General features: G+C 70.8%; 51 protein-coding genes (1 of these 51 running past the window's edge). 27 read left to right on the plus strand and 24 right to left on the minus strand.

Annotated features, from left to right (window positions below; genetic code table 11):
• Positions 1 to 1,220 (minus strand): ABC transporter ATP-binding protein (locus AB0J87_RS18525; protein ID WP_363966643.1); only part of this gene is annotated, 1,220 nt, incomplete at its 3' end.
• Positions 1,221 to 1,382: 162 nt separating this feature from the next.
• Between AB0J87_RS18525 and AB0J87_RS18530 the strand changes: the two genes are divergently transcribed.
• Positions 1,383 to 1,904, plus strand: a complete 522-nt coding sequence (locus tag AB0J87_RS18530) for a snapalysin family zinc-dependent metalloprotease (RefSeq protein WP_350733745.1) — start codon at positions 1,383 to 1,385, stop codon at positions 1,902 to 1,904.
• A 147-nt stretch (positions 1,905 to 2,051) separates the two neighbouring features.
• Here AB0J87_RS18530 and AB0J87_RS18535 read toward each other — a convergent pair whose 3' ends face one another.
• Together AB0J87_RS18535 and AB0J87_RS18540 are read right to left on the minus strand one after the other, a co-directional pair.
• Entirely contained in the window at positions 2,052 to 4,490 is a 2,439-nt protein-coding gene (locus AB0J87_RS18535) for a glycoside hydrolase family 3 N-terminal domain-containing protein (protein WP_363966645.1), read from the minus strand.
• Between the two features lie 123 nt (positions 4,491 to 4,613).
• Positions 4,614 to 5,021, minus strand: a complete 408-nt coding sequence (locus tag AB0J87_RS18540) for a nuclear transport factor 2 family protein (RefSeq protein WP_355201006.1) — start codon at positions 5,019 to 5,021, stop codon at positions 4,614 to 4,616.
• Positions 5,022 to 5,130: 109 nt separating this feature from the next.
• On the opposite strand from AB0J87_RS18540, the gene AB0J87_RS18545 reads away from it, so the two are divergent.
• From AB0J87_RS18545 to AB0J87_RS18560, 4 genes are all read left to right on the plus strand, one after another.
• A complete protein-coding gene (locus AB0J87_RS18545; protein ID WP_363967850.1) occupies positions 5,131 to 5,709 on the plus strand; it encodes a helix-turn-helix domain-containing protein in 579 nt (192 codons plus the stop codon).
• 265 nt (positions 5,710 to 5,974) lie between these two features.
• Positions 5,975 to 6,199, plus strand: a complete 225-nt coding sequence (locus AB0J87_RS18550; protein ID WP_363966647.1) for a hypothetical protein — start codon at positions 5,975 to 5,977, stop codon at positions 6,197 to 6,199.
• Positions 6,148 to 6,600 (plus strand): hypothetical protein, encoded by a 453-nt coding sequence (locus tag AB0J87_RS18555; protein ID WP_363966649.1) that lies wholly within the window; start codon positions 6,148 to 6,150, stop codon positions 6,598 to 6,600. Before AB0J87_RS18550 ends, AB0J87_RS18555 begins: the two co-directional genes overlap by 52 nt.
• Positions 6,601 to 6,707: 107 nt before the next feature.
• The gene (locus AB0J87_RS18560; RefSeq protein ID WP_363966651.1) at positions 6,708 to 7,133 is read left to right on the plus strand and encodes a peptidase inhibitor family I36 protein; all 426 of its coding nucleotides are present in this window, start codon (positions 6,708 to 6,710) and stop codon (positions 7,131 to 7,133) included.
• On the opposite strand, the gene AB0J87_RS18565 is transcribed toward AB0J87_RS18560, so the two are convergent.
• Positions 7,134 to 7,784: a TetR/AcrR family transcriptional regulator gene (locus tag AB0J87_RS18565; RefSeq protein WP_363966653.1), complete on the minus strand. Its 651-nt coding sequence runs from the start codon at positions 7,782 to 7,784 to the stop codon at positions 7,134 to 7,136.
• An 85-nt stretch (positions 7,785 to 7,869) separates the two neighbouring features.
• On the opposite strand from AB0J87_RS18565, the gene AB0J87_RS18570 reads away from it, so the two are divergent.
• Positions 7,870 to 8,919 (plus strand): saccharopine dehydrogenase NADP-binding domain-containing protein, encoded by a 1,050-nt coding sequence (locus AB0J87_RS18570; protein WP_363966654.1) that lies wholly within the window; start codon positions 7,870 to 7,872, stop codon positions 8,917 to 8,919.
• On the plus strand, positions 8,916 to 9,803 hold the full coding sequence (locus tag AB0J87_RS18575) for an NAD(P)H-binding protein (RefSeq protein WP_363966656.1): 888 nt from the start codon (positions 8,916 to 8,918) through the stop codon (positions 9,801 to 9,803). Before AB0J87_RS18570 ends, AB0J87_RS18575 begins: the two co-directional genes overlap by 4 nt.
• On the opposite strand, the gene AB0J87_RS18580 is transcribed toward AB0J87_RS18575, so the two are convergent.
• The 4 genes from AB0J87_RS18580 to AB0J87_RS18595 are packed head-to-tail and all read right to left on the minus strand — an operon-like array spanning position 9,791 to position 15,384.
• Positions 9,791 to 11,503 carry an ABC transporter family substrate-binding protein gene (locus tag AB0J87_RS18580; RefSeq protein WP_363966658.1) on the minus strand — a complete coding sequence of 571 codons (1,713 nt, stop codon included), beginning with the start codon at positions 11,501 to 11,503 and terminating at the stop codon, positions 9,791 to 9,793. The two genes, AB0J87_RS18575 and AB0J87_RS18580, sit on opposite strands and share 13 nt — an antisense overlap.
• Entirely contained in the window at positions 11,500 to 13,569 is a 2,070-nt protein-coding gene (locus AB0J87_RS18585) for an ABC transporter ATP-binding protein (protein ID WP_363966660.1), read from the minus strand. The genes AB0J87_RS18580 and AB0J87_RS18585 overlap by 4 nt, the downstream gene beginning before the upstream one ends.
• Positions 13,566 to 14,405 (minus strand): ABC transporter permease, encoded by an 840-nt coding sequence (locus AB0J87_RS18590; protein ID WP_363966662.1) that lies wholly within the window; start codon positions 14,403 to 14,405, stop codon positions 13,566 to 13,568. Before AB0J87_RS18590 ends, AB0J87_RS18585 begins: the two co-directional genes overlap by 4 nt.
• 1 nt (position 14,406) lies before the next feature.
• Complete coding sequence (locus AB0J87_RS18595) at positions 14,407 to 15,384, minus strand: ABC transporter permease (protein WP_350733761.1); 978 nt, start codon at positions 15,382 to 15,384, stop codon at positions 14,407 to 14,409.
• Positions 15,385 to 16,211: 827 nt separating this feature from the next.
• Between AB0J87_RS18595 and AB0J87_RS18600 the strand changes: the two genes are divergently transcribed.
• The 4 genes from AB0J87_RS18600 to AB0J87_RS18615 all read left to right on the plus strand — a co-directional run bounded on the left by AB0J87_RS18600 (position 16,212) and on the right by AB0J87_RS18615 (position 20,427).
• A complete protein-coding gene (locus tag AB0J87_RS18600) occupies positions 16,212 to 17,219 on the plus strand; it encodes a cytochrome P450 (protein WP_363966664.1) in 1,008 nt (335 codons plus the stop codon).
• Positions 17,220 to 17,230: 11 nt separating this feature from the next.
• Complete coding sequence (locus AB0J87_RS18605) at positions 17,231 to 17,857, plus strand: sulfotransferase family protein (RefSeq protein ID WP_363966665.1); 627 nt, start codon at positions 17,231 to 17,233, stop codon at positions 17,855 to 17,857.
• 13 nt (positions 17,858 to 17,870) lie between these two features.
• Positions 17,871 to 18,626, plus strand: coding sequence for a methyltransferase domain-containing protein (locus AB0J87_RS18610; protein ID WP_363966667.1), 756 nt, complete (start codon positions 17,871 to 17,873; stop codon positions 18,624 to 18,626).
• Positions 18,627 to 18,840: 214 nt separating this feature from the next.
• Positions 18,841 to 20,427 (plus strand): FAD-dependent oxidoreductase, encoded by a 1,587-nt coding sequence (locus tag AB0J87_RS18615; protein ID WP_363966669.1) that lies wholly within the window; start codon positions 18,841 to 18,843, stop codon positions 20,425 to 20,427.
• Positions 20,428 to 20,433: 6 nt separating this feature from the next.
• Here AB0J87_RS18615 and AB0J87_RS18620 read toward each other — a convergent pair whose 3' ends face one another.
• The 6 genes from AB0J87_RS18620 to AB0J87_RS18645 form a co-directional block, all read right to left on the minus strand.
• The gene (locus AB0J87_RS18620) at positions 20,434 to 21,186 is read right to left on the minus strand and encodes an SDR family NAD(P)-dependent oxidoreductase (RefSeq protein ID WP_355201026.1); all 753 of its coding nucleotides are present in this window, start codon (positions 21,184 to 21,186) and stop codon (positions 20,434 to 20,436) included.
• 187 nt (positions 21,187 to 21,373) lie between these two features.
• The gene (locus AB0J87_RS18625; RefSeq protein WP_355201028.1) at positions 21,374 to 21,766 is read right to left on the minus strand and encodes a type II toxin-antitoxin system VapC family toxin; all 393 of its coding nucleotides are present in this window, start codon (positions 21,764 to 21,766) and stop codon (positions 21,374 to 21,376) included.
• A complete protein-coding gene (locus tag AB0J87_RS18630) occupies positions 21,763 to 22,023 on the minus strand; it encodes a type II toxin-antitoxin system VapB family antitoxin (protein WP_350733771.1) in 261 nt (86 codons plus the stop codon). The genes AB0J87_RS18625 and AB0J87_RS18630 overlap by 4 nt, the downstream gene beginning before the upstream one ends.
• A 33-nt stretch (positions 22,024 to 22,056) precedes the next feature.
• Entirely contained in the window at positions 22,057 to 23,319 is a 1,263-nt protein-coding gene (locus AB0J87_RS18635; RefSeq protein WP_363966671.1) for a four-carbon acid sugar kinase family protein, read from the minus strand.
• 22 nt (positions 23,320 to 23,341) lie between these two features.
• A complete protein-coding gene (locus AB0J87_RS18640; protein ID WP_363966672.1) occupies positions 23,342 to 24,589 on the minus strand; it encodes a RuBisCO large subunit C-terminal-like domain-containing protein in 1,248 nt (415 codons plus the stop codon).
• A complete protein-coding gene (locus AB0J87_RS18645) occupies positions 24,586 to 25,233 on the minus strand; it encodes an aspartate/glutamate racemase family protein (RefSeq protein ID WP_363966673.1) in 648 nt (215 codons plus the stop codon). The genes AB0J87_RS18640 and AB0J87_RS18645 overlap by 4 nt, the downstream gene beginning before the upstream one ends.
• Before the next feature lie 83 nt (positions 25,234 to 25,316).
• Between AB0J87_RS18645 and AB0J87_RS18650 the strand changes: the two genes are divergently transcribed.
• From AB0J87_RS18650 to AB0J87_RS18675, 6 genes are read left to right on the plus strand one after another with little or no spacing between them, the layout of a single operon-like run.
• Entirely contained in the window at positions 25,317 to 26,027 is a 711-nt protein-coding gene (locus AB0J87_RS18650) for a FadR/GntR family transcriptional regulator (protein ID WP_350733778.1), read from the plus strand.
• A 26-nt stretch (positions 26,028 to 26,053) separates the two neighbouring features.
• Positions 26,054 to 26,818: an enoyl-CoA hydratase/isomerase family protein gene (locus AB0J87_RS18655; protein WP_363966674.1), complete on the plus strand. Its 765-nt coding sequence runs from the start codon at positions 26,054 to 26,056 to the stop codon at positions 26,816 to 26,818.
• A complete protein-coding gene (locus AB0J87_RS18660) occupies positions 26,818 to 28,008 on the plus strand; it encodes a CoA transferase (RefSeq protein ID WP_363966675.1) in 1,191 nt (396 codons plus the stop codon). The genes AB0J87_RS18655 and AB0J87_RS18660 overlap by 1 nt, the downstream gene beginning before the upstream one ends.
• Positions 27,996 to 29,012: a hypothetical protein gene (locus AB0J87_RS18665; protein ID WP_363966676.1), complete on the plus strand. Its 1,017-nt coding sequence runs from the start codon at positions 27,996 to 27,998 to the stop codon at positions 29,010 to 29,012. The genes AB0J87_RS18660 and AB0J87_RS18665 overlap by 13 nt, the downstream gene beginning before the upstream one ends.
• On the plus strand, positions 29,009 to 29,707 hold the full coding sequence (locus tag AB0J87_RS18670) for an SDR family oxidoreductase (RefSeq protein WP_363966678.1): 699 nt from the start codon (positions 29,009 to 29,011) through the stop codon (positions 29,705 to 29,707). Before AB0J87_RS18665 ends, AB0J87_RS18670 begins: the two co-directional genes overlap by 4 nt.
• Positions 29,704 to 30,744, plus strand: a complete 1,041-nt coding sequence (locus AB0J87_RS18675) for an aldose 1-epimerase family protein (protein WP_363966680.1) — start codon at positions 29,704 to 29,706, stop codon at positions 30,742 to 30,744. Before AB0J87_RS18670 ends, AB0J87_RS18675 begins: the two co-directional genes overlap by 4 nt.
• Here AB0J87_RS18675 and AB0J87_RS18680 read toward each other — a convergent pair.
• Together AB0J87_RS18680 and AB0J87_RS18685 are read right to left on the minus strand one after the other, a co-directional pair.
• Complete coding sequence (locus AB0J87_RS18680; RefSeq protein ID WP_363966682.1) at positions 30,741 to 31,571, minus strand: amidohydrolase family protein; 831 nt, start codon at positions 31,569 to 31,571, stop codon at positions 30,741 to 30,743. The genes AB0J87_RS18675 and AB0J87_RS18680 overlap by 4 nt on opposite strands.
• 3 nt (positions 31,572 to 31,574) lie before the next feature.
• A complete protein-coding gene (locus tag AB0J87_RS18685) occupies positions 31,575 to 32,453 on the minus strand; it encodes an aldo/keto reductase (RefSeq protein ID WP_350733790.1) in 879 nt (292 codons plus the stop codon).
• A gap of 193 nt (positions 32,454 to 32,646) precedes the next feature.
• On the opposite strand from AB0J87_RS18685, the gene AB0J87_RS18690 reads away from it, so the two are divergent.
• Complete coding sequence (locus AB0J87_RS18690) at positions 32,647 to 35,049, plus strand: glycoside hydrolase N-terminal domain-containing protein (RefSeq protein ID WP_363966684.1); 2,403 nt, start codon at positions 32,647 to 32,649, stop codon at positions 35,047 to 35,049.
• Positions 35,050 to 35,132: 83 nt separating this feature from the next.
• Here the strand turns inward: AB0J87_RS18690 and AB0J87_RS18695 are convergent, their stop codons facing one another.
• Positions 35,133 to 36,221: an FCD domain-containing protein gene (locus tag AB0J87_RS18695; protein WP_363966685.1), complete on the minus strand. Its 1,089-nt coding sequence runs from the start codon at positions 36,219 to 36,221 to the stop codon at positions 35,133 to 35,135.
• Positions 36,222 to 36,382: 161 nt separating this feature from the next.
• Here AB0J87_RS18695 and AB0J87_RS18700 point away from each other — a divergent pair, with 161 nt between their 5' ends.
• The 6 genes from AB0J87_RS18700 to AB0J87_RS18725 are packed head-to-tail and all read left to right on the plus strand — an operon-like array spanning position 36,383 to position 43,928.
• Positions 36,383 to 37,654, plus strand: coding sequence for an extracellular solute-binding protein (locus tag AB0J87_RS18700; protein WP_363966687.1), 1,272 nt, complete (start codon positions 36,383 to 36,385; stop codon positions 37,652 to 37,654).
• On the plus strand, positions 37,651 to 38,583 hold the full coding sequence (locus tag AB0J87_RS18705) for a sugar ABC transporter permease (protein ID WP_363966689.1): 933 nt from the start codon (positions 37,651 to 37,653) through the stop codon (positions 38,581 to 38,583). Before AB0J87_RS18700 ends, AB0J87_RS18705 begins: the two co-directional genes overlap by 4 nt.
• Positions 38,584 to 38,615: 32 nt before the next feature.
• Positions 38,616 to 39,386, plus strand: coding sequence for a carbohydrate ABC transporter permease (locus AB0J87_RS18710; protein ID WP_363966690.1), 771 nt, complete (start codon positions 38,616 to 38,618; stop codon positions 39,384 to 39,386).
• A 2-nt stretch (positions 39,387 to 39,388) separates the two neighbouring features.
• Complete coding sequence (locus tag AB0J87_RS18715) at positions 39,389 to 41,341, plus strand: hypothetical protein (RefSeq protein ID WP_363966691.1); 1,953 nt, start codon at positions 39,389 to 39,391, stop codon at positions 41,339 to 41,341.
• An 8-nt stretch (positions 41,342 to 41,349) separates the two neighbouring features.
• Positions 41,350 to 42,117: a hypothetical protein gene (locus AB0J87_RS18720; protein WP_363966693.1), complete on the plus strand. Its 768-nt coding sequence runs from the start codon at positions 41,350 to 41,352 to the stop codon at positions 42,115 to 42,117.
• The gene (locus tag AB0J87_RS18725; RefSeq protein ID WP_363966695.1) at positions 42,114 to 43,928 is read left to right on the plus strand and encodes a right-handed parallel beta-helix repeat-containing protein; all 1,815 of its coding nucleotides are present in this window, start codon (positions 42,114 to 42,116) and stop codon (positions 43,926 to 43,928) included. Before AB0J87_RS18720 ends, AB0J87_RS18725 begins: the two co-directional genes overlap by 4 nt.
• Positions 43,929 to 44,164: 236 nt before the next feature.
• On the opposite strand, the gene AB0J87_RS18730 is transcribed toward AB0J87_RS18725, so the two are convergent.
• Entirely contained in the window at positions 44,165 to 45,361 is a 1,197-nt protein-coding gene (locus tag AB0J87_RS18730) for a transposase (RefSeq protein ID WP_363966697.1), read from the minus strand.
• 190 nt (positions 45,362 to 45,551) lie between these two features.
• On the opposite strand from AB0J87_RS18730, the gene AB0J87_RS18735 reads away from it, so the two are divergent.
• A complete protein-coding gene (locus AB0J87_RS18735; protein ID WP_363966699.1) occupies positions 45,552 to 48,488 on the plus strand; it encodes a glycosyl hydrolase in 2,937 nt (978 codons plus the stop codon).
• 306 nt (positions 48,489 to 48,794) lie between these two features.
• Positions 48,795 to 49,004 carry a hypothetical protein gene (locus tag AB0J87_RS18740; protein WP_363966701.1) on the plus strand — a complete coding sequence of 70 codons (210 nt, stop codon included), beginning with the start codon at positions 48,795 to 48,797 and terminating at the stop codon, positions 49,002 to 49,004.
• 316 nt (positions 49,005 to 49,320) lie between these two features.
• On the opposite strand, the gene AB0J87_RS18745 is transcribed toward AB0J87_RS18740, so the two are convergent.
• The 4 genes from AB0J87_RS18745 to AB0J87_RS18760 form a co-directional block, all read right to left on the minus strand.
• A complete protein-coding gene (locus AB0J87_RS18745; protein WP_363966703.1) occupies positions 49,321 to 49,761 on the minus strand; it encodes a hypothetical protein in 441 nt (146 codons plus the stop codon).
• An 81-nt stretch (positions 49,762 to 49,842) separates the two neighbouring features.
• The gene (locus AB0J87_RS18750) at positions 49,843 to 51,828 is read right to left on the minus strand and encodes an alpha/beta hydrolase (protein WP_363966705.1); all 1,986 of its coding nucleotides are present in this window, start codon (positions 51,826 to 51,828) and stop codon (positions 49,843 to 49,845) included.
• Between the two features lie 508 nt (positions 51,829 to 52,336).
• Positions 52,337 to 52,501, minus strand: a complete 165-nt coding sequence (locus AB0J87_RS18755) for a hypothetical protein (protein WP_363966707.1) — start codon at positions 52,499 to 52,501, stop codon at positions 52,337 to 52,339.
• Positions 52,502 to 52,645: 144 nt separating this feature from the next.
• A complete protein-coding gene (locus tag AB0J87_RS18760; protein ID WP_363966709.1) occupies positions 52,646 to 53,875 on the minus strand; it encodes a plasmid pRiA4b ORF-3 family protein in 1,230 nt (409 codons plus the stop codon).
• A gap of 232 nt (positions 53,876 to 54,107) precedes the next feature.
• On the opposite strand from AB0J87_RS18760, the gene AB0J87_RS18765 reads away from it, so the two are divergent.
• Positions 54,108 to 55,205, plus strand: a complete 1,098-nt coding sequence (locus AB0J87_RS18765; protein WP_363966711.1) for a LacI family DNA-binding transcriptional regulator — start codon at positions 54,108 to 54,110, stop codon at positions 55,203 to 55,205.
• Between the two features lie 41 nt (positions 55,206 to 55,246).
• Here the strand turns inward: AB0J87_RS18765 and AB0J87_RS18770 are convergent, their stop codons facing one another.
• Together AB0J87_RS18770 and AB0J87_RS18775 are read right to left on the minus strand one after the other, a co-directional pair.
• Positions 55,247 to 57,355: an AAA family ATPase gene (locus tag AB0J87_RS18770; RefSeq protein ID WP_363966713.1), complete on the minus strand. Its 2,109-nt coding sequence runs from the start codon at positions 57,353 to 57,355 to the stop codon at positions 55,247 to 55,249.
• Between the two features lie 8 nt (positions 57,356 to 57,363).
• On the minus strand, positions 57,364 to 57,671 hold the 3' end of the coding sequence (locus AB0J87_RS18775) for a LuxR C-terminal-related transcriptional regulator (protein ID WP_363966714.1). It continues 2,047 nt past the right edge of the window; the window shows 308 of its 2,355 coding nt (coding positions 2,048–2,355); its start codon lies beyond the right edge, outside the window; the stop codon is at positions 57,364 to 57,366.

Below are 57,671 nucleotides of genomic sequence, written 5' to 3' on the forward strand. Positions count from 1 at the left end.
ATGACCTCGCCGCGTTTGATCTCGATCGAGACCTCGCGCAGGGCGGGCGCCTCGGCGCCGGGGTAGGTGAAGGTGATGTCCGTGGCCGTGATGCGGTCGAAACCGATCGGGGCCGCGGCCGGGCGGGGGCCGGTCAGGCGGCGCTCGGCGTCCTCGCAGAACTCCAGGAAGTCGGTGAAGTAGAGGCCCTGCTCGTAGAGGCTGTTGGTGGCGTACAGGAAACTGCTCAGCGAGCTCTGGCCCGATCTGATCGCCAGGACCGCGGTGCCCGCCACCGCCAGCGGGATCGCGGCCAGGGCCAGGAGCACGCCGAGGGCGACGTAGACGAGAGCGGTGCCGAGGCCGCCGAGGGCCTCGCCGACGAGCCGGGCGAAGGTCTGGCGTCTGGCCAGTTGGAGCAGGACGTCCTGCTCGGCCCTGGCCACCGCGTCGTACATGCGCAGCAGGAAGCCGCGCATGGTGAACGAGCGGACCTCGGCCGCGGCCTCGCGCTCGGCCAGCAACTCCGCGATGATCCACTTGCGGCGGCGGGCCGGGATCAGGCCGTACATGGTCGCGTAGCGCATGCGCGCGCTGCGGACCGCCGCCCAGGCGTCGGGCAGGACGGCGAGCAGCAGCAGCGGCAGGAGCACCGGGTGGAGCAGGCCGAGCACGCCGGCCGCGGCCGCGATGCCGACCGCGGCCGTGACCACGTCGATGGCCGACGACACCACCCAGTCGGCCACGCCCGCGCCGCGTGCCCTGGCGCGTTCGAGGGCGTCGTGGAACTCCGGGTCGTCGTAGGCCACGAGCTCCACCCGGCTGGTCAGCCCGAACAGGCGCTCCTCCGTCAGCCGGGTGATCTGGGGGGTCAGGCGGGACTCCGCCCAGCCCGCGCCCGCCTGAACGGTCGTGCGCAGCACGGCCGCGCCGCCCACCAGGGCGAGGCTGGGCAGCGCGGCCAGCACGCGATCGGGGGTCGGGCCCTCGCTGAAGAGGGCGCTGAGGACGCCGGTGGTCGCCAGCAGGCCGAAGGCCGTGAAGACGCCGCCGAGGAGGTTGAGCGTGATCGTGGCCAGGGTGTCGCGCGGGCTCGCGCCCCAGGCCATGCGCATCGCCTGTGCCACGAGCGACGGCAGCCGCCTGGCGATGGTCAGGAAACCGACCTCCGCCATCTTGTCGTTGTGAACATTCCAGGTGGGGGTGGCGATCTCGCCGAGTTCGAGAGGCTCATCCTGCATGCTCTGAGTATGCGTTCGACCACTGACAGTTTTCATTCGGCTGCGCGTCGCGATGGGCAGGGCGCACACGCCATATCACCGCGATAGGGGCAATCTGGTACCTCTCCCGGGACGGAGGGCGCGCATACCGTGGCGGCACCCCCAACTCCCGGAGGAGGCTCCGTGCCCAGACCCCTTCGTCTCGCGCTCTCCCTCTTACTCGGCCTCACGTTCCTGCTCGTCACCGCGCCCGCGCAGGCCGCGGCCCTGGTCAGGGTCGTCAGGTACGACGCGAGCAGGGCGGCCGAGTTCGTGTCCGTGGTGAACCAGGCGGCCCAGCTCTGGAACTCCAGCGTCGTCAACGTCCGGCTCGTCCAGGGAACGCCCGCCGACTTCGTCGTGTACGCCGACAACGGCTGGCCGCGCGCGCTGCCCACCAGCCTGGGCCGCGGCACGGTCTGGATCGGCCGGCAGGCCACCACGCAGGGCTACAACCCGCTGCGCATCTCCACCCACGAGATCGGCCACATCCTGGGCCTGCCCGACCGGCGCACCGGGCTGTGCTCCGACCTGATGTCGGGGTCAAGCGCGCCCGTGAGCTGCACCAACGCGAACCCTAGCGCCGCCGAGCGGGCCGAGGTCGACCGCAACTTCGCCGGAAGCGCGCCGCAGGTCGAGTTCGGTCAACTGCACGTCGACCGCTGACCTCTCCCGGGTGACGGCGGACGCACCGGGTCCGCCGTCATCCGCCGGACGTTGCCGTACATACCGATCCGCCGTCACTCGCCGGACGTAGCCGTACATACCGATCCGCCGTCACTCGCAGGCGTAACCGGACATACCGCGTCCGCTTCATCCGCAGGCGTAGCCGGACGGCAGGCGGGTGTCGCCGTTCGGGCGACTGGCCTGGAAGCCGAACGACGTGCTCGCCCCCGGCGCGAGCGAGCCGTTGTGGGCAGCGTTGCGGGCGGTGACGGCCTGGCCGGACGTGGTCATCGTGACGTTCCACGACCCGGTGACCGCGTGCCCGGGCGGCAGCGTGAACGTGACGCCCCAGCCGGTCAGGGACGTGGTGCCGGTGTTGGTCACCGCGACCTGGATGACGTACCCGGTGCTCCACTGGCTCTGCACGGTCGCGGTGGCCGTGCAGCCGCCCGTCTGGCCACCGCCGGACGTCGTCACGCTCACAGTTCCCGAGCGTGGCGAGCGGTTGCCCGCCGCGTCCCTGGCGTACACGGCGAAGGTGTACGACGTGCCCGCCGCCAGCCCCGTGACGGTGACCGAGGCGGTCGCGCTCGTGGCCGCGGCCGTCTCCGTCGAGCCCTGTACGCGCACCACGTCGTACCCGGTCACCCCCACGTCGTCACTGGAGGCGGCCCAGGTCAGGGTCGCGGACGAGGAGGTGACCGCGGAGGCCGTGGGCGTGCCTGGCGCGGTGGGCGGGGTGGAGTCCCCCTGCCCGTACGCCAGACCGAACCCGTACGGGAACAGCGGCGTCTTCCCGTCCCCGGAGTTGATCGGCTGCTGGGACGCGCTGCTCATCCAGGTCACCGGCAGCTTGCCGGTCGGCTGGACGGTCCCGAACAGCACGTCCGCCACGCCCTGCCCCTCGGTGCCCGGCAACCAGGCGGCGACCAGCGCGTTCCAGCCGGACAGCTGGGAGGCGACGTCGAGAGGGCGGCCCGAGACCAGCACCACGACGACCGGGACCCCGGACGCGCGCAGGTTCGCGATGGTGTTGAGGTCCACGGCGTCCAGGCCCAGGCTGCCGGGCCGGTCGCCCTGGCCCTCGGCGTACGGCGGCTCGCCGACCACCGCGACGGCGACGCGGTAGGAGGAGTCGATGCCGGTGCCGTCCTGGCTGTAGGTGACGGTCGTGCCGGAGCCCGCGCTGTTCCTGATGCCCTGCAGGATGGTGGTGCCGGGGGTGATGTTGCCGGACGAGCCCTGCCAGGAGATCGTCCAGCCGCCGCTCTGGTAGCCGATGTTGTCCGCGCTCCGGCCCGCCACGAAGATCTTGCCGCTGCGGGCGAGCGGCAGCACGTTGCCGGCGTTCTTCAGGACGACCTGCGACTTGGCGACCGCCTCGCGGGCCAGCGCGCGGTGCGCGGCGCTGCCCACGGTCGAGGTGTACGAGCGGTCCGTCAGCGGCTTCTCGAAGAGCCCGAGCTCGAACTTCTTGGTGAGGATGCGCCGTACCGCGTCGTCGACCCTGGCCGTGGTCACCCGGCCGGCCTGGACCTCGGCCCGCAGCAGGTCGATGAACTGGCGCCAGGCCGTGGGGACCATCACCATGTCGATGCCCGCGTTCACGGCGGTGCGCACGTCGAGCGCGGACGTGCCGGGGGCGCCGTCGATCTGGTCGATGCCGTTCCAGTCGGAGACCACGAACCCGGAGAAGCCCAGCTCACCCTTGAGCACCGTGGTGATCAGGTACTGCTGTCCGTGCAGCCTGGCGCCGTTCCAGCTGCTGAACGAGATCATCACCGAGCCGACCCCGCGCTCCACCGCGGCCCTGAACGGCGGCAGGTGGATCGCCCGCAGGTCGGCCTCGGACAGCTGGGTGTCGCCCTGGTCCACGCCGCCCGTGGTGCCGCCGTCGCCGACGTAGTGCTTGGCGGTGGCGAGCACGGACGCGGGGCCGTTCAGCGTGGCTCCCTGCAGGCCCGTCACGATCGTGGCCATGGACGAGGGCAGCTCCGGCGTCTCGCCGAACGACTCGTACGTGCGGCCCCACCGGTCGTTGCGGGCCACGCACAGGCAGGGGGCGAAGTCCCAGTCGACGCCGGTGCCCGACACCTCCTCGGCCACCGCCCGGCCGATGCGCTCGACGAGGGCGGGGTCCCGGGTGGCGCCGAGGCCGATGTTGTGCGGGAAGATCGTGGCGCCGACGACGTTGTTGTGGCCGTGCACGGCGTCCGCCCCGTAGAGGATGGGGATGCGGAGCGGCGTGGCCAGGGCCGCGTTCTGGAATCCGTCGTACATGTCCGCCCAGGACGCGGCCGTGTTGGGCGACGGCGTGGAGCCGCCGCCCGACAGCACCGAGCCGAGCCGGTACGTGGTGACGTCGGAGTTGCTGACCGAGCCGCGTTCGGCCTGGGTCATCTGGCCGAGCTTCTCGTCCAGCGTCATCCTGGACATGAGGTCGGCCACCCGCGTGGGCACGGGGAGGCTGGGGTCCTGGTAGGGGGCGGCCCCGTACCAGGGCGCGGCGGACGCCCGGGGAACGACCAGTCCGGCGGCGACGAGCAGCGGCACGGCCGCCCTGATCGCCCACTGTCTGCTGCTCATGGCACGTCCAGAGGTTGTGGGCCACAAGTGGGAGCGCTCCCATGACTCTAGAACACGCCGGTGCCGCCGCCCAGGGCCCAGCCCGCACCCACAACCCCCAGCAGCGCAAACGAGGTGAAAGTTTCACCCCTGCTTACGGGCGAACGGCGGCGGCGCGGACGGGTCCTGGAGCGGGCCGCTGAGCTGGATGTTGGCGATCACCCAGCGCTCGCCCTGCTTGACGGCGACCAGGGTCAGCCGGAACGAGTCGTTGACCTCGTGCCCTCTGACCGAAGTCCGCTGCTCCTGCACGCCGCCCACGATCGCGGTGTCGCCATGGAGGCGCACCTGCGGGTCGAGGATCTCGAAGTGGTGGTTCTTCAGGTCGCCCCGGTGCCGGCCCGCCCACTGCCGTTTGTCCAGCTTGAACCCCACAGGACCGATTCCCGCGAAGTCGTCGCCGAGGAGGTCGTCGAAGGCGTCCGCGTCACCGTCGAACTCGGCCCGCGCCCAGCGGCGAACGAGGTCGAGCACCTGCTCCTGACTGCTCATGATCTGCCCCTCTCTTAACCGGGGAAATTCTCCCCACTTAAATCTGGCAGATACCGGCAATCGGCACAACCCCAACCGGGGAGTTTTCCCCCATATGCTGGTGAGTGTGATGACCAAGCCCATGCGGGCCGACGCGCGGCGCAACCTGGAGCAGATCCTGCTCGCCGCCCGCGACATGGTCGCCGAACGCGGCCCCGACGTCCCGCTCGACGACATCGCCCGGCGCGCCGGGGTCGGCAGCGCCACGCTCTACCGCCGCTTCCCCGACCGCGACGCCCTGCTCCGCGCGGTCGCGCTCGACGCCCTGACCAGGACGGCCGCCGCCGCCAGGGCGGCGGCCGAGGAGGAGCGCGACCCGTTCGAGGCGCTGGCACGCTACCTGCGCGCGGCGCTCGAACTGCGCGTCTCAGCCGTGCTCCCGGCCCTGCTCGACGCGGTGGACCCGGCGAACGACCCGCTGCTGGCACCCGTGCGCGAGGAGTCCGCCCGCACCATACGCCGGATGATCTCCGACGCCCACGCGGCGGGCACGCTACCGGAGGGTGTCACGTTCATGGACATCACGACCATGCTCGTACGGATCTCCCGCCCCCTCCCCGGGCCGCTCCCGGACGAGGCCAAGCACTCGCTCGCCCGGCGCCACCTGGAGCTGTTCATCCACGGCCTCCGGGCGATGGGGGCGGCGTGAAACCTGGATGCGATCCCCGTCAAGGGATGACCCGGTGGAGCTGAGACAGACCGTAACGCGTAGGGCGGACCCGGGACATCCAGGCCGGTAGTGCCGGCATTCCGCTTCCTGGCTCAAGAACTAGGCGATACTATGTTCGAACTACTGTGGCGCGGGAGGCTTGCGGGGGAGGTGTTTCGCGCGTGCTGTCGGGCCGGAAGTATCGGCTGGACTTCGATCTCGGTCAGCGCCTGTTCCCGAGCGGCTGGGCGGGATCTACCGCAGCGTGTGGAACACCGGGTTGGAGCAGCGCCGCGCCTATCGGCGCCGGGGCGCGTTCATCGGCTACGCCGAGCAGTGCCGCCAGCTGGCCGAGGCGAAGACCGACCCGGACTGCGCCTGGCTCGCCGAGGCTCCCGCGCAGGTCATCCAGCAGACGCTGAAGGATCTGGACGAGGCGTGCCGCAGGCACGGCACCTGGAAGGTCCGCTGGAAGAGCAAGGCGAGGTGAAGTCGGCGACCGTGACCCGCGAAGGCAAGCACTGGTTCATCAGCTTCCTGGTGGACGACGGCCTTGCCGAGGTGAGCCGACATGCTCGTCCCGGTCGGCACGCCGGGGTGGACCGGGGAGTGGTCACCGCCGCGGTCACCAGTGACGGGGAGTTCTTCGATCGCCGTCACGCCGGTGAGAGCGGCGTGTCGTCGATGGTGCCGCCGCCGGATGCAGCCGGCGGTGATTTTGGCGATACGGGGTTCCTCGCGGCGGGTGAGGCGAGGCGGTATGTGCGGCTGCAACGGCGACTCGCCCGGTCAAAGAAGGGGTCGAACCGGCGTAAGCAGGTGATCCGGGCACTGGGGGATCTGATGCGGCGAGCGCGATGGCGGCGCGCGGACGTAGGCGCCCGCCTCTGACCACCGTTCCCTCCGATGCGGGGCGGCGGCGTTGTTCGACCCTCTTTCCTGACAAGATCCCGCCCTGTATGTTCGATCCGAAAGAAAGTTTCACCCATGGAGGAACGTTGGGCAAGAAGCTTCACATTCTGGCATTACCGATCGCCGCCGCGGCCCTGGCGCTGACGGCCGTTCCCGCGCAGGCGGCCGACGGCTATGACCGTTGCCCCACCAACTACTACTGCCTGTTCTCCGGCCTGGACGGCACCGGCGACATCGTCCAGATCCAGAGCAACACCCCCGACCTGGCCGCCCTCAACATGGCCGACCGTGCCAAGTCCGACTGGAACCGCACGGGATCGACCATCCACCTCTACTCGGAGGCGAACTACGGCGGTTGCTCGGCCGTGACCAGTGCCGGCGGGAAGGGCAACTTCTACACCCCGTTCCGCGACTTCTTCGACTCCGTCCGTTTCGACGGCCCGAACGGCCCGTCGTGCTTCCCCCCTGAGGGGGCGACCGTCAAGGCGGCACAGACCGACTCGCACGGCTGATCACGGCCTGAGCGCCGCCAGGAAGCGGTCGGCCTCCGCGGCGAGCCGCGGCAGGTCGGCCGCCGGGTCGGCGGAGCGGGCCAGCAGCATGCCGCCTTCGCACAACGCACCGAAGACGAGCTGCGCACGCATGGAGAGGCCGCCGTCGGCCGCACCCCCAACCGCCGTGTCGCCGTCGGCCTCACGCCCGTTCGCCGAGCCGCCGTTGGGGGGCTGTTCGGCTGCGGTGGCCAGGTGGAGGCCGATGAGCAGGACCCGTAGCGTGTGGGCGTACTCGATCTCGCGGACCGTCTCCCACCCCAGCACCGACGGCGCGTCAAGAAGGACGATCTGCCGGAATCCCGGGTCGAGGCAGCGCTCGAGGAAGGTGCGGCAGCCGCGCCGCAGCGCCGCCCAGGGGTCGGGCTCCGACAGGGCCGCTCGCTCCAGCTCGGCGGCGACCTCCTCCTGCTCCCCCACGAACGCCGCCCGAAACAGCGCGACTTTTCCGTGGAAGTGGTGGTAGGCCGCCCCCTTGGTCACCCCGGCCTCGGCGGCCACCGCATCGATCGACGTGAGCGCGTAACCATGGGCCCCGAACAGCTTCCGCGCGGCCCGCACCAGCCGCCCCGTCGTCTCGTCCGATCGCTCTGCCTGGGTACGGCGGATCATCGTGCTCCCCATTGACTTACATACTCGCGGTACGTAACTTCGAAGAACAGTTACGTACCGCCAGTATGAAACATGGAGGTGAGTCGTGTCCCCCTCGTCCCCACCGCGCATCGCCGTCTACGGCGCCACGGGCCACACCGGGCGGCTGGTCGCGGCGGAGCTCAGCGCCCGCGGCAAGGAGGTCATCCTGGCCGGTCGCGACGGCGGAGCGCTCAAGGCCCTGTCCGACGAGCTCGGCGGGGCGCCCGTGCACCAGGCCCCGCTGGACGACCCCGCCGCGTTACGCGCGCTCGCGGAGCAGGCGACCGTGCTGATCCACTGCGCGGGCCCGTTCACGCACACCGGCAAGCCCGTCGCCACGGCGGCGGCCGAGGGCGGCTGCCACTACGTGGACCACGCCCTGGAGCAGCACCACACGAAGTGGATGTTCGACACGATGCAGGAGCCCGCGAGGAGAGCGGGCATCACCATGGTCACGGCGATGAGCTTCTACGGCGGGACGGGCGATCTGCTCGCCGCCGCCGTGGCCGACGGCCTGACGGACGTCGAACGGGTGATCGCCGCCTACGCGGTGTCCGGCTGGCGGCTGACCACGGGGGCGAAGCAGACCGCCGAGCTGCTGTTCGCCGACACGCGGCGCATCACCTACACCGACGGCGAGCAGCATGTCGGCTATGTCGAGCCGCGCAACGCCGTCTTCCCGTTCCCGCCGCCGCTCGGCCCGCGCACGATGATCGCCCCCGTCCCGTTCTCCGAGGTCGTCACGGTCCCCAGGCACGTACGCGCGCGCATGGTCGAGGCGCAGCTCACGGCGGACACGTTCCAGGAGGAGCAGGTGTTCAGCAGCGAGGACGCGGACGCCGGGACGCGGGCGGGCTCCGCGTTCACGGTCGCCGCGCAGGTGATCACGGCGGACGGCGGCAGGGCCGGGCAGGTCAGCGGGCGCGACCTGTGGCGCATGAGCGCGCTGACCTCGGTGGAGGCCGCCGTCCGCCTGGCCGCGGACCCGGGGAGCCCCGGCGTGTACGGCCCGGCCGAGGCGTTCCCGGCGGAGCCGTTCCTGCGCGACCTGGAGCGGCTCGGCCTGTTCACCCTCACCCTGCCGAAGAAGCCGGACAAGGAGGAGGAGCGATGATCCTGGTCACAGGCGCGGCCGGCGGCCCGCAGGGCTCGACCGGCCGGCACGTCACGAACCTGCTGCTGGAGCGCGGCGAGGCGGTGCGCGCCTTCGTGCACTCCGACGACCACCGGGCCGAGGAGCTGCGCAAGCTCGGGGCCGAGGTGGTGGTGGGCGACCTCAGGGAGATCACGTCGGTGCGGCCCGCCATGCGCGGGGTCAGCAGGGCGTTCTTCACCTATCCGGTGACGGCGGGGCTGCTGGACGCCACCGGCGTGTTCGCCGCCGCGGCCAGGGAGGAGGGGGTGGCGCGCGTCGTCGAGGTGTCGCAGCTCGACGCGTCCCCCGGGGCCCTGACGCCGCGGATGCGCCGGCACTGGGTGGCGGAGCAGGTGTTCGACTGGGCCGGGGTGGGAGCGGTGCACCTGCGGGCCGCGGTCTTCTTCGAGAACCTGTCCGTCGCCGCCTCGGGCGGCACGCTGGCGCTCCCGCTGGGGCCGCGCGACACGCGGATCCCGCTGGTGGCGGGCGAGGACGTGGCCAGGGTCGCCGCCGGGCTGCTGCTCGAACCCGGACCCGCCGACCCGGTGTGCCTGGTGACGGGGCAGATGGCGACGATCGGCGAGGCGGCGGACGCGCTCGGGCTCTCGTACGCGGATCTGCCGCCCGAGGAGTGGGAGGCGCGGGCGCTGGGCGCCTACGGTGACCCGTACACGGTCGAGCACCTGACACACCTTTGGGCGATCTTCCGCCTCATCGGCTCCGGCGACCACCCGCTCTACCGGGTCACCGAGAGCATCGAGCGCTACGGCGGCCGCCCGCCCATGACGCTGCACGAATGGGGAAACCCCCGGCCGAGGAGCGGCCGGGGGTTCCGTGCGGGCGGGGATCAGCCGGTGTAGCCGACCGCCGACCAGTCGTAGAACTTGTAGCCGCGAGCGCCGAAGTTGGCGAGCGTCTTCTTCGTGGCCCAGATCTCCGGACGCTGGTACAGCGGGATGGTGTGCACCAGGTCCCAGATCATCTTGTCGGCGGCGTTCGCCAGCTCGTAGGCCTTGGTCTGGTCCGTCTCGTTCCCCACGGCCTCGATGGCCTTGTCGAGCTCAGGGTCGTTGCTCTTGGGGAAGTTGCTCTCGGAGCCGGTCTTGTAGATCTGCGGCAGGCCACCGAGCGGCAGCGGCGTGCCGATCCACGTGAACGGCACCAGGTCGAAGTCGCCCTTGATGATGTAGTCGGTGAAGAACTTGTCGACGGGGACCGGTCGGACCGTGAGCTTGACCCCGGCCTCCTTGAGCATGGCCTGCGTGAGCTCGCCCTCAGTCTTCGCGACAGGAGTGTCCGTCGGGATGACGAAGGTCAGGTCCAGCTCCTTGCCGTCCTTCTTGCGGTACTCGCCCTCCTGCTTCCAACCGGCCGCGTCCAGCATCTGCTTGGCCTTGTCCAGGTTGTACTTGCCGATGTCGCCGGAGTTGTCGACGTAGGCCTTGTGGTTGTTCATGAAGACGTGGTTGCCGAGCGTCTGCAGCGGCCAGTCCATGTCCTTCAGGTCCGACTGCGTGATCACGTCACGGTTGATCGCGTACGCGACGGCCTGGCGGACGGACTTGTCCTTCAGGTTGGCGCTCTGGTTGTTGACCGTGATGTGCCGCCAGTTGGGGCTGAGCGCCTTGCGGATGTCCGAGTTGGGGACTTCCTTGGCGCGCTTCAGGTCGGCGGGAGCGCCGGCCGCGATGTCCGTGGCGTCGAGCTCGCCGTTGGCGAAAGCGTTCACCGCGGCGGAGGGGTCGCTGATCGTCCGGTAGATGAGCTTGTCGAGCTTGGTCTTCTTGCCCCACCACTTGTCGTCACGCACGAGGGTGAGCGTCTTGGTACCCTCGTCGATCTTCTCGACCTTGAACGGACCCGCGGTGACCGGGATCTTCTGCTTGTAGTCGTTCTCGTACTTGTCCGCGTCGAGCATGTGCGCGGCGGGCAGAAGGTGGTTGGTGGTCCGGTTGAACAGGCCCTGCCATTCCAGGTACGGCTTGGCGAAGGTGACGATGGCGACCTTGTCGGAGTCACCCTTGGTGACCGACTCGATCTTGTCCCAACCGTCCGTGGAAGCCGGCTTGTACTTCTTGTCCTTACCGTTGTTGATCTTCCACGCGGCCTCGAGGTCCTTCCACGTGATCGGCGTGCCGTCCGACCAGTTGGCCTTGTCGTTGAGCGTGTAGGTCACGACCTGCTTGCCCGACGACATGTCGTTCTTCACGTCGGTCACGTAGTCCGGGTTCGGCGTGAAGTTGGCCTTGTCGTCGGACAACATCAGCTGCGGCATGATCGGGTCGAGCATGTCCGCGGTGTCGGCCTGGTTGCCGTCGACGTGGTTGATGTTCCACTGGGTGGGCCACTGCCCGATGGGGAGGGTCAGCGTGCCGCCGTCCTTGACCTGGTCGTAGGCGACCGGGTTGATGGTGATCGACGGGGTCTCCGCCATCTGCTGCTGAGCCTGCTGCGACTGCTCGGCACTCGGCTTCTTGGCTGCACCGCCACCTCCGCCACAGGCCGCGACGGCCATGGCCAGGACCGCGATGCCCGCAGCCGCACGGTAACGAACCTTCACTTTTCCTCCTGATCGTCCGAGGCCGTGATGACCTCGATCTCCTCCGCGTAGTGGCAGGCGGCGCCGTGGTCCACAGCGTTCGCGAGCCGAGCAACCGAGGGCTCTTCGTCCACACACCGCCGTCGCTCCGCCTCGCTGAGCAGGGCGAACTTGGGGCAGCGAGTACGGAACCGGCATCCCGATGGCGGGTCGGCCGGGCTGGGCAGGTCGCCTTCGAGCAGGATCCGCTTCCGGGTTCGCTCCATTTCGGGGTCCGGCAGCGGGATCGCCGACAGCAGTGCCTGCGTGTAGGGGTGGGCTGGATGGTCGTAGACGTCCTCGACCGTGCCGATCTCGGCGATCCTGCCGAGGTACATGACGGCGACCCGGTCGGCCAGGTGCCTGACCACCGCCAGGTCGTGGGCCACGAACAGGTACGACAGCCCCAGCCGGTTCTTCAGCTCCTCCAGCAGGTTGATCACACCCGCCTGGATGGAGACGTCGAGTGCCGACACCGGCTCGTCCAGCACCAGCAGCTTCGGCTCCAGCGCGAGCGCGCGGGCGATGCCGATGCGCTGGCGCTGGCCGCCGGAGAACTGCTGGGGATAGCGGTCGGCGTGCTCCGGCGACAGCCCGACCAATTGGAGCAGCTCGGCGACCCGGGCGTCCACGTTCTTCCGGCCGTGCGCGCGCAGCGGCTCGGCGATGATGGCGCTGACCGGCATGCGCGGGTCCAGGGCGGCCATCGGGTCCTGGAAGACGATCTGCAGGTCGCGCCTGAGCGCCTTGCGCCCCCCGGAGTCGATCTTGGCGCTGTCCTTGCCGAGCACCACGACCCGCCCACCCTGCGGCGGCTGGAGCTGCATGATCTGCTGGAGCGTGGTGGTCTTGCCGCAGCCGGACTCGCCGACCAGCGCCAGCGTCTCGCCCTCGGCGATGTCGAAGCTGATGCCGTCCACCGCGAACACGGTGCCGACGCGGCGCTTGAAGACCGCGCCCTTCATCAGCGGATAGTGCTTGATCATGTCGTCGAGCTCGAGCACCGTGGCGCGCTCGGCGCGCGGCACCCGTACCACGTCACTCGGCGGGATGACCGGCACGGGGAACACGTCGGCCCCGGTCAGGCCCTTGTGCTCGATCTCGTGCGAGCGGATGCACGCCACGTGACGGCCACCGCCGAAGGGGGTCAGCGGCGGCTCCTCGTCGTCGCACATGTCCACCTTCATCGGGCAGCGCGGCGCGAAGGGGCAGCCCGGCGGCAGCGCCGACGGCGAGGGCGGGTTGCCCTCGATGGGCACGAGCGGCCCTTCCTCGCCGTCGATCCTGGGGATCGAGGCGAGCAGACCCATCGTGTACGGCATGCGCGGCCGGTAGTAGATGTCGTCCACCGGCCCCTGCTCGACCGGCTTGCCCGCGTACATGACCAGCACCCGGTCGGCCATGCCCGCGATGACGCCCAGGTCATGGGTGATCATCACGATGCCGGCGCCCGTCTCCCGCTGCGCGGTCTTGAGCACCTCCAGCACCTGCGCCTGGATGGTCACGTCGAGCGCGGTCGTCGGCTCGTCGCAGATCAGCAGGTCGGGGTCGTTGGCGATGGCCATGGCGATCATCGCGCGCTGCCGCATGCCGCCCGAGAACTCGTGCGGGAACGCCTTGGCCCGCAGGTTCGGGTTCGGGATGCCGACCAGGTCGAGCAGCTCGACGGCCCGCTTGGCGGCCTTGTCCTTGCCCATCTTCTGGTGGACGCGCACGGCCTCGGCGATCTGGTCGCCGATCGTGTAGACGGGCGTGAACGCCGACAGCGGATCCTGGAAGATCATGCTGATCGCCTTGCCGCGCACCTTGATCAGCTGGTCCTCGTCCATGCCGAGCAGCTCGCGGTCGTGCAGCTTGACCGAGCCGCTGACCGTGGCGTTGCGCGGCAGCAGGCCCATGACCGCGAGCGAGGTCACGGACTTGCCGGAGCCGGACTCGCCGACGATGCCGAGCACCTCGCCGCGCTCGACCTCGTAGCTGACGCCGCGCACGGCCTCGATGCCGCCGGGGAAGGTGACGGTGAGGTCCTTGACCTCCAAGATGCTCACGAATTGCTCCCCGGGTCGAGTGCGTCACGCAGGCCGTCGCCGATCAGGTTCACGGCGAGCACCATGGCCACCAGCAGGCCGGCCGGGAAGACGAACAGCCATGGATAACCGGTGGCGTTGCGCGAGCCCTCCGCGATCAGCGTGCCGAGCGAGACGTCCGGCGGCTGGATGCCGAAGCCGAAGAAGGACAGCGCCGCCTCGCCGATGATCGCGCCACTGACGTTGAGCGTCGCGTCGATGATCAGCAAGGAGGATAGGTTGGGGACGATGTGCCGGAAGATGATCTTCCAGCGCGGGATGCCCATGTAGACGGCGGCCAGGACGTACTCCCGCTCGCGGAGCGCGAGCGTCATGCTCCGCACCACCCGGGAGGTGATCATCCAGGAGAACGCGGCGAGCAGCACCACGAACCACAGCCAGGTGGCGTCCTTCAGCCTCGGCGAGACGATCGCGATGACCAGGAAGCTCGGGAGAACCAGCAGCAGGTCGACCCACCACATGAGCAGCCGGTCGATCCAGCCGCCGAAATATCCGGCGAACGCGCCCACGACCGCGGCGAGTCCGGTGGCGATCAGGGCGACCAGCAGGCCGATGATGATCGACTTCTGCATGCCGCGCAGCGTGACCGCGTACATGTCCTGGCCGATCGAGGTGGTGCCCCACCAGTGGTCGGCATCGGGAGCCGACAGGAAGGCCATGAAGTCCTTGTCCGTCCAGTCGTACGAGCCGAAGTAGGGGCCGACGTACGCCAGCAGGACCAGCAGCAACAGGGCGGCGATGCCGTAACGCGCCTGCTTGTTGCGGAACAGGCGCCGCAGGACGACTTTCGAACGCATCTCAGCTCACCCGCACCCGAGGATCGAGGGCCGCGACCAGCACGTCGGACAGGAACGCGGCGAACAGGACGCATACGGCGGTGAAGAAGGTCACCGCGGCGACGGCGTTGACGTCGTTCGAGTTGACCGCCTCGACCAGCCAGGCGCCCATGCCGTGCCAGGCGAAGATCTTCTCGGTGAACGTGGCACCGGTGAACATCGTGCCGAACGCGAAGGCGAAGTACGTGGCGGAGGGGATCAGCGCGGTGCGCAGCGCGTGCTTGGTGAGCGCGGTCCTGCGCCGCAGGCCCTTGGCCATCGCCGTGCGAACGAAGTCCTGACCCAGCACGTCGAGCATCATGTTGCGCTGGATGCGGCTGTAGAACGCGATCGAACCGAGGCTGAGCGAGATCGTGGGGAGGATCAGGTGGTTCAGCCGGTTGAGGAACAGGTCCCAGCCCGCCAGCTTCGGGTTGTACTCGCCGGTGTACTCGATCAGCGTGAACCCGAGCCCGTCGTTGAGGCTGTACGTCGCGATGGCCAGCACCGTGGCCAGCACGAACACCGGAATCGCCATGATCACGAAAGAGCTGACGCCTATTAACCGGTCGCTGAACTTGTACTGCTTCACCGCCGAGATCGCACCCAACGCCACCCCCACGGCGAAGCCCACCAGCGTGCCGATGAGCAGCAGCCGGAGGCTGACGAAGATCCGGCGGCCCATCTCGTCATTGACCGAGCCGCCGTTCCAGGTCTTGCCGAAGTCGCCCGTGATGACGCCCTTCGCCCAGGTCCCGTACCGCACGAGCACCGGGACCTTGTCGTTCATGTTGTAGGCGTCCAGCGTGGAGTCGATCACCGACTCGGCGATGGGAGGTTGGCGGGCCTGATACGCGGCTCGCGGGTTCATGGTGGTGGCCGCGAGCATGTACGCGAGACTCGCCGCGATGGCGACCAAGACCACATTTATTGCCAACCTGCGGAGCAGGTACTTGCCCATTACTCTCCGTTCGCGCTGACGGGGGGCGCGCACCTCCGGGCCGGAGTGGCGTCCCCGCAACGAAAACCCGTCTCGCGGTGCAAAAACCACTTGCCACGAGATGGCGATCAACGCGCAGAATATAAGCAAAGATGTAACAGTCAGAAACCGTCCGACATAACGGTAAGGTCACTCGCAATAGATCGACAAGACCGGAACGGTCACTTACCACACCCCATCTGACCTGCGGAAACGTCCCATTTTAGACGGATTTTTCGGGATCCATCCGGGGGGTTGTGTCACGAAACCCGGACATAAATTGGCGACTACGCAAAGTGATCCACTTCACGTTGATCTCATCGTCAAGTGAGTTCGGACACCATCTTGACGACACCCCCCGCACCCCCGCTCGGGCGCTCCCCCGGCCCTCCGCCGCCGGCACCCCACCGACGAAGGCCCGTACGAGGCATGACGAGGCCGGTCAGCGAGGGGGCGCCACCGTCCCGCGGCCCGCGAAAAACCGGCCCGGGGCACCGGAAAAGGTCACCGTGGGCACCGGTTTACTCACCGAGAGAATTCGCAGTGCTGTGTCGAGTTGACGCCCTTTACAGCACCCCGGTCGCGAGGGATCATCTCTCTAGAGAGCTTGAGTCTGATTAGGCTGGACAGCCGGTTAGAGGGGCCTCTTGTCGGAAATTGTTGACCACGACCCCATTATCTCCCTCGCCTCTCCCGAACTCCTTGCCGACCCCTATCCCTGGTACGAAATCCTCCGCCGGGAACGACCCACATTTTTCTACGACCGACTTAACTCCTGGATTTTCAGCCGGTACGACGATTGCGTCTCCGTGCTGAAGGACAGCGCGAACTTCGCCGCCGACTGGCGCCGCGTCGGTGAGACGATGCCGCCGCGGGCGATCAACATGCTGACCCTGGACCCGCCGGAGCACACCGTGGTCCGCCGGTTCTTCATGGAGGCGCTGCGCGAGCAGGACCACCCGGCCCTGGAGCAGATGATCGCGCAGCACACGACCGAGCTGTTGGCCGGTCTCGCGCGCCGCCCGTCGTTCGAGTTCCTCACGGAATTCGCCGAACCGCTGGCGCTGTCGACGACCTCCGCGTATCTGGGCGTGCCGATGCCGGATCCGGCCTGGGCCGGCCGGGCCGCCCGGGACATCGTCGCGGGGATGGACGCCGGGCTGTGGCCCGAGCGGGCGCGGCCCGTAATGGCCGCGCAGGAAGAGCTGGCCGTGCTGGTCGAGGGCTGGCTCGCCGATCCGCCGCCCTCCGGCGTCGTCGGCGACATCGCGCGGCGGGCGGCCGGCAGCGGCGTGGACCCGGACATCGTCGCCAACACCGTGCGGGGGCTGCTGTTCAGCGGCTACAGCTCCGGCAGCAAGCTGCTCGGGCTGGTGGCGATCGCCCTGCTGCACCAGCGGGCCGGCGAGCTGGAGCGGTTCGGCGAGGCCGACACCGCACGCGCGGTGGACGAGCTGGTCCGCTACGCCTCCCCGATCCAGGCGGTCGCCCGCGCGTGCGTGCGCGACACCGAGGTGGGCGGGACCACGGTGCGCGCGGGACAGGCCGTCACCCTGTTCCTGGGCGCGGCGAACCGGGATCCCGCGCGGTTCCCCGACCCGGACACGGTGCGGCTGGACCGCCATCCCAATCCGCATCTCGGCTTCGGCCGGGGCCCGAAGTCCTGCCTCGGCTCCCCCTTTACAGCCATCTTCACCCGGGTGGTGCTCCGCGTCCTCGCGGAGCGTTATCCGGACATCCGGGCGCTCGGCGCGCCGACGTATTTCCCGAACCTGACCGCCCGCAGCATTGAGCGTTTCGACGTTGCCCTTCGGTGAAGGAGGTTTATGTGCTGAAGGTCGTCGGAGCATCGTTCGGGCGGACCGGGACCTCTTCGGTCCGATTAGCGCTGGAGACCCTCGGATTCGGCCCCTGCCATTACATGAAAGAGCTTTTCGCCGCCCCCGCGCATGCCCGGGAATGGCTCCGCGTCGCCGACGGCGGAAAACCCGACTGGAAACGGCTGCTCAATGGTTTCACCTCGACGATCGCCTGGCCGGCGGCATTCTACTGGCGGGAGCTGGCCGCCGCCTTTCCCGAGGCGAAGGTCCTGCTGATCGTGCGGGATCCGGCCTCGTGGTACGCCAGCATGAGCCGCACCCTGTACCGCACCAGGCCCGCCGGCCAGGAGACGGCCGTCCGGGACCAGGTCATCGAGAAGATCGTCTGGCAGGGGACGTTCTCCGGGCGGTTCGAGGACCGCGACCACGCCATGGGCGTCTACCGGGCCCATCTGGACGAGGTTCGCGCGGCAGTGCCGTCCGGACGGCTCGTCGAGGTCGAGCCGTCGCATGGCTGGGAGCCGCTCTGCACGGCCCTGGAAGTCGACGTGCCGGACCAGCCCTTCCCCGTGGCGAACACCACTGGCGACTATCTGCGCCGCGCCGAGCAGGCCGGGGTGCTCCCGTCACGATGAAAAGGACAGGTAAGTGGCGCTCACCGTTTCATCCACCGCCGACCCGTACGGAGTGGTGGCAGCGCATTGGGACCACCTGCACGTGGGCCCGCGATCGGCCGCGCTGGTCTCCTTCTTCGCCGACCTGGCCCCGCCCGGCGGGCACGCGCTGGAGATCGGCCCGGGTACCGGCCGGATGACCCTGGCGGTCGCCGGGCGCGCGGCGAGCGTGCACTGCCTGGAGCCCTCCCCCGGGATGCGGGCGGTGCTCATGACCAAGCTGGCCGCGCGGCCGGACCTGCGGGACCGGGTGACCGTGCTGGCCGGCGCCGCGCCGGACTTCCCTCTCGACCGGCGCTTCGACTACGTCTACCTGGCCGCCGTGCTGCAGGACGTGCCGCCGCAGGCGCGCCGGCCGCTCTTCGCCGGCTTGGCCGAGCACCTCGCGCCGGGTGGCGTGCTGGCCATGGACATGCTGACGGACGAGGCCGTACCCGACCATCCCGAGCGTGAGACGCGCGGCGCGCACCAGGGAGAGTGCCGCTACACCCTGTCGTCGGCCGTCCGGCCGCTCGGTCCCGACCTGGCCGGAGTGCGGCGCGTCTACCGCACCTACCACCGCGACACCCTGGTGGCCACCGAGACCGTGGAATGCGACTACCACCTCCATCGGCCCGCCGACGTGCTCGCCGACCTGCGCGCGGCCGGCCTGACCGCCATGGGCGGCTCGGCCGTCGCCGACAAGGTGACCCCGCTCGACGACAAGGGCACGCTGATCGCCCGGCTCTGAGCTCGAGGCCCACCGTGGACGTCCCGCGGCCACCTGCCAGGTTGCCGGGCGCCGTTCGGGCCTCGGAATCGTCCGCCGGACCTCGGCGGACGGCAGCGGCGAGTCAAGGAGGTGCGCCATGCGGTACTGGTACTGATCACTCACACCGTGGCCTGATCCTGCGCGATCAGGCCACGGCCTGGCCCTGGCAACGACACGAACGGGGGGTCATCCGATGCTCCAGTCCCACGACACCGAGGTGCTGGTCGTCGGGGGCGGCCTGACCGGGCTGTCCTGCGCGCTGTTCCTGGCCCGGCACGGCGTACGGTGCACGCTCGTCGAGCGCCACCCCGACCTGCTGAGCCACCCCAGGCAGCGCAGCCTGGTCCCGCGCCTCATGGAGATCTACCGGCAGGTCGGTCTGGAGTCCCGGATCCGGGAGAACCGGGTGGATTTCGCGAGCTCCGCGGAATACGTGGCCATCCGCGCGGAGACGCTGGCCGGCGCCCGGCACCTCCCCGTGGACCAGCAGGACGACGCCGCGCGAACCGCCGCCTTCAGCCCCTGCTCGGGCACCCCCATCGATCAGAACCGGGTGGAGGATCTGCTGCGGACCCGGGCGCGTGAGTTCGGCGCGCGGATCAGGTTCGGCACCGAAGTACGCGGCCTCACCCAGCACGAGGACGGGGTGGAGGCGCACCTGCGCGATCTCGACGGCACCGGGCATCGGCTCCTGGCCCGATACGTCGTCGCGGCCGACGGCGGGCGCAGCTCGGTCCGGGACGGGCTCGGCATCCCGATGGAGGGGCCGGTCGACTTCTTCCGCCTGCTGACGCTCATGGTCGAGGCCGACCTCCGTCCCGCGCTGGCCGGCCGTACCGTGCACATGGCCTTCCTCGAACGGCCCCGGCCGCGGACGTACCTGATGGCGCTGGACCGGACCGGTCAGCGGTGGGTCTTCGGCACCACGGACGATCCGGACGGCGAAGAGCCGGACGAGGACGAATGCGTCGAGCTGGTACGCGCCGCGGCCGGCCTGCCGGAGGCACGGGTGACGCTCCGGCCGCAGATACCCGGCACCGCCAGGACCGTCCTGCGCTTCGAGGTCGGCGCGGCCGTGGCGGCCGCCTACCGGAAGGGGCGGGTGTTCCTGATCGGCGACGCGGCGCACCTGATGCCGCCGACCGGGGGATTCGGCGGTGTCGTGGGCGTGGAGGACGCGCACAACCTGGCCTGGAAGCTGGCCGCCGTCGTCCATGGTCACGCCGGGGAACGGCTGCTCGACACGTACGAGGACGAGCGCCGCCCGGTCGCGGAGTTCGCCCTGCGGCAGGCGCTCGCGCGCTACCGGTCCCGCCTGGAACGGCTACCCGCGACCGATGAGGTGCCGGTGGACCGCTCGACCGTGATGATGGGGCACCGCTACCGGTCGACGGCGGTGATCGGCGGCGCGAGCGGGGTGACCGCGCCGGTGGAGGTCTCCGGCCTGTGCGGAGAGCCCGGCACCAGGGCTCCGCACCTCCCGCTCGCCGGCTCCGGCGAGCGATCCACCATCGACCTGTACGGTGACCGCTTCGTCCTGCTGACCGGCCACGACGGCCAGGACTGGGTGACGGCGGCGGGCAAGCTGCCCATGCCGGTGACCGCCCGGCGGCTGGAGACCGACGGCGCGGCGGCGCGGCACGGCCTCGGGCCGAGAGGGGCGGTGCTGGTGCGGCCGGACGGGTTCGTGGCCTGGCGCAGCCCGGGACCGGCCGCGGATCCCGCCGCGGAACTGCTCGCGGCGCTCACCGCCATCCTGTCCGCGCCGCCCCCGACATAGGCATGATCACGGCATCCACTTGCCGCCCGCGACGTCGATCGTGAGCCCGGTGAGCCAGGACGAGGCGTCGGAGGCGAGGAAGGCCGTCACGTTCGCGACGTCGAGCGGGGTGCCGAGCCGTCCGAGCGGGTGCTCGGCCAGCATGCGCTCCTGATACTCCTGCGGCATGCGCTCCGCCAGCCGGTCCGTCATGATCGTCGAAGGCGCGATCGAGTTGACCCGGATGCCGGTGGGGCCGAGCTCGTGCGCCAGTTGCCTGGTCAGCGCGATGATCCCGGCCTTGGCCACCGTGTAGGCCACGGAGGCGGAGGTCGCGGTACGGGCCGCCAGCGACGACATCGTGATGATGGACCCGCTGCGCCGCTCTCTCATGCGCGGCAGGAACCCCTTGATCACCAGGAACGTCGAGGTGAGGTTGGCGTGCATGGTGGCGTGCCAGTCCTCCTCGCTCGTCTGGTCGATCGGCCGCGGGATCCCGGTCCCGCCACCCGCGAAGATCGCCAGCACGTCCACGGGTCCGATCCTGCGCTCGACCTCCACCCGCATCTCCTCGACGGCGGCGAAGTCGGTGGTGTCGGCGGCGACGCCGAGCGCCCCGCCGCCGATGCTCTTCACGGCCGCCTCGATCGCGGCGGGGTCGCGCCCGTTCACGACCACCCGCATGCCCTGCTCGGCCAGCACCCGGGCGGTCTCCCGCCCGATCCCCCCGGAGCCGCCGGTGACCAGCGCTACCTTGCCCTGCAGATCCGGATACATCATGACTTCCACTCCCTCGCCAACTCGCGGCCGTTCCCTTGCGAGTCAACGTTGCCCTGTGCGGAGGGCTCGGTACATCAGGCGCGAGGGGCGTTTCCCGCTGCGCCCGTGGGCGTGTGCCAGGGCGCGGTCCGTACTCCGTAGGTCGTACGCGAGGTATGTCAGGGCGGCGGCGTGGAGCACGCAGTCGTCACAGCACCGGTGTGACGTCGGTGTGAACGAAGTCGTCGCCCTTGAAGAGCAGTGGCTCATGACAATCTCTTGCCAGCGCGTAGGAGAAGCAGTCGCCGTAATTCAGCCCAGCTTTGTGCCCACTCCCCCTGCCATAGTCCCAGTAAGCCCGACGGGCGATGCGTGCCTGCTGCACTGTGACAGGCATGATTTCGACCTTCATCCTGCTCAGGAAATCGTCCAGGAGTCGGGAAGCGGCCGGATCGCGCGTACGCTCGACCACGGCGGCTACCTCCAGATACGTCGCGGCCGACATACGGCGCAACACGGCATCTCGGATTGCTTCAGTAAAGGCGGCGGCATCCGGCTCTCCCTTGAGGATCGCGACGATCGCGCTGGTGTCAATGATCACGCGGGGAGCCCCGTCTCGGAGTCATACAGGAAGTCGGTGGACAGGTCCGCATCACCCAATCTCGAGCGGATCTTCGCGGCGAGCGCGAGCAGTTCTTCCGCCATCGTGGCGTCTTCTTCCTCCAGACGCTTGGCAAGCAGACGCTCGCGCCGCTCGCGCAGGGCGGAGATGACGGCGGCGGTCTTGCTCTCTCCCGTGAGCGCGCCGATCTCCGCTGCCAGCCGTTCGGCCTCGGGATTTTTGATGTTCAAGCTCACGACGCCTCCTTCTACCCTGTCCTTACTCAGATTCTACCCTTTCTCCCCTGGGCCTTCAGCTGCGACGGCCAGGAAGTAGTCGTCACCGCCCACCTGGCCACCCTTCAGCGCCACTTCGAGCCCGTCGTATGCAGGATCGTCCGAGGTCAGCACGCATACCGGCGCGCCAGGGGCCAGCGCGGCGACCACGTCCAGGGAGCGGGCGCCGAGCGCGGCCACGACCTGGCCCGAGGTGTCGCCGCCCGCCACCACCAGCCGCCCGACCAGCCCGGCGCGGACGGCCACCGAGGCGATCCGCCCGAGGAGGTCCCCGATGGCCGCGGGGTCCCGGGCCGGGCCGCGGGTCGACTGGACGATCGTGTGGCGCCCCTCCCCCAGGCTCTCCGCCACCTCGGCGAGGAGCCCCGCGAAGGAGCCTGTCGCGCCTCGAAGCCCGCTGAAGGCGTCCAGCACGCGCCACCCCGCCCGCTCGGCCGCGTCGATCTGACGGACGGTGATCGGAGAGCGGCTGCCCGACACGACCAGCACGGGGGCGGCGGGGCCGAGCGGCTCGGGCTCCCGCCGCCGCCCCGCACCGGCCGCCGCCACGTGGGCGGAGGCGAGGGCGTGGCTCAGGCCGCCGGAGCCGACGCAGTACAGCGGCCCGCCCCGGCTTCCCGCGTCGGCGAGCAGGAGGCGGCCGAGCGCGCGGACGTGCTCCTCGGTCTGGGCGTCCGCCACGAAGGCCGCGTCCTCCCCCAGCGCCCGATACGCCTCCTCCGACGGCGCGGGCGACGCGGGCAGCCAGCCGACCCGCCCCGCCCCCTGCTCCGCCAGGCGGATCCGGAGGTCCGACTCCGAGGCGGGGGTGACCGGGTGGTCGCGCATCGGCGGGTAGCGGTCGAGCCGGTGGACCTCGGCGCCCGAGCGTACGAAATGGTTCGCGAACCACGTGTAACGCCCCAGCTCCGGCTGAGCGGCGAGCACCGGGACCGGGCCCCGCGCCAGCCCTTCACGGTGGAGGGCCGCAATAACCGCCCCGATGCTCCCGTGCGCGGGCGAGGAGTCGAACGTCGAGCAGACCTTGTACTGGATCACCAGCGGCCGCAGCGCCGCCACGGCCTTGAGCACGGGCAGCACCACCGGCACCGGGTCCGCCGACGCCCGGGCGGTGGTGGCGATCCCGATGACGTCGTACGCGTCGTCCAGACGGCCGGCGTCGGTGACCAGGGAGCCGGTCAACCCCAACCGCCTGAACTGCCACAACGCGTCGGTCGCCCCCGTGAAGTCGTCCGCGACGAAGGCGAACGACGTCACGGCCACCTCACCCCTTCCAGCCTCACTTCCGGATCACCCCGCCGAAGTACGTCAGCGCCGCGCGCAGCTCCGGCTCGTCCACCTCGTCCAGCGGCACGCCCGCCACGGAGGCCGCCCAGGCCTGGCGCATGCTGGTGATCCCCGCGGCCGGACCGTCCGGGTGGCCGAGCACGCCGCCCCCGGCCAGCACCAGCAGGTCGGTGGTCCCCGTACGGGCCAGGGCGACGGGCGCGGTGCCGGCCCACTGGGCGGACGACAGCACCGGCAGGCAGGGGAAGCCGCCGAGCAGCGGCTCCCGGACCGCCGCCACCGTGGCGGCGACCTCGTCGTCCGTGACGTAGAACTTGCTGTGGAACCCGCCGCAGTGCAGCTGGTCGACCCCGGCCAGCCGGGCCAGCTTCTGGTACGCCACGTGGCCCATCCCGAGCCCCGGGTGGCGGGCCAGCGCCCCGATGCCGGTGACGTGGCCGTGGATCGGCACCCTGGCGTGCCGGCGCAGCATGGCGACGGCCGGGAAGCCGACGACGTTGAGGTTGACCATCACGCAGGTGCCGCCGGCGGCCACCACCAGGTCGTGGTTGCGCAGCATCCGGTCGGGCTCGTCGCTGATGTTGAACGCGTACATCGGCCGCCGCCCGGTCCGCCGCTCCACCTCGTCGAGTGCGGCCGTCACCGCGCGGATCCGCTCGGGGAGCGGGGCCGGCGGGCAGTCGGCGTTCACCTCGTCGTCCTTGATGAAGTCGGCTCCGGCCAGGCCGAGCTCGCGCACCAGGTCCACGTAGTCGGCGGGGCGCAGCCCGACGTTCGGCTTGACGATGGTGCCGATCAGCACGCCTTCGGGACGGGCGACCAGCCGCCGGGTGCCCTCGACGGCGAACCCCGCCGGCAGGTAGGCCGCCCCGAAGGCGTCGGGCAGCTCCAGGTCCACCAGCTTGAGCCCGGCCAGCTCGCGCAGCTCGTAGAGGTTGCCCGCGACCACCGGGAGCAGGTTCGTGAGCGACGGACCGGTGTTCGCCAGCGGGAAACCGATCCTGACCAGGGCCGCCGTCAGGGGCCCGTCCCCGATCGCGCCCGGCAGGGGCTCGGAGCCGGGCGCGGTCTCCGTGATGGACAGCACCACGGCGCTGTGGCGGGCGCGCAACTCGTCGGTCTCGCCGCGCACGCTGACGAAGGTGCCGGTGCTCTGCTCCCCCGCGATCGCGCTCACGGCCTGCTCCAGCGGGAGGCGGGTGAGCACCCGGTACGTCGCGACCGTGAGCTCGCCGCTCACAGCACGGCCGCCAGGTGCTCCATGGCGAGCGGCGGGCTGGCGAGGATCGGGACCGGGGCCTCGACCGTACCGGCCACGCGGGCCATCGACGCCTGGGCCAGCACGATCACGTCCACCTCGGCGGCCAGCGCGGCCAGCGCCCCGGCCACCCGCGCGTCGTGCGTGGCGGCGTCCCCGCCCATCAGCGCCTCGAACGCCCCCTCGCACACCCTGGCTGTCAGCGAGACCTCCTTGTCCGAGGCGGCCGCGCGACGGCGTACCAGGTCGGCGGTGGGTTCGAGGGTGGTGGACAGGGTGGCGAGCACGCCGATCCGGCGGCCGAGGGCGACGGCACGGTCGGCCATCGGCCGGTCCACCCGGGTCACCGGCACGCCCGTCAGCGGCTCGGCGGCCTCCACGGCGGCGCCGATCGACGAGCACGTCACCAGGATGTGGTCGGCCCCGGCCGCCTCCGCGGAGCCGATGTGGCCGGCCACGCGGCGGGCGGTCCGCGGGGTGAGCCGGCCGGCGGCGATGGTGTTCTTGATCAGGCTGTCGTCGACGATGTTGAAGGTCTCGACTCCCGGCAGGTGCTCGGCGCACAGCTTGGCGAACACGTCGACCAGGGTCGCGGAGGTGTGGATCAGTCCCAGCCTCTTTGTCATGAGCCTCACTTCATCAGATGAAATGTCATCTTCATCGGATGAAATGCTATGAAAAATCAGGCGGGAGCGGTAGCGTCCGGAGCGTGGCAATCGATCCCAAGCGGGACAGGCACGCCCAGGTGGTCCAGGCCCTCGGCCCCCGCATCGTCACGGGCGAGCTCGCTCCCGGCACGTCCATCCCGATCGAGGAGGACCTGGTGGGCGAGCTGGGCATCGGCCGCTCCGCGGTCCGGGAGGGCGTGAAGGTCCTGGCCGGCAAGGGCCTGCTGGAGACCAGGCGGAGCGCGGGCACCAGGGTGCGCCCGCGCGAGTCCTGGAACCTGCTCGACCCCGATGTCCTGAGCTGGCGGTTCGAGCCCGAGCCGCGCCCCCGGGACATCCAGATGCTGGCCGACCTGCGGGTCGCGCTGGAGCCTGGCGCCGCCAGGGTGGCGGCCGAGCGGGCGGACGCGGTCGCGGTGCGGCGCATCGACGAGGCCCTGGCCGCGCTGTACGCCACAGCCGACGACCCCGAACCCTTCATCGAGGCCGACCTGGCCTTCCACAAGGCGGTGTTCGCCGCGGCGGACAACGACCTGCTGCTCTACATCTACGACATGATCAGCATCGCCCTGCGCTCCGTCCGGCAGGTGCACACCCGTTCGGTCGCGCACAACAAGGAAACGCTGCCCGGCCACGAGCGCGTGGCGCTGGCGATCAGGCGACGGCACCACCGCAAGGCCGAGGAGGCCATGCGCGAGGTGGTCGAGGTCGCCCGCGCCGACGCCGAGCAGCACGTACGCCTCTGCTGCTAGCTATCTCCAGCAAGAAAGAGCTGACTTTGGACGTCCTCATCGACGTGGACGGCCCCGTGGCCGTCGTCACCCTCAACAGACCCGCCAAGCTCAACGCGATCACCCCTGACATGGCCGCCGCGCTGCGTGCCTGCCTGGGCCGGGTGGACGCCGACCCCGCCATCCGGGTCGCGGTGCTCACGGGCGCGGGCGAGCGCTCGTTCTGCGTCGGCAGCGACATCCGCGAGCTGGACGAGTACGCCACGCCGTGGGAGTTCCGCAACCGCGGCGACTACGGCGACGCGGTCCGCGCCCTGCGCAAGCCGATCATCGCGGCCGTCAACGGCTACGCCTACGGCGGCGGCCTGGAGCTGGCCATGGCCTGCGACATCCGCCTGGCGGCCGAGACGGCGACGTTCGCCGCGCCGGAGATCAAGCTCGGCTGGATCGGCGGCAGCGGCCAGTCGGCGCTGCTGGCCCACTCCGTCGGGCCCGGCAACGCCGCCACGATGCTGCTCACCGGCGACCCCATAGACGCCGCCCGCGCTCAGAGCTGGGGGCTGGTCACCGACGTGTTCCCGCAGGAGAAGCTGGTGCCGGCGGCTCTCGAACTGGCCGCGACGATCGCCAAGCGGCCGCCGATCGCCGCGCAGACCGCCAAGGCCAACCTCAAGGCGGCCTATTCGATGCCGCTCGACCAGGCCATCCAGTACGAGCGCGACCTGCAGACCGTCTGCTTCGCCACGGAGGACGCGGCCGAGGGCCGGGCCGCCTTCGCCGGGCGCCGCGAGCCCGTCTTCGAGGGGCGCTGATGGGCGTCCTGGACGGCTACCGCGTGGTCGACCTGTCCATCGCCATGGCGGGCCCGCTGGCCGCCATGCGGCTGGGCGACCTGGGCGCGGACGTGGTCAAGGTGGAGCCGGTGACCGGCGAGTGGCAGCGGCACGCCCCGGCGGGCGGGGCGACGGGGAACCAGGTGAACGCCTCGTTCCTGTCCCTCAACCGCAACAAGCGCAGCCTCGCCGTCAATCTCAAGTCCGACGAGGGCCGCGCCATCGTGCACAAGCTCGCCGCGACGGCGGACGTGTTCCTGCAGAACTACCGCGCCGGCGTGGCCGAGCGGCTCGGCATGGACTACGACACGATCCGCGCCATCAACCCGGGCATCGTGTACGTCTCCATGTCCGGGTACGGCGAGACGGGCCCGTACGTGTCGAGACCCGGCCAGGACCTGCTCCTGCAGGCCATGAGCGGCGCCATGCTGAGCACCGGCCGCGACGGCGACCCGCCCGCGCCCGCCGGCACGTACGCCATCGACGCCATCACCGCCTACAGCGCCTTCGAGGGCGCGCTGGCCGCGCTGCTGCACCGCGAGCGGACCGGCGAGGGCCAGCGGGTGAGCGTCAACATGCTGGACGCGGCCGTCGCCGTGCAGATGCAGGAGCTGTCGATCTTCACGGTCGGCGGCGTGCCGCAGCGGCGCGGGCACGAGCCGCACGGCCACACCTACATCCGCGCGCCGTACGGGGTGTTCGCCACCAAGGACGGCTACCTCGCGCTCGGGATGCCCAGGCTGGACGCGCTCGCGGTCGCGCTCGACCTGCCGGAGCTGGCCGCCATGGACGGCGACGCCGACGGCCACACCCGGCGCGACGAGATCACCGCGATGGTCGCCGGGCGGCTGCCGGAGCGGACGACGGCCGAGTGGCTGGAGATCTGCGCCCGCCACGACCTGTGGGCGGGCCCGGTGTACGGGTACGCGGAGCTGGTGGCGGACCCGCAGGTCAAGCACAACGGCTCGTTCGTCACGTACGAGCACCGCACCGAGGGCACGGTCACCACGCCCGGCTTCCCCTACGGCTTCAGCGCCACCCCGCCGCGGGTGCGCCGGGGCGCGCCGCTGGTCGGCGAGCACACGAGGGAGCTGCTGGAGGAGCTCGGCTACCCGCCGGAGCGCACGGCCGAGCTGGTGGCGGAGGGCGTGCTGGCATGCGAGGACTGACCTGGGACCATCCCCGGGGGTACGCGCCGCTGGACGAGCTGACCCGGCTCGACCTGGCAGGGGACAACCCCTACGGGGACGTGCCGGAGCCGATCGAGTGGGACCGGCAGCCCCTGGAGGGGTTCGAGTCGGAGCCGATCGCGAAGTTGTGCGAGACGTACGACGTGCTCGTGATCGACCATCCCGGGCTGGGCGCGGCCATGGACGCGCTGGTGCCGATGGACGAGCTGTTCGACGAGCCGGTGGAGACGCGGTTCGTCGGCAGGAGCTACGAGAGCTACCACCTGGAGGGCCGCCAGTGGGCGCTGCCGCTCGACGCGGCCACCCAGGTGAGCGCGGCCGGGCCCGGCGTCGAGGTGCCGAGGACGTGGCCGGAGATGGCGGAGTTCGCGCGGGACACGCGGATGGCGCTGTGCCTGGGCGGGCCGCACGCGTTCCTCATGTTCTGCGCGCTGTGCTCGGGTGACTTCCTCGACGAGGCGGCCGGGGAGCGGGCGCTGGAGCTCATGTCGGAGCTGCTCGCGCGGGCCGACCGCGACGTGTCGCTGCTCAACCCGATCGGCGTGCTCGACACCATGACGGCCGGCGGGGTGGACTTCTGCCCCCTTCTGTACGGCTACGTGACCTACCCTCTGACCTTCTCGGACGCCCCCGCCTGGCCGGGCGAGCCGCCCGGGAGCGTGCTCGGCGGCACCGGGCTCGTGGTCTCCAGGCGGCGCGTCGGCTCGATCCGCGAGGCCGTCCGCGCCCACCTGCGCCGCCTGGTGTCGGAGCCCGTGCAGACGAAGCTGTTCCCGGCCACCGGCGGGCAGCCCGCGGCCCGTTCCGCCTGGCAGGGCGACCCCACGCTCGCCACCCTGGAGGCCGCCTGGATCAGGCCGCGCTTCCCCGGCTACATCGCTTTGCAGGAGCGGTCGTCCGCGCTGGTCCGCGACGGGCTGCTCGCCCGCGTCCGGCCCCGCGACCTGGTCAGGGACCTGCACAAGGAATGGAGGCAGACATGACCACGGCGCTCGTGACAGGCGCCGCCGGAGCGCTCGGCAGGGCGATCGTCCGCCGGCTGGCCGCCGACGGCCACCAGGTGGCGGCGCTCGACCTCGACGCCGGCTCCCTCGAAGGCGCGCTCAACCTGAAGGTGGACCTGCGCGACCCGGCCGCGATCGAGTCCGCGTTCGCCGAGACGGCCGCGCGGCTCGGCCCGGTCGGCATCCTCGTCAACAACGCGGCGATCTACCCCGCCAGGCCGTTCCTGGAGGTGCCGCTGGCCGAGTACGAGGACGTGCACGCCGTCAACCAGCGGGCCTACTGGCTGGCCGCCCAGCACGCGGCCGGGCAGATGACCTCGGGCGGCGCGATCGTCAACATCGCCTCGATCACCATGCACGGCGGCTGGTCCGACCTGGCCGCGTACGTGGCCACCAAGGGCGCGGCGGCGGCGCTGACCAGGGCGCTGGCCCGCGAGCTGGGACCGCGGGAGATCCGGGTCAACTGCGTCTCGCCGGGCGCGTTCCCGACGGCGGCCGAGGAGATCCACGAGGACCCCGAGGCGTACAACCGGTTCGTCCTGGAGCGGCAGTCGCTCCAGCGGCGCGGGACGCCCGACGAGCTGGCGGCCGTGGTGTCGTTCCTCGCGGGCCCGGACGCGTCGTTCGTCACGGGCCAGACCATCGAAGTCAACGGAGGGTGGGTGATGGCATGACGCCGGACCGCAGGCGGCTGGCCGAGCTGACCGGGGACCTGAGCGCGGCCGGCGGGGTCCGGCTGGTGACGCTCGGGGACGGGGTCGAGCGGGGCATCAGGACGCTGGAGTTCCGTACCGGCTCGGGGCTGGCGTTCGACGTGCTGGTGGACAGGTGCATGGACATCGGGCACGCCGAGCACGCCGGGCGCTCGTTCGGCTGGCGCTCCCCCACCGGCTTCCGCCACCCCGGGCTGCACGAGAACGCCGACGAGGACGGGCTGTCCTGGCTGCGCTCGTTCTCCGGGCTCATCGTCACGGCCGGGCTCGACCACACGCTGTTCGGGGGCGAGGTGCCCGCCGGCACCTACCACTACCCGCCCCGGCAGTCGGTGCGGCACGGGCTGCACGGCCGCGCGGGCAACCTCCCGGCCCGGCTCACCGGGTACGGCGAGCGCTGGGACGGCGACCGCTGCGTGCTGTGGGCCGAGGGCGAGGTGCGCCAGGCCGCGGTGTTCGCCGAGAACCTGCGCCTGGTCCGCCGCATCGAGGCCGACCTGGGCGGCGACGAGATCAGGCTCGTCGACACCGTCACCAACGCCGGGTTCGAGCCGGCGCCGCACATGTTCCTGTACCACATCAACCTGGGCTGGCCGCTGCTCGACGAGGGCGCCCGGCTGGAGGCCGACATCCGCGAGACGCTCTGGCAGAGCGACAGCGTGGCCGAGCAGAAGGCCGACCACGTGACCTTCCCCGGGCCGGCGCCGGGGTTCGTGGAGCAGGTGTACGAGCACGCGCTCAACCCCGGCGCGGACGGGCTGCACCGGGTGGCGGTGGCCAACGACCGGCTCGGGATGAAGGTCACCGTGGAGTGGCGGGCGGAGGAGTTCCCGTACTTCTTCGAGTGGCTGAACCTGCGCTCGGGCAACTACGCCGTCGGCCTGGAGCCGTCCACCCACCACGTGTCGGGCGACGCGGCGGCGCGGGAGGACGGCAGCATGATCTGGCTGGGCCCGCAGGAGTCGCGGACCTACCGCACGACCTTCCGCGTCTCCTAGTGGAGCCGGTACGCGCGGCGGGCCGTACCGGCGAAGACCTCGGCCCGCTCGCCTTCCGACAACCCGGCGCACAGGTCGTCCGCGGCCTGTGCGACCTGGTCGTACCCGGCCGCGAGCAGGCAGACCGGCCAGTCGGAGCCGAACATCACCCGCTCGGGCCCGAACGCCTCCAGGACGGTCTCGGCGTACGGCCGCAGGTCGGCCACCTGCCAGGACGCCCAGTCGGCCTCGGTGACCATGCCGGACAGCTTGCAGTAGACGTTCGGGCGGGCGGCCAGCTCCAGGATCCGGCTGCGCCACGGCTCCAGCTCGCCGGTGGCGATCGGCGGCTTGGACAGGTGGTCGAGCACGAACGTGAGCTCGGGCATGGCCGTCACGGTGTCGACGGCGGCGGGGAGCTGGTGCGGCAGCGTGAGCAGGTCGTACGCCAGCCCGGCGGCGGCCACCGCGGCGAGCCCGCGGCGCACGTCGGGCCGGGTGAGCCAGTCGGGGTCCGGCTCGGACTGGACGCCGTGGCGGACGCCCACCAGCCCGGCCGGCAGGCCCGCCAGGGTGTCGGCGGCGTCGGGCGCGGTCAGGTCGATCCAGCCGACGACGCCCGCGACCAGGTCGGACTTCGCGGCCAGCGCCAGGAACTCGCGCGTCTCGGCCAGATCGGGCAGCACCTGCACCAGCACGGTCGCGGTCACTCCGGCCGCGGCCGCGGGCCCGGCGAGGTCGTCGAGGGTGAACGTGCGCCGGACGGGCGCCATCGGCTCGGGGTCGAGCCAGCCGTGCGGGCGGGCGGCGAGGTCCCAGATGTGGTGGTGGGCGTCGATACGGGTCATGCTTCAGTCCAACTCGGTCCAGAGGGCTTCGGGAATCGGGGTGGCGGCCAGGGCGAGGTCCTCGGCCACCTCCTCGGGGCTGCGGGCGCCGACCACGATGCCGGTCACGGCCGGGTGGCGCAACGGGAACTGGAGCGCGGCCGCCGCGAGCGGCACGTCGTACGCGGCGCAGCGCTCGGCCAGGCGGCGCGCCCGCTTCAGCACGGGCTCGGGCGCCGGGGCGTAGTCGTAGTACGCGCCGGGCCCCGGGTCGGCCAGGATGCCGCCGTTGAACACCCCCGCCACCAGCACGCCTGTGCCGCGCTCGGCGCACAGCGGGAGCAACTCGTCGGCCGCCGTGCGGTCGAGCAGGCTGTAGCGGCCGGCCACCATCACGCAGTCGACGTCGGTCTCCCGCACGAACTTGACCAGCATCTCGGCCTGCGTCATGCCGACGCCGATCGCCCGCACCCCGCCCTGCTCGCGCAGCCGCGCGAGCGCCGGGTAGGCGTGCCGCACGGCCTCCTCCCAGTGGTCGTCGGGGTCGTGGATGAGCAGGATGTCGAACGCGTCGAGCCCGGAGCGTTCGAGGCTGGCGGCGAGCGAGGCGTAGACGCCCTCCACGGTGTAGTCGCGCCTGGCGGGGCCGAGCAGCGCGCCGACCTTGCTGGACACCGTCGCCTCGGACCGGTCGACACCCGCGAGGAAGCTTCCCAGCCTCCTCTCGGCCAGGCCGGAGCCGTAGCGGGGGGCGGTGTCGAAGTAGCGGACGCCCGCGGACCAGGCGGCGTCGAGCGTGGCGGCGGCCTGCTCGTCGCCGACCGCGGTGTAGAGCCCTGCCAGGGGCGCGGTGCCGAGGCCGATCCGGGAAACGCCAACGCCGCTGCGTCCGAGTTTCTCCATGATCGGCAACCTAGCAGAGCTCCCATCTTTCGGCTAGATCTACGGGAGGTATGGACATCAGATGACTTCTTCGCGTAAAGATACATCCTACGTTCACCGCGCTTGTGGCGTCCCTGTGAGCGGCTGCTGAGCCGGACAGGTCGTACGCATCCATGCGCTCCCCCCTCCACCGTGTTCTGGAACAGGAGTGACGGTGTCCAACGACGGCTACACACGACGAGGCGTACTCAAGACCGGCTTAGGCGCCGCGGCCGGGTCCCTGCTCGTGACCACCCCCGCGCACGCCTCCACGGCCGCCGGCCCGCTCAAGCTCTGGTACGACCGCCCGGCGGCGGCCTGGCTGGAGGCGCTGCCGGTCGGGTGCGGGAGGCTCGGGGCCATGGTCTTCGGCGGCGTGGCCACCGAGCGCCTGCAGCTCAACGAGGACAGCATCTGGGCCGGCGGGCCACACGACTACGACAACCCCGAGGCGCTGGCCGCGCTCCCCGAGATCAGGCGGCTGGTCTGGGAGGACAAGTGGCAGGCCGCCCAGAACCTGGCGGACAAGAAGTTCCTCGGCAAGCCCAGCGAGCAGGCGCCGTACCAGGTGCTGGGCGACCTCACGCTGACCTTCCCGGGCGCGGCGGAGTTCACGGAGTACCGCCGCGAGCTGGACCTGTCCCGGGCCGTCACGACGGTCACGTACGTGCGGGACGGCGTGCGCCACACGCGCGAGGTCTTCGCCAGCAACCCGGACCAGGTCGTCGTCGTCCGCCACACGGCCGACAAGCCCGGCTCGGTGACGTTCCAGGCGGCCTTCACCAGCCCGCAGGCGTCCTCCACCTCCTCCGCCGGCCGCGACTCCATCGCCCTGGACGGGGTCAGCGCCGACACGCAGGGCCTGAAGGGCGAGGTCCGCTTCCGGGCCCTGGCCAGGGCGGAGGCCCGCGGCGGCGCGGTCCGCACCGACGGCGGCACGCTGATCGTCGAGGGGGCGGACGAGGTCACGCTGCTGATCTCCATGGGCTCCAGCTACCGCAGCTACAAGGACGTCGGCGGCGACCCGGCCGAGGTGGCGGGCCGGCATCTCACGCGTGCGTGCGGGCAGCCGTACGAGGTGCTGAAGCGCAAGCACGTACGGGACTACCAGCGGCTCTTCGGGCGGCTCGAGATCGACCTGGGCACCTCGGAGGCCGCCGCGCTCCCCACCGACCAGCGGATCGCGCGCAAGCAGCTCGACACCGACCCCGGACTGGCCGCCCTGTACTACCAGTTCGGGCGCTACCTGCTGATCTCCTCCTCCCGCTCGCCCGGCTACGCCGCCAACCTGCAGGGCATCTGGAACGACTCGCTCACGCCCGCGTGGGAGTCGAAGTACACGATCAACATCAACTGCGAGATGAACTACTGGCCCGCCGCGCCCGCGAACCTGGTCGAGTGCATGGACCCGCTGTTCGACCTGATCAAGGACCTGGCCGAGACCGGGGCGAGGACCGCCGCGGCGCAGTACGGCGCGAAGGGCTGGGTGGCGCACCACAACACCGACGGCTGGCGCGGGACGGCGCCCGTGGACTTCGCCTTCTACGGCGTGTGGCCCAGCGGCGGGGCGTGGCTGTGCCTGATGCTCTGGGAGCACTACCTCTACACGGGGGACGAGCGGCGCCTGCGCGAGCACTTCCCGCTGATCAAGGGGTCGGTGGAGTTCTTCCTGGACACGCTGCAGACCGATCCCCGGAGCGGCTACCTGGTGACGAACCCGTCGCACTCCCCGGAGGTCGGGCACCACGAGGACGGCGGCGAGAACGTCAGCATCTGCGCGGGGCCCACCATGGACATGCAGATCCTGCGGGACCTGTTCGGGGCCTTCTCGGAGGCGTCGGAGATCCTGGGGGTCGAGGCGGACATGCGCGCCAAGGCCGCGGACGCCCGGTCGAAACTCGTCCCCAACCAGATCGGCCACCTGGGGCAGATCCAGGAGTGGCAGGAGGACTACCGGGGGGACGCGGCCCTCTCGCGCAGCCGCCACATCTCGCACCTGTGGGGCCTCTTTCCCGGCCACCAGATCGATCCGCGGCTGTCGCCCGACCTGGCCGCCGCCGCCCGGCGCACCCTGGAGCTGCGCGGCGAGGCGGGGGCCGGGTGGTCGCTCGCCTGGAAGATCAACTTCTGGGCGCGGCTGCTGGACGCTGCTGAGGCGTACAAGCGGCTGTCGAACCTGCTGCTGCCCGCCCGTACGGCGCCGAACATGTTCGACCTGCATCCGCCGTTCCAGATCGACGGCAACTTCGGCGGGACGTCGGGGATCACGGAGATGCTGCTGCAGAGCCACGGGGACCAGGTGCACCTGCTGCCCGCCCTGCCCGCCGCCTGGCCGGCCGGGTCGATCCGGGGCTTCCGGGCGCGGGGCGGCTTCGAGGTGGACCTGTCATGGAGCGCGGGCGCGCTGACCGGGGGGCGCATCCGCTCGGACCTGGGCCGCGAACTCACCCTCCGGACCGCCGCGCCGGTGACGGTGACGTCGGGCGGGCGCCCGGTCACGGTCTCCCGCCCGGAGCCTAACGTCGTCGTCCTCGACACCCGCCGAGGCACCACCTACGACCTCACCCCGTCCCCCTGACCCCCACCCGCCCCCGCCCCGCCCGGGCAAGCGCCCTGCCTGGGCGCCGGGCTCCACCGCACCCCGTCCGGACGCGGCGCCGCTCAGACGGTGGCGGTGGGCGGGGGTGGGGAGGTGCGGGTGCGGGGGCGGGTGCGGGAGGCTTCGCCGCGGGCGTGGGCGGCGAAGAGGCGGGCCGCCTCGTCCGGGTCGCCCGACGCCAGGGCCGCCACCAGGTCGTCGTGGTGGCCCGCCATGGCCGTCCAGTCCCCGTCGTACAGCGGGTTGCCCACCACGTGCAGGCTCCACAGGTTCGACTCGATGGTCCGCCACAGCCGCAGCAGGAACGAGTTGCCGCACGCCGCGCAGACCCGCCGGTGGAAGGCCAGGTCGGCGTCGCGGAAGGCGCCGATGTCCCCGTCCTGGGCGGCCTGCCGCATGGCCAGCACGTCGGCCGAGAGCTCCCGCAGGGTGTCGGCCTGGATGCGGGCGGCGGCGCCCCGTGCGGCATACTCCTCCAGCAGCACCCTGATGTCACGGACCTCCCGGGCCTGCTCGTCCGAGATCTCCGCGACGTAGCTCCCCCGGTTGGGATAGGAGATGACCAGCCCCTCGTGCGCCAACCGCTTGATCGCCTCACGCGCCGGGGCCTGGCTGGTGCCGACCCGGCGGGCGATCTCCGCTTCCACCAGCCGCTGCCCAGCCACCAGCTCCCCCGAGACGATCCACCCGCGCAGCAGCGCGTAGACGCGGTCGGACAGGAGCTCCCTGGGCAGCAGCCGGGCCGCGGGCGGCGCGATCTGCTGCTCCTGCCAGATCCGGGCCACCGTCGACTGCGACAGCCCGAGCTGGCGCGCCATCGTACGGGTCGAGGGCACGGCCGTGCCGACCGCCGCGGCGGCGATCACGCGCTCGGCCTCCTGCCGCTCCGCGGTGCGCGGGCGGCCGGGCCGGGGCGCGTCCGCCAGCCCGTCGAGCCCGCGCTCCACGAAGCGGGCCCGCCATTTGGCCACCGTCGCCGGGCTCACGTCGAGCCGGTCGGCGATCTCCTTGCGCGGCAGCCCGTCCGCGCAGGCGAGCACGATCCGGCTGCGCAGTCCCAGACCCCCGGAGGACCCTTCGGCCCACTCGCGCAGCGCGGTGCGCTCCTCCTCGCCCAGCATCAGCCGCTTGTCGTCATCGCGTCCAGCCACGGCCCCACCTTAACGTATTTATGACTCAGTCATCCGCTGGAAACTTATTTGTAGCACCACATAGCCCCTTGACGAGGCCATGTGACCAACGTATTAAATAATCGCTAATCGAGTATCGACCCATTAAAAGGCGTCGCAGATCTCGCCCCCTTGGAGGTGCGATGCGTTCCCCCCATCCATTCCTCGCTCCCACAGCCCTCAGCTGCCTGCTCCTGCTCACCGGCTGCGGCGGGGGCGGCTTCGCCGGCGACTCGCAGGCCAAGCAGGGCGAGGGCGGCCAGATCACCGTGCGAATGCTGGTCAACATCACCCCGAACCTCACCCAGGCGTACTGGGACGGCCTGGTCAAGCCGTTCGAGCAGGCCAACCCCGGCGTCGACGTCAAGGTCGAGGCGCCGACCGGCAAGGGCGTGGCCGACACGCTGCCGCAGCAGCTCGCGGCGGGCAACGCGCCCGACGTGGTCGAGACGCTGACGGTGGACGAGACGCTCTCCAAGCAGATGCTCGACCTGACCGACCAGCCGTGGGCGAAGGACACGCCGCTGGCCAAGGAGGCGAGCCTGGGCGGCAGGATCTACACGGTCGGCGTCGGCGTGCAGGCGCAGTCGCTGGTCTTCTACAACAAGAGCGCGTTCGACAAGGCCGGGATCGACAAGCCGCCGGCCACGCTCGACGAGTTCGACGCCGCCATGGGCAAGCTCAAGACGGCCGGGTGGCTGCCGCTGCAGACCGGCGGCGAGTTCCTGACCGGGCTCCAGCTGCTGCAGTTCTCCGGACCGTCGCGCGCCCAGCTCCACCCCACCTGGCAGCAGGACGTCAAGGCGGGCAAGCTCAAGGCCGGCGAGTCGCTGCTGCCCTACCTGGAGCGCTACCGCACCTGGATCGACAAGGGCTACGTCGACAAGAACGCCCTGGGCACGAAGTACGCCGACGCCGAGACCGCGTTCCTGTCCGGCAAGGCCGCCATGTACGTGATGGGCAGCTGGTTCACCGCCGCCGAGGCCAAGTCCACGAAGGACTTCGAGGTCGGCGTCTTCCCCGCCCCGGTCGACAAGGGCCAGGCGTATCCGGGTCCGCAGGGCGCCACGATGGCGGCCCCGTACATGATCCTCAAGTCCACCCCGAACAAGGACGCGGCCCTCAAGCTCGTGCAGTGGCTCGTCACCGACCAGGCGGCGGTCAAGAGCCAGCTCAAGCAGGACGGCAACTTCCGCGCCGGCGTGGAGCGCGAGTTCACCCCGCTGGAGAAGCAGGTGCAGCAGATCCTCGACAGCGCCCCCTCCGGCGTCCCGCAGGGTGAGGGGTACGGCGACGCGACCCTCCCCAAGGGCTTCAACGCCGCGTGGAACACCGAGGTCCAGGGCCTGTACGTGGGCAAGTCGCCCAAGGAAGTGGCCGAGGGCGTGGACCGCTGGCTGGCCGGCCGCAAATGACGCTCACCCGGGAAGCGCCCCCAGCCGTCCCCGAAGCCCCCGCCCTTCCGAAGACCAGGCGCGGTGACGGGTGGGCCACCACGATCATGGTCGCCCCCGCCACCGTCCTCTACACCGTGATGCTGATCGTCCCGGTCGGCCTGGCGCTCTACCTGAGCCTCACCGACTGGGACGGCTTCAGCGCCGACCCCGCCTTCGTCGGCGCCGCCAACTACCTCGACCTCCTCGACGACCCCGAGCTGCGCCGCGCCGCCCTCGTCACCCTGCTGGTCGCCGCCGCGGGCACGGCCGGGCTCAACCTGCTCGGCCTCGGCTTCGCCCTCCTGGTGAACGGCGCCTCGAAGGCGAACACGTTCTTCAGGATCGTCCTGTTCTATCCGCACGTGCTCAGCGCCCTCGTGGTCGGCTTCCTCTGGTCGGCGATCCTCGGCACCAACGGCGCGGTCAACAACCTGGTGACGAAGTGGGGCGGCGAGGTGCTGCCGTTCCTGTCGGACCCGGCGTGGGCCACGGTCACCATGATCGGGGTGCTGGTGTGGGCCGGGTTCGGGGTCAACGTGGTGCTCTACCTGGCGGGGCTGCAGGCCGTGCCGCACTCCCTGATCGAGGCGGCGCGCATCGACGGCGCGACGCGCCGGCAGGTGTTCAGGAACGTGACGCTCCCGGCGCTCGGCCCGTCCGTGACGGTCAACATCGTGCTGTCGCTGGTGACGCTGCTCAAGACGTACGACCTGGTGGTGTCGCTGACGGCGGGCGGCCCGGCCGGGCAGACGCAGACCGTCGCCTACCTCATCCTGTGGAACTCCTTCCACGACGCCCGCCTCGGCTTCGGCTCCGCGCAGTCGGTGCTGCTCATGCTGGTGACGGCGGCGCTGGCGTTCGTGGTGACCAGGCTGCGCAGGCGCGGGGAACTGGCGGTCCACCAGTGAGAAGGACGTTTCTCTGGGCGACCGTCGCCTTCATGCTGATCCCCCTGTACGTGCTGACCGTCAACGCGTTCAAGGGCCAGCAGGACATCCTGGCCGACCCGTTCGGCCTGGGGGGTCTCACGCTGGAGCCGCTGGGCAGGGCGCTGACGAACCCGCAGTTCAACGTGGTCAAGGGCTACGCGGTCACGCTGCTGTTCGTGGTGGCGGTCAACGTGCTGTCGGTGGTGCTGGCCGCGCCGGCCGCGTACGTGATCGCGCGCAGCCCGAAGCGCCGCTTCCGGATGCTGATGCTGTTCTTCCTGGCCGGGACGTTCATCCCGGGCCAGGTGCTGGTCATCCCCGTCGTGTACGTGCTCAAGACCCTCGGCCTGATGGGCACCATCCGGGGGTTCGTGCTGTTCGAGACCGTGTTAACGCTACCGTTCTCGATCTTCCTGTACGCCGGCTACATCGCCACCATCCCGGCCGTGCTCGACCAGGCGGCGGCCGTGGACGGGGCGGGCAGGCTGCGTACGTTCTGGCAGATCGTCTTCCCGCTGATGAGGCCCGCGGTCGCCACGATGGTCATCCTCAACACCTTCTCGGTGTGGAACGACTTCGTGAACCCGCAGATCATCCTGGGCCCCGGCAGCGGCCTCTACACCGTGACCACCGGCGTCTACGCGGCCGTCAGCCAGTACTCCACCGACTACACGGTGGTCTTCCCGACGCTGCTGCTGGCCATCGCCCCGCTGCTGGTCTTCTTCGTCTTCATGCAACGGCACATCATCAGCGGCCTGACCGCCGGAGCAACGAAAGGGTGAAGATGCGGACAGTATCTCCGGGACCCGCGAACGGTCCCTCCGTCACGGCGACCGTCCCGCTCGGCGTGCCACCGGTCTGGGCGGTGCTCGAGCGCAGGCTGTTCGACGCCCTCGACGAGGCCTGGCGGGCCTTCGCCGCCCGCTACTGCGGCCCCGACGGCCGGCTCGTCTACCACGGACCGGCCGCCGACCGGGACGGCGCCGACGACTTCTACGAGGCGTTCTTCAACTGGCCCACGCTCTACCAGCTGGGCGGGGCCGACGACCTGCTGGACGCCTCGAAGCACCACTGGGAGGGCGTGACCGCGCAGCTCACCGAGCTGGGCTACCTGGTGGACGAGTTCGAGCGCGGCTATGACTGGTTCCACCAGGGCGAGTCGCTGCTGCTGTTCTACGGCATCTGCGCCGCCGACCCGCGCGACGAGCAATTCCGCGAGCGCGCCCGCCGCTTCGCCGACCTCTACCTGCCCGGCTCGGCCAACTACGACGCCGAGCACGACATCATCCGTGCCCCGCACAACGGCGCCGGCGGCCCCCGCTACGGCCTGCAGTGGGAGTGGGCCTCCTACCACACCGACCTGATCAGCATGCGGCCGTACGGCCTGCCGCTGCGCGACCTGCCGGGCATCGCGGAGTGGGCGGACCTGGGCGACCCGAGCAACGCCGCCCGCATGGGCGCCGCCATGAACGAGCGCCTCGGCCGCGGCGACGTGGCCGTCAACCTGGCCGCGACCAGCCTGGCCGTCAACGCCTGGCTGTACGACGGCGACGACCGCTACCGCGACTGGGCCCTGCGCTACATCGGCGCCTGGGAGCGCCGGGCCGCGGCCAACGGCGGGATCCTGCCCGACAACGTGGGCCTGTCCGGCGAGGTCGGCGAGCTGCACGGCGGCCGCTGGTACGGCGGCACCTACGGCTGGCAGTGGCCGCACGGCCTCTACAGCGTCGGCGCCGCCGCCGCGATCGCCGCCGTCAACGCCCACCTGCTGACCGGCGACGAAGCCGCGCTCGCCATCGGCCGCGACCCCCTGGAGATCGTGTACGACAAGGCCATCCAGGCCGGCGTGACCGAGACGGAGATGAGCACCAGCGACCGCTGGCTGGCCGAGCTGGGCGACGAGGCCGGCAAGCCCACCATGCTGGTGCCGAACCGGCACGACGACGGGGGCTGGTTCGACTTCCAGCCGCCGCAGCTCGGCCTGCCCGTCTGGCTCTGGCACACCTCGCTCGGAGGACAGACCGCTCTCAGAGGGCAGGACGCCGAGCGGCTCGACCGGCTGAGAGCCGCCTCCGGATACGACTGGGCCACGGTGCGCCCGTTCCGGAACAAGGAGGAGGCCGGGCACGAGGCGCCCTGGCTGGAGTTCCTGCGCGGCGCCAACCCCGGCTTCCCCGAGGCCATGCTGTCCACCGCGCTCGGGCAGGTGCAGCGCCGGATGGCGCTCATCGACGCCGACCACGAGGACCTGTCCGCCATCCACGTGCACCACTGGCAGCGGCTCAACCCCGTGCTCACCGAAGCGCTGCTGCAGCTCGTCACCGGCACCCCGCAGGTGCTCTACAACGGCGGGCTGCTGCCCACCCGGCTGGCCTACTTCGACGCCGACCGCCACCGCCCGGGGCTGCCCCGGGACGTGGCCGCGCTGGTCGACTCGGTACGCCCCGACGGCACCCGCGTCGAGCTGGTCAACCTCGGCCTCACCCACACCCGAAGAGTCGTGCTCCAGGCGGGCGCGTTCGGCGAGCACCGCATCGACCGCGCGGTCATCACCCGGGGGGACGAGGACTACCCCGGTGACCCGCGCTCCTACACCACTCCCCCGATCACCGAGTCGGAGCGGGAGGTGACGGTGGACGGGCCGCGCCTCGTCGTCGAGCTGCCGCCCGGCCGCCGCATCCGGCTCGACCTGCACACGACCGCGCGCGTCCGCACGCCGTCACACCAGTACTACTGAGGAGTTACATGGACGACGCCATCTGGGATCTGCCTGTTCGCGGGCAGCTGCCCGCCGGACCCGACCCCGTCCTCGTGGAGGGGCTGAAGCGGATCAGCTCGGCCACCGCCTGCGCCAAGCTGCACGCCCAGGGCATCCGGCGGACCTTCATCGAGGGACCGCGTCCCATCGCCCAGGGGCAGAAGATCGCCGGCCGGGTCCGCACGCTGCAGTTCATGCCACAGCGCGAGGACATCGCCTCCGGGCTCGGCCAGGAGTACGTCGAGCGGCACACCGCGCTGTGGGCCGTGCTGGAGACGATCGAGCCCGGCGACGTGCTGCTCGTGCAGGCGTACGGCAGCGCGTACACCGGCTGCTTCGGCGACATGCTGGTGCGCTACTTCAAGCGCAAGGGCGGCGCGGGCATCGTCGTGGACGGCAGGATCCGGGACCTGCCCCGGGTGAGCGGCATCGGGCTGCCGCTCTGGACGACGGGCGCGACCCCTCATTACGCCTCGCAGGCGGAGCTGTTCCCGTGGGCGTACGACGTGCCGGTGGCCGTGGGCGGGGCGCTCGCGCTGCCCGGCGACCTGTGCGTGGCCGACGACGACGGCGCCGTGGTCGTGCCGCGCCGGCGCGCCACGTCGGTGCTCGAGGCCGCCGCCGACCACGAGCAGTGGGAGCGCTACAGCCGCGCCCGCATCGAGGAGGGCGGGGCGCTTTCCGACTACTACCCACTCACCCCCGAGACCCGCGCCGAGTACGAGCGGTGGCGGGAAGTTAAGGAGAGCCAGTGATCCTCAGGTCCCTGGGCGCGGTCGTCTTACTCCTGGGCGGGCTGACGACCCCGACCCCGGCGGCTGCCGCCAAGACGTGTGACTATTTCGTCTCCCCCTCAGGCGGCGACCGCGGCGACGGCAGCGCCCAGCGCCCGTGGAAGTCCATCGAGCAGGCCCGCGACCAGCTCCGGGCCAAGAAGAAGTACCACCAGAACTGCGACATCGTGGTCAACCTCAAGACCGGTGACTACGTGGTCGACAAGACGATCACCTTCACCGAGGCCGACTCCGGCGAGAACAGCCACAAGATCATCTACCGCAGCGCCGACGGCCCCGGCAAGGCCAGGCTGCTCGGGGCCAGGCCGCTGACGGGCTGGCAGAAGTACGACGACAACATCTACAAGACCAAGGTCGACCGGAACTTCTACACCCTCTTCGAGGACGGCAAGCGCGCCACCACCGCCCGCTACCCCAACAGGACCAGCGACGACCTCTGGTCGCCGTACCTGTTCTCGGTGCTGCCGGAGGCGGAGTACCAGGCCGTGCACAACTGGCTCTTCTTCGACCCCAAGGACGTCCCGAAGGAGTGGGACGCCGACTTCGACAAGAACGCCCAGATGGTCGTCTGGTCGGGCGGGTCGTGGAGCTGGTTCAGCGACACCGTGCCGCTGGGCGGGGCCGACTTCCGCAAGAACTTCTTCACCTTCAACCACGACACCCGCTTCAGCCTCGTCAACAGCCGCAGCGGCTCGCGTTACTTCCTGCAGAACACGCTGCGCTTCCTCGACCAGCCGGGCGAGTACTACTTCGACTTCGCCAACAGCGAGGTCTACTACTGGCCGAAGGGCTCGATCGACAAGGTCGTGGCGCCCACCGTCAAGACGCTCATCTCGCTGGCCGGGTCCTCGTCGGAGCGGCGGGTGCAGAACCTCTCCTTCGACGGGCTGGCGCTGCAGTACTCCGACTTCGTCGACTGGTACCGCTACGGGTGGAACGCCGCCGGCGACTCGGGCTACGAGCACAAGTACCCGATCTACGACCGGCAGATCGAGCTGCCGCGCAACCGGTTCGGCATGATCACCGTGACGAACTCCCGCGACATCGACCTGACCAGGCTGCACCTGTCCGACAGCGGCTTCACGGGCGTCTTCCTGCTCTTCGCCAACGAGCGCGTCAAGGTGACCGACAGCCTGCTGGACAACATCGGCGGCGACGGCATCAAGGTGGAGGGCGGCTATCCCGGCGAGGGCGACATCACCGGGCACCACACGTTCGCCAACAACTACATCTACCACGTCGGCGAGCTGGTGCCCGGCGACGCGGCCGGCATCGAGCTGATGAGCACCGGTAACAACGTGGTCAGCAACATCGTCGTCAAGCACAGCGCCCGCTACGGCATCAGCCTGGAGGTCCGTCCCGAGATCAAGAACGAGGACAACTACGCCCGCAACAACCGGTTCTCCTACATCCGCCTGGAGGAGACCGGCCTCGACAGCGGCGACATGGGCGCCTTCTACACCTACGGCGTGCACAACGTCGAACCGCACCCGATCGACAACTACGTCTCGCAGATGGTGATCGGCGACGTCATCAACGACCCCGCCGGGCAGATGCCGGACTCCGGCACGCGCGGCGTCCACATGGACGCGGGCGGCTGCGGGTTCTCGATCGAGAACGTCGAGGTGGGCAAGGTCAGCGACGACAAGTACCAGGCCTACAAGTGCAACGAGGTCAAGAACGCCAACTGGGCGGACGGCTTCGACACCTCGAAGATGGAGTACGACAAGATCGGTGTGACGAGCGCGTTCCCGTACCCGATCCCGAGCTAGACGCCATCGCGAGGGTCCGGCCCGGCCGGGCCCTCGCGCTCGCCCTCGCCCCACCGCCCGACACCCACCGTCCGCCGTCCACCGTCCGACACCTGACGCCCGCCGTCGCATCGCGGCGGGGGCTGCCCGCTTGTCCGGCCTCCTAGCAGCCTGTGTCCGCGTCCGTCGCGCGGGCGCCGCACCCCTGGAGCGCACGCATCGTGACTCCTCCGCTCTATGAAGGGAGCGGCTTCTCGCTAAGCCGCTTGCGCAGCGTCGCGAAGGGCAAGCCCTGCCCTCAAGATGTTGATCGCCGCGTTCACGTCGGCGTGCGCGGAAAACCCGCACCCCGTACATCGGAAGACGGCTTGGGTGACACGGTTCTCCTTCGCGCAGTGCCCGCAGCGCGAGCAGGCACGGGAGGTGTTGGCGGGGTTCACGGCGATCAGCTCTCGACCGGCGCTTTCAGCCTTGTGCGACAGGATCGTCAGGAACGCGGACCAACCCGCGTCGAGAATGCTCTTGTTCAGCCCGGATTTAGCCGACTGGCCGTTAGCCAGGTAGCCGCCTTCGCCGTCCGGTTTCGGCGCGGCACGCCGGGTCATGCCCGCGACGTTCAGCGCTTCGTGCACGATCACGTCGTAGCCGCGGACCAGCGCGAGCGCGGCCTTGTGCGCCGAGTCGAGGCGTTGCCGCCGCACCTTGGCGTGCAGGGTCGCCACCCGTGCGACGGCCTTACGGCGCCGCTTGGATCCTCGTTTCTTCCCGGCGAGCTCCCGCTGGGCCGCTGCCAGACGGCCGGCGCAAGTGGCAAGGTGCCGCTGGTTTTCGACGTGGTCGCCGTCGCTGGTCGTGGCCAGCGAGGCGACACCCATGTCAATACCCGCGACCGCGCCCGTAGCGGGAAGGGTCTGCGCGGGCACCTCATCGCACGACAGCACGACGAACCAGCGGGCGCCTTCCCGCTTGACGCTGATCGTCTTGACGATGCCCAGCACACGACGGTGCTGGTGGACCCGGACATGCCCGACGCCCTGCAACCGCACATAGGTCGCGGCCGGGTGGCAGGGCTGGGAGTCCCACCGGCAGCCGTCGCCGTCCTTGGGCCACTCGACCGTGTCGAACCAGCCCCGCCCCTTGAAACGCGGGAACCCTGGCGTGCGGCCTGCTTTGACGCGGTCGAAGAACGCCCGGTACGCCTTGTCCAGCCTGCGGAGGGTGGCCTGCTGGGAGGAGAACGACCATCGGCCCTGACCGTCGGGGTCGTCGGCGCGGATGTGCTTCAGCTCCGCCGACTGCTCGCCATAGCGCACCGTCACCCCGGCTTTGCGGTAGGCCGTACGGCGGTGTTCGAGAGCCGCGTTGTACAGCTCCCGGTGGTCTTCCAGACACTGTGCGAGCGCGGCGGCCTGCTTGCCGGTGGGGCGCAGCAGGAACTTGAACGACCTGCGCACACCCACCCCCCACGCTCGGTCCCCCCACGCTCGGTAACGAGACCACCACGATATCGGCCGGCACCGACAAACCCGGAAGGAAATCTGTGACCCGCGGACCTGACAGGTCAAGGCACGCTCGGGCCTTGACGGCCCTCCCGCTCCCGATTCCCCCGTCGCCTGAAGACGACGGTTACCTCGGGAGACTCTGATGGACGACCTCTCGCGCCGTGGCTTCCTCTTCACCGCGACCCTCGCCGTCACCCTCGCCTCCGGCTCGCCCACCTCCGCCTTCGCCTCAGGCTCGCCCGCCTCCATCGCCGGTCCTCCCGGGGCGGGCTGGTTCGCGCGGCCGCGCCGGGCCGTGCGGCCGATGGTGCGCTGGTGGTGGCCCGACGCCCACATCGATCCCGCCGAGATCCGGCGGGAGGTGGACGTGCTCGCGGACGCCGGGTTCGGCGGGGCGGAGATCGCGGCGGTGCACCACAGCATCCGCGACAAGTCCGTGCTGGACCCGGCCCGGCACGGCTGGGGCACCCCCGCCTGGAACGCCGCCGTCGAGGCCGCGCTCGACCAGGCGGCCCGGCGCGGCCTGACCATCGACCTCACCATCGGCCCGTCCTGGCCTGCCGCCGTCCCCACGATCACTCCCGAGCATCCGGCCGCGGTCAAGGAGCTGGCGCACGGCTCGGTCGCCGTGGCCGGGGGCGCCACGTACGCGGGTGAGGTGCCGCCGCCCGCCGTCGCCGGGCATCCCGCGCGTACGCTGCTGCTGGTCCAGGCGGCCCGGCTCGACCCCGCGAACTCCACCCGCAAGGAGACCGGCCTCGACCCCGCCTCGGTGGTTCGGGTCCCCGTGAGCGACGGGCGCGTCGACTGGACGGCGCCCGCCGAGGGCGAGTGGGTGCTGATCGCGTACTGGGAGCGGGGCTCGGGCCAGCGTCCCGAGTCCGGCCCGCACACCGTGCCCGAGGCGTACGTGGTGGACCACTTCAGCCGGGCGGGCACCCGCGCCGTGATCGACTACTGGGAGTCCACGCTGCTCACGCCCGCCGTGCGGAGGCTGCTGAAGCGGGCGGGCGGTGCGCTGTTCGAGGACTCCATCGAGATCGAGAGCGACGCGCTGCCGTGGACGCCGGGGCTGCTCGCGGAGTTCGAGCGGCGGCGGGGGTACTCGCTGGCGCCGTTCCTGCCGGTGGTGGTGCTGGCGGAGGAGGATCCGGTCTTCGCGTACGGCGCCGTGCTGACCAGGCATGCCCGCAAGGACTACTGGGACACGGTCTCCGAGCTGTTCAACGAGCACCACTTCGGGATGCTGCGCGACTGGGCGCATTCGATCGGCCTGGAGCTGCGGGCGCAGCCGTACGGGCTGCAGACCGACGCCATCGCCGCCGCGGCCATCCTCGACGTGGCCGAGGGTGAGTCGCTCGGCTTCAAGAACCTCGACGACTACCGCTGCCTGGCCGGGGGCCGGGACCTGGCGGGGCGAGAGGTGCTGTCGTGCGAGGCTGGAGCGTACGCGGGCGGGGCGTACACGACGACCTGGACGAAGCTGCTGCGCACGGTGGGGGGCGCGTACGCGGCGGGGCTCAACCAGACCGTCCTGCACGGTTTCTCCTACGCCACGGCGCCGGGTGCGGCCTGGCCCGGGTTCGCCGCCTTCACCCCCTACTCGGGGACGGTCGGCTATGCCGAGTCGTGGGGTCCGCGCCAGCCCACCTGGCGGCATATCGGCGATATTTCCGGATATTTCGCGAGAATCCACCAGATCATGCGAGAAGGTGCGCCACGTGCTGATGTGGCGGTGCTGCGGCAGACCGGCTACACCAAGACCGGCATCGGCGCCGGCTGGTTCACCGCGAGCGGCGTCCCCACCGGGTGGACCCACCAGTTCATCAGCGCGCCCCTGCTCGACCTGCCGTCCGCCCGCGTCTCGGGCCGCCGGCTGGCGCCTTCCGGGCCCGCCTACAAGGCGCTGTTCGTGGAGGGCGACCGCTTCTACGCCTCCGAGTGCACCATGACGGTCGCGGTGGCGCGGCGGCTGCTGTCGTACGCGCGGGCCGGGCTGCCCGTCGTACTCCTCGGCGCGTGGCGGTCCGCCTCGGTGCCGGGGGTGGCCGCGGAGGGGGAGAACGAGCGGCTTCGAGCGGTTCTGACCGACCTGCTGGCCGAGCCGTCCGTCCGGCTGGTCGCGGACCAGGCGGAGGTCCCGGTCGCGCTCGCCACCCTCGGCGTGCGTCCCGACATGCGCTACGCCACCGCATCCACCCTCCTCGCAGCCCGCCGGGTGGCCGGCGACGTGGACTACTACTACCTCTGCAACGGCAAGCACACCGAGAACCCGAAGCCACCGGTGGCACCCATCGACCACGACGTCACGCTGGCGCGCACGGCCCGCGACGGCGTCCCGTACCTCCTGAACCCGTGGACCGGCCGCGCCGAGCGCCTGGCGCTCTACACGGCCGACACCGACGGGATCCGGCTACGGGTGAAGCTGCGCCCGGGCGAGTCGACGGTGCTGGCCATCGGCCGCCCCGGCCTCTTCGGGACCGGCCCGGTGCAGGGACCTCACGCCGTGGCCACGGACGCCGACCTGGTGAGGTACGACCTGGGCACACTGGTCGTGCGCGCCTCCCGCGCCGGGACCTACACCACGACGCTCTCCGACGGCCGCACCGTCACCACCACGATCGGCCCGGTGCCCGAGCCGGTGCCCCTGTCGTCGTGGCGGCTGGAGGTCGAGGACTGGCGTCCGGAGGGCACGACCACGCACCGACTAACCCTCGACCAACTCACCCCCTGGTCGGACATCCCCGAACTGGCCGACACATCCGGCATCGGCGTCTACACCACCGATGTGCGGCTGGAGAGCGGGGCGTACCTGGATCTCGGCGCGGTGACCGACACCTGCCGCATCCTCGCCGACGGCCGCCGCCTGGACCCCGTGAACCAGCTCAACCCGGTCGTGGACCTGGGACGGGGCGTCCGCACACTACAGGTGGAAGTGGCCACACCCCTCGGCAACCGGCTCAGGGTGACGGACCCGGCGGTCTACGGCGGCCTGACCCGCCAGCCCTACGGCCTCCTCGGCCCGGTCCGGCTCGTCCCGTACGTCGAGGCCCGCCTGCGTCCGAACTCCGAACCATGAGCATCCGAACTCACCTCCGCCCTGCTCCCATTTCGCCAGAACGGCCCCTTTCGCGCCCGAGCCGCCGACACCTATTCACATCCCGCGGGAGAAACACGCCGGACGCCGGGAGAAACAACCACACCCAAGCACGGGGGCGATGACCTGCACGAACTCCAACAGTGTGGCACTGTGCTCGCCGTCAGACCTTGCACCCGCGCACTGGTGCGGGATTGCCCTTCCCACCTTCGCAAAGGCAGGAATGCGGTGAACATAGAGGCACAGATCCTCGCTTTGCTAACGCGTATCCGGGCGCTCGAGGAGAGCATGCAGCCCGGAGACGACAGCTCCAAGACGATCGGCATCGCCCTGGTGCTGACGGATCTCGCCGACATCCGGGCCGAGATGAGACAGGACCTCGCGGCCCTCGGTGACGAACTCGCCGGCCTTCGCCGCCATATGAACGACCGCTTCGCCACCATCCAGTCCGAGCTGCTGCACAGGCTCGGCGGGCTCCCACCCGAAGTGACCAACTAGCGAACCGATCACAGGACGGCAAAACAGCCCCGTCTGAGGCTGCCGAGGCTCAGGCGGGGCCGCTCTTTTGAACACGCCCTGGGCGGTGACAAGGCAGGCAACTGGGAGCGGTGGTACAGGGAGAACGTCCCGCCGGCCGAAGCGCGGAAAGAACGCGGCCTGGGGCAGAAGGACTTTGCGGCGATCATGGATGTGAGTGTTGCCAGGGTTTCTCAAAATCGAGCGTGGCGAGGTGGGGTCTCTCGATGTCATCGCTCGCTACGCAGCCTGACGCCTCTTCGATCACCCATCGCCCAACGGAAAAGTTCTGCTGAGTTCAGGGCGTGGACGAGGGCTCGGGGGTGCCGTTGGGCCACAGGCAGGTAGAGGTGGAGCTCAGGGAAAGCACGTCGCCTTCCGTCCAACCGATGGTGATGAAGAAGTCGTCGGGGCGGGAGCGCCCGTAGAGTTGCAGGCCGTTGTCGGACTGGGCCTCGATGTAGTGGCCTTGGCTTTGCCAGTACGCCTTCACCTCGACGATCACCTTCTTGAGCGAGTCCTTGGGCAGCCCGCGCAGGTAGTACGTGCGATTGATGATGAGCCGATCTTCGGAGCCTCCGTCGACCGGGTCGAGGCACAGGCTGTCGTTGAGACTGGGCTGGTGCAGCTCCAGTTCGGGCTTGGGATGCATGATGGCGACGGTCCCGTTGATGAGCTGCTCAATGCGGGCCAGTGCCTGTGCCTTGGTGATCGTCGGCTTGTCGGCCGATGCGTTCATCGCTCCTCCTAGAGCTCCACCGGGCGCGCATCCTGCGACGAGAACCGCGGCTGCGATGATCAACCTGACGGAGCGGAACATCTAGTCTCCTGGCGGGGTCGGCGACGGCTGCGGACTGGGCGACGGCGGGGACACGAGCTCAGGAGAAGGATGTGCCGGAGGTGGCGACGGTGTCGGCAAGGGTGTCGGCAAGGGTGTCGGAGTCGGCACCTGCTTCGGCGTCGGCAGCTTCGTCACCTGGTCATATCGACCAGCGATGATGAATCCCATGTTCCTCAGCGAGACCGACTCATCGTTCCAGTAACCGGAGTGTGTCCCGATGTCATACCCAGTAAAAGCCAGGAAGCCCGAAACTGGCGTAGGGCTGACAACGAAACGCCGAGCGCCGAAGGCGATGTTGCTGGGGTCGGTGCCGAAGGGGCCTGGGCCGTTCGGGAGGGCGGGTTGCAGGACGCCCGAGATGGGGTGCCGCCCGCCGCTCAACGGAAAGTGCCCCAGGTCGGCTACCGGGTCCTGCGGCGACTCCCCTACCCACACCTGCTTGACTCCCAGATCGCCCGCCCGCATCGCCATCGTCCCCGGGCTGCCCACGAGGATGAGCTGATCGGCGAACGTCCCCTTCCGCGTCTGGGCGGCGATGCCGGTTACCACGCTGCCGTAGCTGTGGCCCAGGACGGTGAACCGGGGTGTGCCGGCCGCCTGGTGCGTGGCGTGCAGGCCGTCCAGGAAGCTGGCCAGCGGGCCGGCTCCGGCCTGGGCGAGATGGGGTGAGGCGACGGAGGTGTCCGCCCGGAGGATCCCGGCGTCGAGTTGCGGGGCCGTGTAGCCGAGCCAGAGAATCGAAGCGGTCTTCGCGTGGGGGGCCGAACGGCTCGCCTGGTCCCAGAGGGTTCCGGCGCGGGCCACGTCGGCGCCGATCCCCTCCAGGGTGCTGCCCGTGCCCGGCACGGAGGTGACCACCGAATCGGCCTTGTCGGGGTCGCCGAAGGAGATGGCGGCCTTGCCGAGCCCGCCCAGTTCGAGGGCGAGCAGGAGCGCGGGCGGGCGGCCGTTGACCCCGCCCAGGGCCAGGCTCTTGGTGACGGCTTCGATCTGCCGCTGCTGCTTCTCCAGCTCCTCGATCTCACGGTGCGTGGTCATCCTCCGCCACGCGTCCGCCATGATGATCCCCTTCGCCAGGGACTCGTCCAGGGCCCGGAGCTCCGCCAGCCGCTTGGCGATGGCGTCCTTGCGCATGGCGAGGTAGGCGCGGTTCGCGCTGTCGCGGGTGGCGGCGGGCACGCCGTTGAGCGAGCCGACCAGTTGCGGCGCGGCGTCGATGAGCCGCCGTTGGGCGGCCGGGTCGAGCATCTGCCACCAGGCGCTGACCCGGGCGGCGAGGGTGAGGTCCTTGCCGGTGTTCTGGGCGGCCACCAGCTTCTCCAGCGCCGAGGTGTCGCCGGCTGCGGCGGCGGCCATCACGTCGCCGATAGCGCCCGGGGCGGGGGCGGACCCGCCGAACAGCCCGAAGCCGAGCACGGCCGCGGTGGCCGCCTCTCCGTCGGGACGATGCTGGAGCACGGTCAGCCGTCTGCGCAGGTCGACGACCTCGCCGGCGGCCCAGGCGCCCACGTCCCCGACCTGCTGGGCGGGCGCGGCGCTGACGCCCGCGGAGCCCAGCGCCGCCGAGAGAACACCTCCCGCGGCGGAGAGTTCGTGCCCAACCCGCTCCAGATCCGCCACCATGCGGGTCATCGCCTCCACGTTCATCCCGGCGTAGCCGCCGCGCGTAGATGGAGTGGCGGGGAGCGGGGTGGACAGCGACGGCGGGGCAGCGTGCCCGCCGAGGGCGCGGATGCGGTCGGCGATCTGCGCGGCCGCGGTCTCGAAGGCACGCTGCAGCCGGGCCCGCTGGTCACCCATGGCTCGAGTGAAGGGAGCGGCGCCGCCGCCGACCCAGGCGTGGGCCGCCATGTAACGCATGCTGGAGTCGAGCGCGCCGACGTGATCGCCGGCCAGTCGCACCACCCGCGCCAGGGCCTCCTCCAACCCTGCCGTGTCACCTGCCACAACCTCGTACGGTGACACAGTCGCCACCGTACGGAGTCAGGTCATAGCCAGCCGTTATCGGCGGCCATCATTGAGCGGCCGAGCATGATAAGGCGCACTATCGGGCCTATCTCTTCTCCAGAACGCCGCCCCGCTCGTTCACCTGTGGGAACGCTAGTGCGTCCCCCTCAAGGAGGTTGCGCCACAGGTGCTTCACCTCCGCCTCCCGAAGCCAAGGGCTCTCGCTGACCCGGTCTCCCTTGGACGACCTCTCCGTTCGGCGGATATGGCCGAGGCCACCGGCCACGCAGAGCTCGTACACCGTCGGCAGGCATTCGCACGTGTGGCCGCGGACCCTGACGGACTTGCATCTGGCTGTCGGGCCGGACCATTCGATGGCCCCGTGCCCCTCTCTCAGCGGCTTCACGTGCGGGCCGTGAATTCCTCGATCGTGATGTCGATCTCCAAGGCCGATTGTGATGTCCGGGTGATGGGACGTCGCTCAACGCGGTGGTCTCCCTGAGGGGGTCGGGCAGAGGTGGGCGACCTACCGGTTCGGGCAGCAGATCACGCTGATCGTGGCGAACCGGCCATCCTGCAGCCATTCGCCCCACTGCACGTCCACACCCCGGGACAGCAGGTCGAGGGCCGTCTCCAGCCGGTCCTCAAGGGGCACCCGATCTGGTAGCGGCGTCCGGATTCTTCGAGTCACGCAGGACGTAGGCGTCCTCCATCACCAAACCCGGCAGAGGGTCCGTCGTCATCCTCCGTGAATGACGACGGACCCTGGTGGCGGTAACCGGCTCATCTGTTGCGCACCGACCCTCGCTTTCTTGGTGACCAGGTGGAGCGGGTATCAAGCGATGTTCAGCACCGCTCGCCGGACCGCCACCAGATCGAAACGCCTCGGATCGAACTCCGCGGCGCTGGTCAACCCCGCCCATCGCACCAGGTGCTCGTGCTCCTCATGACGGGGATCGGCCAGAGCGGCCCGGAACTCGCGGTACCCCCACGTCCCGCCACAGTCCTCCGGCGGGCAGGCGCCTTCTCCTGCCACGACCGCCGGATACCGGACACCCTCCTCGGCCGCCACCGCCCGCTCGAAGACGATCTCGTGCTCCCAGCTGTCGCCGAAGTCGTACTCCCAGCTGATCCGCATGCCCGCGCCGCCCGCCACCTCGGCCAGGGTCGTCTTAGTCTCGTCCAGCAGGCCGTCGTCCCATTCGAGCGAGGGCCGGCCGTAGCGCCGCTCTCCGATGGTGAAGACGTGCAGGTGATGGTCCTCCCATCCCATGGCCAGGGCCAGGATGCGGTGCAGGCGCTCCAGCGAGATCCCGGCCGACACCCGTAGCCGCCGCCACACCACCGGGTCTTCGGTGTCCAGCAGCGTGACCTTGAGTTCGTACACCGGTTCCCCCGGAGCGGCCTCCCCCAGCGTGCGCCGTATCTCCTCCTGGCCGAGCGGGGTCAGCGCGGCTTCCCCGTTCGTCAGCTCGATCGCTCCCAGGTGCGCCAGCGCGCTCAGCATCCGTTCGGTGTCCCGGTCGTTGGATTTCCTGGCGCGTTCCGGCTTCTCGATGAGTAACGGTGCCGACGCCCGTTCCCAGGACAGCTCGTACAGCTCCGTCAGCGGCGCGGACCCGCCGTACAACCGGGTCAGCACGGTACGCACGACGGGCGCGAACTCCTCGTGCAACGGCGAGGTCCACCACCCGGCTGGGCACACGGCCTCCGCCAGCCGTGGGAACGCCTCGAACGCCGCCTGCCACAGCGCGGCCGGGCGAGCGAGCGTCGGGGTGGCCTTCTTCACCGGGACCAGCCGTCCTTTGACCACCCGCACCAGGCCGGCGGCCCTGGCCCACAGGAAGACCCTCTGCAACCCGGAGAGCTCGGCGCTGGACGTGGTCTTGAACACCCTCCCACCGATGTCCGGGTCGACCACGTCACCGGTGTCCAACAGGTCCACCAGGGTCCTGGCGTCGGCCAGAGTGATCTGGCCGGTGGCGGTCAGTTTCCGGCCCGCGCCGACCCACTCGGTGAAGGCGCGCAGTTCCCGCACCACCGGCGAGTCCTCTGCCTCATGCACTCATCCAGCTAACACCAGTGGGACGCTCCTCGTTGCTCGGCGAGGCTCCCTATGCTGGAATCTTTGGACGCGGAACGTGACTCTCGCGCTCAGCCAGGCGGTCCTGCACGGCTCCTCGTAAGCCGAGGCCTGCACTACCGGGGACCCATGAGTCTCGTGAGTCACGGGGGACCTGTATGGGGTGTTCCGGCCCATAAGCTGGGTTCGTGAATGCCGGAGTGAGACGCGAGTGGTGACGCGCAACGACGTGGCGCGGCTGGCGGGCACCTCGCCCGCCGTGGTCAGCTACGTGATCAACAACGGGCCCCGGCCGGTCTCGGCGGCGGCCCGGCAGCGTGTGCTGGACGCCATCAAGCAGCTCGGTTACCGCCCCAACGCGGTGGCCAGGTCGTTGCGCTCGCGGCGCTCGTGGACCATCGGGGTGATCGCCTCCGACAGTGCCGGCGGGAAGAGCCCGTTCTTCGGCCAGTTCACCCGGGCCTGCGAGGAGGTGGCCTGGCAGCGGGGCTACTCGGTGCTGTTCGGCAACTCCGCCGAGGATCCGGCGCGGGCGGAGGGCTATGTCAGGGGGTTCCTGGAGCGGCAGGTCGACGGGCTGGTGCTGATGAGGGTGCCGGTCTCGGCCGATCAGGCCGAGGAGATGCGGGGACGCGTTCCGGTGGTCACCATCGACCACGCGGCGCCGCCGTTCTTCTCCCGGCTCGCGGTGGACGACGAGGAGGGCGGCTATCAGGCCACGCGACATCTCCTGGAGCACGGCCATCGCCGCATCGGCTTCGTCGGCGGCCCGCTGGACATCACCCCTGTGCGGCTCAGAGCCGCGGGCTGGCGCCGCGCGCTCCAGGAGGCCGAGGCCGCTGCCGGGTCAGAGGCGGGGCTGGTCGAGGAGGGGAAGCTTGCCAAGGGGGCGGGGCCCGTCGAGGGGGTCGAGCTCGCCAAGGAGGCAGGGCTGGTCGAGGAAGGCGAGTTGAGTCTGGAGGGTGGTTACGAGGCCGCGCTCCGGTTGCTGTCGTCGCCCTCGCGTCCCACGGCCCTGTTCGCCTCCATCGACGGCCAGGCCATCGGCGCGATGCGGGCCGCTGCCGATCTCGGGCTGCGGGTGCCCGGGGACGTGGCGGTGGTGGGGTTCGACGGGGCTCGGGAGGCGGCGTACACGGTGCCCGGGCTTTCGACGATCAGCCAGCCGATAGACGAGATGGCCCGCCACGCTACGGAGACGCTGGTCGGCGCCATCGAGTCGGAGGGTGTGGAGCCGGTGACCAAGATCTTCTCCGCCACGCTGGTCACCCGCGGCTCCTGCGGCTGCCCCGAGCCCCGCCTGCACCGCTGATCCCCCAGCCGTTGATCACGCAGGCCGCGGGCAGCGGCTTGTCACGGCTCTTCCAGTGCGTACGCGATCGCCCGGGAGAGCCCGAGCCGCGTGCCGTCCCGGAAGGCCGCCGTGAACGCCTGAGCCCCCAGCTCCCGGCGGGCCCGCTCGGCGCACTCCTGGTGCGATCTCGCCTGGTAACGCATCCGCGCCGGAGAGGCGGCCACCGCCTCCCACAGGACGTGGGCGGCTCCCAGCAGCCGGGCGGCCCGCTCGTACCGGCCACGTGCCGCGGCCGTCCAGGCCAGCACCTCCAGGGACTGCGGAAGGCCCCACCGGTCGTCCGCGGCGCCCCAGAACGCGGCCACCTCCCGCATCCTGGCCTCGGTCTGCTGCAAGTCGCCCTGCTCCCAGCGGGCCATGCCGACCGCATACAATGCGTACGCGCGGAAGAGCGTAGCGTTACGCCTCTCGCACAACGTCACGAGTTCCTCGCCGTACTCGGCGGCCCGGTCCGGGCGCATCGTGGCGGCGAAGAGGCCGGCGACATACAGGGTGACCCCCACCGCGTGGACGTCGCCTCTCGCCCAGTGCCGGGCACGGGCCTCCTCCAGGAGCGCTAGCCCGCCCTCGGCGTCACCCTCCGACAACGCCGCCACGCCGGAGAGCTGGACGGCGAACGCGAGTGCCCTCTCGTCCCTCAACTGACGCGCGAGCGCCAGGCACTCCCGCGCGTCGGCCGCCGCCGCATCGCCCTGGTAGTGGGCGAGCAGCCCGTCGGCCCACAGGCCCATCGCCCTGGCGACGCTCGATCCGGGTACGAGCGCGAGGCCGCGCTTCAGCCAGTACCGGCCTTCGCTGAGACCACCGGCGACGAGCCAGTTGGCCCACAGCTCGGCGGCGATCTCCAGACCGGCGGCGGCGTCGCCGGGCCGGCCGAAGCAGAGGTCGAGCGCGACGCGTACGTTGGGCAGCTCCGGCTCCAGCTTCCGCATGCGATCGATCTGGCCCGGCTCCACCCGGTCCACGCGCACCTGCTCGACCAGTTGGCGATAGTGCTCGATGTACCGCTCGCGCAGCGCCTCCGCGTGCGCGGGGGGCAGCTGTTCGCGGCCGTACGCGCGGATGGTCTCCAGCATGCGGTGACGGGCCCCGGCGCCGTGCGGCTCCGCGACGCCCAGGATGGACTTGTCCACCAGCCCCATCATCAGATCCAGCACGTCCTCGCGGGCCAGTCCCTGCCCGGGGCAGACCGCTTCGGCGGTCTCGACGTCCACTCCCCCCGGGAACATCGACAGCCGTTCCCACAGCCGCCGCTCGCCGGGCGAGCACAGCCCGAAGCTCCACTCCATGGTCGCCCGCAGGGTCTGGTGGCGTGCCAGCCTGCCGGGGCCGACCTCTCCAGCCGGCAGGGCCGCCGCGTCCAGGCGCTCGTCGAGCTCGTTCACGAGGTCTTCCACGGAGGTCGTCCGCAGCCGTACCGCAGCCAGCTCGATGGCCAGCGGGATCCCGTCCAGGCGCCGGGCCAGCCGGGCGACGGCCCGGGCGTTGGCCGCGTCGACGTGGAAGCCCGGCCGGATCGTCGCCGCCCGCTCCGTGAAGAGGCGCACGGCGTCGCGCCGGGCGATGTCGCGGGTACGGTCGCCGGGCCGCGGGATCGGCAGGGACGGCACCGGCAGCACCCGCTCGCCGTACACTCCGAGCGACTGCCGGCTGGTGGCCAGGATCTGCAGCCGCGAGGTGCCGTACAGCAGTTGCTCCACCAGCCGGGCGCACGCGCCGAGCAGATGCTCGCAGTTGTCCAGCACCAGCAGCAGCTGTTTGTCCGCCAGGTGCTCGATCAGCTGGGCCTCGAGGTCCGGCGTGCGGTCGTGGATGCCCAAGGAGGCGGCCACGGCCGGGGCCAGCAGGTCCTCGTCGTCGATGGTGGCCAGCTCCACCAGCCGGACTCCCTCCCGGTACCTCCGGGGCAGGATCTCGCTGACGCGTCGCGCCAGCCGGGTCTTGCCGACCCCGCCCACGCCGGTCAGGGTCAGCAGGCGGGTCTTGGTCAGGAGCCGCCTGACCTGGGCGATCTCGTGCCGTCGTCCGACGAAGCCGGGAGTGTCGGCCTGCCGCCGGTCCGCCGCCGGCTCCTCGGCGTCCGGAGCGCTCCAGATCGTGTCTTTCACGGACATGATCACTCGCCGCCGGGCGGCCTCTCGCCGGTGCGGCGGGCCTGCTCCGCGACCCAGCCGACGATCTGGGTCCTGGAGTTGAAGCCGAGTTTGCACAGAATGTGCTCGATGTGGCCCTCGACGGTGCGCTGAGCGATCACCAGCGCCGCCGCGATCTCCTTGTTCCGCATCCCCCGGGCGATGAGCTGGGCGATCTCGGTCTCCCGCGGGGTGAGCGGCGTGTACTGGTCCTCCTCACCGGACGGGCCGCGCGAGGGCGCCTCCTCCATGAGGGCGTACGCGAGCGCCTGGTCGGCGGAGCGCCTGGTCC

It is taken from the genome of Nonomuraea sp. NPDC049625 (assembly GCF_040675285.1).
Taxonomy (GTDB): Bacteria; Actinomycetota; Actinomycetes; order Streptosporangiales; family Streptosporangiaceae; genus Nonomuraea; species Nonomuraea angiospora_A.

Coding starts and splice junctions, on each gene's coding strand:
- AB0J87_RS18535 (WP_363966645.1), bottom strand. CDS start 4,490: ATGAGCAGCAGACAGTGGGCGATCAGGGCGGCCGTGCCGCTGCTCGTC.
- AB0J87_RS18540 (WP_355201006.1), bottom strand. CDS start 5,021: ATGAGCAGTCAGGAGCAGGTGCTCGACCTCGTTCGCCGCTGGGCGCGG.
- AB0J87_RS18545 (WP_363967850.1), top strand. CDS start 5,131: ATGACCAAGCCCATGCGGGCCGACGCGCGGCGCAACCTGGAGCAGATC.
- AB0J87_RS18565 (WP_363966653.1), bottom strand. CDS start 7,784: ATGATCCGCCGTACCCAGGCAGAGCGATCGGACGAGACGACGGGGCGG.
- AB0J87_RS18575 (WP_363966656.1), top strand. CDS start 8,916: ATGATCCTGGTCACAGGCGCGGCCGGCGGCCCGCAGGGCTCGACCGGC.
- AB0J87_RS18590 (WP_363966662.1), bottom strand. CDS start 14,405: ATGCGTTCGAAAGTCGTCCTGCGGCGCCTGTTCCGCAACAAGCAGGCG.
- AB0J87_RS18595 (WP_350733761.1), bottom strand. CDS start 15,384: ATGGGCAAGTACCTGCTCCGCAGGTTGGCAATAAATGTGGTCTTGGTC.
- AB0J87_RS18615 (WP_363966669.1), top strand. CDS start 18,841: ATGCTCCAGTCCCACGACACCGAGGTGCTGGTCGTCGGGGGCGGCCTG.
- AB0J87_RS18620 (WP_355201026.1), bottom strand. CDS start 21,186: ATGATGTATCCGGATCTGCAGGGCAAGGTAGCGCTGGTCACCGGCGGC.
- AB0J87_RS18645 (WP_363966673.1), bottom strand. CDS start 25,233: ATGACAAAGAGGCTGGGACTGATCCACACCTCCGCGACCCTGGTCGAC.
- AB0J87_RS18660 (WP_363966675.1), top strand. CDS start 26,818: ATGGGCGTCCTGGACGGCTACCGCGTGGTCGACCTGTCCATCGCCATG.
- AB0J87_RS18665 (WP_363966676.1), top strand. CDS start 27,996: ATGCGAGGACTGACCTGGGACCATCCCCGGGGGTACGCGCCGCTGGAC.
- AB0J87_RS18670 (WP_363966678.1), top strand. CDS start 29,009: ATGACCACGGCGCTCGTGACAGGCGCCGCCGGAGCGCTCGGCAGGGCG.
- AB0J87_RS18675 (WP_363966680.1), top strand. CDS start 29,704: ATGACGCCGGACCGCAGGCGGCTGGCCGAGCTGACCGGGGACCTGAGC.
- AB0J87_RS18680 (WP_363966682.1), bottom strand. CDS start 31,571: ATGACCCGTATCGACGCCCACCACCACATCTGGGACCTCGCCGCCCGC.
- AB0J87_RS18685 (WP_350733790.1), bottom strand. CDS start 32,453: ATGGAGAAACTCGGACGCAGCGGCGTTGGCGTTTCCCGGATCGGCCTC.
- AB0J87_RS18700 (WP_363966687.1), top strand. CDS start 36,383: ATGCGTTCCCCCCATCCATTCCTCGCTCCCACAGCCCTCAGCTGCCTG.
- AB0J87_RS18705 (WP_363966689.1), top strand. CDS start 37,651: ATGACGCTCACCCGGGAAGCGCCCCCAGCCGTCCCCGAAGCCCCCGCC.
- AB0J87_RS18710 (WP_363966690.1), top strand. CDS start 38,616: ATGCTGATCCCCCTGTACGTGCTGACCGTCAACGCGTTCAAGGGCCAG.
- AB0J87_RS18715 (WP_363966691.1), top strand. CDS start 39,389: ATGCGGACAGTATCTCCGGGACCCGCGAACGGTCCCTCCGTCACGGCG.
- AB0J87_RS18720 (WP_363966693.1), top strand. CDS start 41,350: ATGGACGACGCCATCTGGGATCTGCCTGTTCGCGGGCAGCTGCCCGCC.
- AB0J87_RS18735 (WP_363966699.1), top strand. CDS start 45,552: ATGGACGACCTCTCGCGCCGTGGCTTCCTCTTCACCGCGACCCTCGCC.
- AB0J87_RS18740 (WP_363966701.1), top strand. CDS start 48,795: ATGCAGCCCGGAGACGACAGCTCCAAGACGATCGGCATCGCCCTGGTG.
- AB0J87_RS18745 (WP_363966703.1), bottom strand. CDS start 49,761: ATGAACGCATCGGCCGACAAGCCGACGATCACCAAGGCACAGGCACTG.